This window comes from Paenibacillus sp. P4_E11, assembly GCF_056401635.1.
The window spans coordinates 1-41,999 of sequence record NZ_JBFUIX010000062.1 but is presented as its reverse complement, the minus strand read 5'-3'; the positions used below and the strand labels follow the sequence as shown (position 1 = coordinate 41,999).

The following is a 41,999-nucleotide window of genomic DNA, read 5'->3' as shown; positions in this document are numbered from 1 at the left end:
AGGGCGCGGCCTTGGGGAAAGGCGTGCTCGAAGTGACGGGCAGTGACGTAGCGGCTTTCTGCGACGATCTAATCAAAGATTCAAAAACTTACGCTGACATCTATCAAGAATCTGTTAACCAAGAAGTTAACAAGGCCATGAAAAAAGTTACAGATAAAAGAAAGTAAAGGGGGGATATCGGGATGGAAAAAGCAATTGAAGTGAAAGGTCTGCGAAAGTCTTTCAAGGACACAGAAGTCCTAAAGGGCGTCGATTTTGAAGTGAAGCGAGGTGAGATTTTCGCCCTGCTTGGCTCCAACGGTGCGGGCAAGACGACGATTGTCAGAATCCTCACCACGCTGCTCAAACAGGACGGAGGCACCGCCACCGTAAACGGATTTGACGTCGCGTCAAAACCCGACAATGTGCGGCATGCGATCAGTCTAACAGGGCAGTTTGCTGCCGTGGATGAGATATTGACCGGGCGAGAAAATTTGATCTTGATTGCAAAACTGCGGCACCTCAAAAATCCGCGTCAGGTCGCGGATGATTTACTGAATCGCTTCAGCTTGACCGACGCCGCCGACCGCAGGGTGTCCACCTATTCGGGCGGTATGCGCCGCAGGATCGACATTGCCATGAGCCTGATCGGAAATCCGCAGCTCATTTTCCTCGACGAGCCGACCACAGGGCTGGACCCCGAGGCACGCATTGAAGCTTGGAAGATTGTCAAGGAGCTTGCCGACGGTGGCACGACGGTATTCCTGACCACTCAGTATTTGGAAGAGGCTGAGCAACTTGCCGATAGAATTGCCATTTTGCATAAGGGCAGGATTATTGCCAATGGCACGCTCGAGGAACTGAAAAAGCGGTTCCCGCCCGCAAAGACGGAGTACGTGGAAAAACAACCTTCATTGGAGGAGATCTTCCTCGCAATCATCGGTAAACAGGAGGGAAAGTAACAATGAATGAACATTTTTTCAGCGACATGAGCGTGATGCTTGGACGTTCCATGCGCCATATTCTGCGAAGCATGGACACCATCTTCACAGTTTGCATCACTCCGATTGCAATGATGCTGCTGTTCGTCTATGTGTTTGGCGGCGCCATCCAAACCGGTACGGATAACTATGTGAACTACCTGTTGCCCGGAATCCTGCTGATTGCGATTGCAAGCGGCATAGCCTATACGGCCTACCGCCTGTTTCTGGATAAGCAACGGGGCATCATTGAGCGGTTCCACTCCATGCCGATTGCGCGTTCCTCCGTGCTGTGGGGGCACGTGCTGACCTCGGTGGTATCCAACGTCATTTCTCTTGTCGTAATCATTCTCGTAGCGCTCATTATGGGCTTTCGCTCGTCGGCGGGGGTACTGTCTTGGCTTGCCGTAGCCGGCATACTCGTGCTGTTTACGCTGGCTTTGACTTGGGTCGCGGCGATTGCCGGACTGTCCGCGACATCGGTGGAAGGTGCAAGCGCGTTTTCCTATCCGCTTATCTTCCTGCCGTTTATCAGTTCGGCGTTTGTGCCCACCGAATCGATGCCGTCAGTCGTCCGTGCCTTTGCTGAAAACCAGCCGGTTACCTCGATAGTGGAAGCCATCCGCGCGCTGCTGTCAGGTCAGCCTGTAGGCAATGACATTTGGGTCGCGCTCGCATGGTGCCTGGGTATTCTGATTGTTGCGTATATTTTCGCAATGAGGGCTTATAAACGCAAAGCAGCTTAATGTTTGCAGGCATTAAAATGATAGTAGTCAACAAAAACATCAAGTAAAGGGATGGTAGAGTGTGTAAATACGAGTGGATATTATGCCCGGTCTGTGGCAACAAAACACGGGTCAAGATACGTGGTGATACGGTGCTTGAAAACTTCCCGCTATTTTGTCCCAAGTGTAAACAGGAAACGATAATCAATGTAAAACAACTGAATATGTCAGTTATCAAAGAGCCAGACGCTAAGACGCAGAGCCGGTAACATGTGAGATTGTTCACAGTTACCGGCTCTTTCTTTTATGGTGCGCTGGATGAATTTATATATTGACTTTACGGCAGAAATGACTGCGGACATGGAGCAGACCATAAAAAATGAACTTAATCAAATGTTGGAACTAATAAAAAAAGGAATGGGGACTTAAATATGTTTTTATCAGTATCAAACCTTACGAAAAGCTATAACACAGGGATTATTACCCATGTACTCAAAGGTGTGGGCTTGGAGATGGAAAGAGGACAAATCGGAGTAATATTAGGCCCCTCCGGTTCGGGTAAATCTACGCTGATGAACATTATAGGCGGCGTGGACTGGGCGGACGGCGGCACGGTCGAAGTGGACGGCGAGCGTATTACGGATTTAAATGACAATCAACTGGTTGAATACCGTCGGGAGAGCGTGGGCTTCGTCTTCCAGTTCTACAACCTTGTGCCGAACCTCACGGTAGCCGAAAACATCGAGGTTGTGTCGAACATCAGTAAAACCCCGCTTAATACAGACGAGGTGCTTTCTGCTGTCGGACTTTCCGACAAAAAGAACCGTTTCCCCCGGGAACTCTCCGGCGGCGAGCAGCAGCGCGTGTCGATCGCACGAGCCATCGTCAAAAATCCAAAGCTCCTGCTTTGCGATGAGCCCACCGGAGCGCTGGACCTCGAGACCTCGCGGGGCGTGCTGTCGTTGCTCCAAAAAGTAAACGCGCAGTTTGGCACGACCATCCTGATGATTACCCACAACAGCGCCATCGCCGGTATGGCGCACGCCGTGCTCCGGCTGAGAAGCGGCGAGGTTGCGGAAGTTGCTCACAATTCCGAGCTTATCCCGGCGGAAAGGATTGAATGGTAATGGCGCTGCGAAAACGCGTATGGCGTATCATAAAGGAAAACAAAGGGCAGTATATCGGTATCTTTATCTTGATATTTTTGGGGAGCTTTTATTTTGTCGGAGCTTCGGGAGTGGGCAACAGCCTAGAAAAACTGGTCGGCGACTTTGCCGAAGAATACAGGCAGGAAGACATTACGTTTAGGTCAAACAGACCGCTGGAAGATATTGCGGCGCTGGAAAGAGAATCCGGCGCGCTGATCGACGCTTACCGGCAATACGACGTAAAACTGCCTAACGGGGAACTGCGTCTTCTCAGCCCTGGCACGAAGGTCAATATCCCGGCGGTAACATCAGGACGCGGCCTTGAAAATCCGGGGGACATTTTGCTCGATCCGAAATTTTGCCAGATGCATGGGTTGAAGATAGGCGATCAAATGAAGCTGAACGGAAAAATATTCAATATCGTTGGCACGGTAGCCATACCCAATTACATTTATATACTAAAAAACGTTTATGACACCTATCCTCCCAACGGTTTTGGTATCGGTCTTATTTCCGACGCGGATTTTAAGGCGTTCCCGGAGGCGACCACAGTATACTCGGCATACATGAAGGATAGGGAGAATGTAAAAGCAAAGGCTGCCAATCTGAATGGGCTCTTAGCCAAAAAAGGATATTCCCTTTCTGAATGGTTGAACTCCGATACCAACGCGCGCATCGCGATGGTGCGGGGGAACATTGAAGGTGCGAAGACCATGGGCGCTCCCGTGGCAGCGTCAGTTTTCCTGCTGTGCTGTCTTATTCTCGGCGTGATGATCCAGCGCATGGTCAAGTCGGATGGCGTAGTCATTGGTACGCTGTACGCGCAGGGATATCGCCGGGGTGAACTGATCCGGCACTATATGGCGATCCCGGCTCTGCTGTCCGCTGCAGGTGGTCTTGCGGGTACACTGCTTGCTCTGCCGGTTGTAGGACCCGTCATCGATTTTCTGACGTCTTCTTACAATGTGCCTGTAACAGGCTTATCCTTCCCTTCATTGAGCATGGCACTGGGAGTGCTGATGCCTATGGCTCTGCTGAGTCTCTCGAGCTATTTCATTCTATGCAGAGTGCTAAAGAAATCTGCGGCGGAGTTGATGAAAGGCGATGAACAAAAAACGAAGGTGAATTTCCTTGAACGCAGACTCCGGCTGGAGCGGTTCAAATTCGCTACTAAATTCAAACTGCGTGAGCAGATTCGCAGCATATCGCGTCTGTTGTTTTTGCTGCTGGGCGTTAGCGCAGCGTCGATGCTGCTGCTGTTTGGCTTTACTGTCCACAATTCGATGAAGGTCTTGATGGACAGCGCCGGGAGCGACAGGTATTTTCCTATAGAAACTACTTTCAAAGAAATACAGCAAGGAGCTGTTCCAAAAGGCGCTGAGCCGCTTAACGCAATTCGCAGTTATCCCAAGGGGAACGAAAAGGCGGAGTTTTACGTTGTGGGCTTGGAACCGGACTCCATTGGAATTACGATGCGTGACTCGCACGGCAACGATCTGCCAAAGAATCAGGTAAATATCACGTATCTCCTGGCGTACAGACTGGGGCTAAAGGTGGGTGATACGATTAACATCGTTAGCAAAGTGGACGGCAAATTATACAGTCTAAAGATAGATGGGATCGTTCAAACCTACTACGGGCAATACATCTATATGCCCCTTGATGAGTTCAACCGCATGACCGGTAACGCGCCGGGAAGCTATCTTGGGGTGCTAAGCAAAAATAAGCTTGATATTGACGAAAATCTGCTTACTGGAGTACATGACTTTAGTAATCTCGATGCAATGGATGATACATCTACAATGACAGCATCGGTAGCGCTTATCACCATCGTCGCAAGTCTGACTGGGGCAATCATTATCTTTCTTGTAACGTCGCTGATGATTGAGGAAAGCCGCCGCACGGTATCCCTAATGAAGGTATTCGGCTATCGCGGAAAAGAGGTTGCGAAGTTGATTCTCAACAGTTCCACGCCAGTAGTGTTTATTGGTTTCTGGCTCGGACTGCCCTTGATGCTGGCTGTCGGGAACACCCTGTACGGTTATCTTGGGGAGACGATCAACCTGGTGATGCCCATGATTGTGAGTCCGTTGTATGTCCTGATAAGTTTTGTAGTGATTTTCGCCGTGTACGAAGTGACCAAGCGGCTGTGCGGGAGGAAACTCGCGAAAATATCCATGAGCGAGGCGCTGAAAGCGGGCACGGAGTGAGTTGTTTGGTCGCAACCCAATACATGCCGGCAAATCTAAAAAAGCGTTGCCGTTTAGTTGCGGATACGTTAATGGCGAGGAATGCCCCGGTATATACCGGGGCCTATTCATCGATCTCTCCCCTTATGCAGCGGAAATAGAAGGTTTTGAGGAGGATTGGTATCCAGGCTTGCGTAGGGCTATCTATCATGGGGATGTCTTGCCCGCATTACCGCTGGAAATCATGACGCCGCTTATAGCGTATAACCGGGAAATGTTTGACAGGGCCGGATTGGCTTACCCCACCGACAATTGGACATGGGACGACTTGGTGGAAATCGCAAAAAAGCTCACCTTGCGGGATGCCGAGGGTCAGATAACCCAGTACGGATTCGGAATGGGCGTCGATGTGGAATGGTGGGAGCCATTCGTGATGCGGAATGGGGGCAGTTATGTGGCGCCCGACGTCTCGACAGCACACGGTTATGTGGACAGCCCCGCCACGGTTGAGGCTTTCCGGAAACTGATCGATGCTTTCCGCATACACAAGATCATTCGAATGCCCAATGAATCTGAGAGTATTGCAGGGTTTGAGCAAGAAGACGCAGCGATGAGCTTTTTTTTCGGGTGGCACTTCTGGCATAATCCGGATTCGCAAAATAAGTATGAGGTTGTCGGATTGCCGAAAATGCCTGGCGGGTGCGAAACGAATATGATCTATATGGCTGGCGCCAGAGTCACCCAGAAATCAAAAAAACCACGATTGGCCTGGGAATTTCTGCGACATTATATTTTGGCCAGCCGGTATTGGGTGCTTCCCAGTACTCGGTCACAAGCAGTGGAGCAGGGATTGACAAACCACCCCATTTGGTCACGCTATCTCCAGGAACTGGAACAAGTGGAGCTTAGCGCGTTTTTCCGAAGCAGGAAATGGAATGCCGGAAGGCAGTTGATCAATGACGACATCCGCCGGATGATTGTCGATGGCATTGACGTCGCGCAAACGGTGCGCTCATGGACACGATTCGGGTAATGTTCTGATCACCATTTGAAAAAGCCATTCCGTCCGACATTCCGACGGAATGGCTTTTCTATGGCCTTAACAGGAAACGATAGTTAGTTAAATCACAACTATTAATCCTGCCAACTGGGGGGACATACTTGGACAAACATTTGAGGAGTTTGTTGATTTGTGGAATCGATGTACACATGATAGAGATTTTTCACCGCCAGTTGGTGACTCTGCGAGGTGACTTTGCTAATACCACTCATTTGCTATAGTATCAGCTGTATGACTAAGCTAATGGACACGATAGCCCTACAATGATGATAGGCTGCCGGAATTAATGGCAGCCTGTTCAACTAATGGCAGATTACTTGAATAATTAATGGTAATACCAGGATATAAAGGAATGTGGGAGATGTTTATATAATGTTTTATTTATTATTGGAAATTTTACGTATCATTTTATTATTATTAATCTTTGTTGGTTTTTTTATATCTTTATTGGGCTATTCTTATTCATTTCTTGGTTTTAATTTAAACAACTTTCACTATGCTTGGTTAGCATATATTGCAATAATAAGTTTATTTTTTGTTCTTTATAGAAATAAGTTACAGTATTCAGGCTGGTATATTGGTAAAAGAAGAGAAAGATTATCCAAAACGACCACTCTTATACTAGTTGCTTCTTCCATCTTGTTGATGATTATTACCCCTTTATTAAACTCCCTCGGGGACTGCAGCGACAATCGGCAGCCCATTTTTATATCAAAGAGCGATACGCGAAAATCTAATAATTTGTCAATTTGGACCCATGGCTATTCCAAGTCAATCCACTATAGTAAAAGTGTTGAAAGCGCATACTAAATGGAGGCGAGGGAAACGGATGACACATATCGCTAGCAGCATGGCGGAACTGGAAAAGAAGGTTGAGCAGCTTCGAGGCGTTCTGCGTGCTAAGAAGGAACAATTGACGGAAATTTCGAGCCTTAGGACGTGGAGGTATACGAATCGAATTGTCCCGATGGAGTGCTGTATCTCAGACAATATGGATTGGCCTGAGGCACGGATTCGCTACGTTTGGCCCCCGCAGGCAGACGACAAAACATTTTACCGCCGGGTGTGTATTCCTGTTGAATATATGGGACTCGATCTGACGGGATCGACAGCTCAGTTGGAGATTTGCTTGCTTATCGGTTCCAAGATATATATCAACAACGAGCTCGTATACGAGGTCGATTACTGGGCGGATACGAAGGTGGTACCGCTGACGCTCACTCCTGAGATCACAGGTCAAGAGATATATGAAATTGTCGTTCACTGTCGGAAAGGTGACGGGTTAGGGTACTTTCACGACGCCGATCTGCGCATAGATGTGGTAGAGGATTGGAGGTTTACGCTGGACACGTTCGCTGAAGAGCTGGGCTTTGCGCTATTCTTGATTCGCAACGGCGATGCCTGTGATGAGGGGCAACGGGTTGCCCTTCAGGAAGCTGTTATGAGCTTCAACATGGCCCTCCTCGAAGAGAATAGATGGAGCGAGCTGAAGGCCGAGATCGATGCGACACGTGATCGGCTGATTAGCTTCGAGCCGGCTGCCAAATCTTATCAGCTTTACCTTGTCGGACATGCGCACATCGATATGAACTGGCTTTGGCCTTGGTCCGAAACCGAAAATCTAATACGCCGGGATTTTGAATCGGTTGACGGGATTATGGCGGAATTCCCGGACGTGACCTTCTCCCACAGCCAAGCAGCTACCTACAAGGCGATGCAGGATAAGGTTCCGGAGCTATGGTCCAGAGTCAAGGCAAGAATTGACGAAGGACGCTGGGACGTCACCGCTGCAACTTGGGTGGAAGGGGACTTGAATATGGCGGGCTATGAAACCATAGCTCGTCAGTTCCTGGAGGGGATACGCTACAGCCGTGAGGAGCTGGGCGTGACGCCGGAAATTTGCTGGGAGCCGGACACATTCGGTCATCCCGCAACGATGCCGAAGCTGCTTACAGCCGCAGGGCTGAAGTACTACTATTTCTGCAGAGTCGGCCCGAAGGGTGTCCCCTTGTTCTGGTGGGAGGGGGATGACGGCTCGCGGGTGCTTGCCTTCCAGGATCCCCGGCATTATAACGGATTCATTCATGCCTCGGAGACGGTGCCTGCTGTGACAGAGATGGCCACACAGTACGGTCTGCGTTCGGCTATGTTCGTGTACGGTGTCGGAGACCACGGAGGCGGGGTGACGAAGCAGGATATTCGCCGGGCGATCAGGCTGAACGACAGTCGTCTGCTACCGCGGTTCGTATTCGCACGAAGCACGGATTTCTACAAGGCTGTGGAGTCGTCCGGTGTACGTCTGCCGATCATCCGCGGCGAGCTGAATCCCGCATTCGAAGGGTGTTATACTTCCCACGGCGACATCAAGAAGGCGAATCGTCATACGGAGCATGCCCTGTCGAGGGCTGACAGCTTGTTTGTTATGGCGGACATGCACAGGCGGGGTTCGGCTGGCAGTCACGATCATCGTGCTACTGCCGACGCTGCGGCCAAGTCGCTGCAGGAGCCGTGGCGTGTACAGTGCTTTAATCAGTTTCATGATATTTTGTGTGGATGCGCGATTCAATTGACCTATGAAGAAGCGGTGCCTCAGGCTGAAACCGCCAAGTTTAAGGCGAATCGTTCGGCTCAAGCTGCGATGGAGGCGATGATGGCGGTTCACGCCGATGGGGGCTTGAGGCAGAACGGAGCCGAGCAGGCTTTCTCCGTGAACGTGTTCAATACGCTCTCCTGGTCACGGACGGACATCGTTCATTTGGACGCGAATGAATTTCCTGACGTGCTGCATTGGCGGACAGGGGACCATCTAATCGATGGTCAAGGCCGGAGTATTCCCGTACAAAAAATGGAGGATGGCTCCGCCCTGTTCCTTGCCGCAGAGGTTCCTCCTGTTGGCTATGTAAGATACATGTATGCGAGCGCTGATGTAAGTGACATAACCGACCTAACGGTTAACCCTTCAACCGCACCCGACAAGAAACCTGTGCTATTGGAAAATAAGAGGTACCGGGTATCGGTTCATCATGAATCGGGTACGATCTACAGTCTCTATGATAAGCGGCTTCAGCGCGAGCTGGCACGTCCGGGCGGTATGAATGTATTCGAGATACATGAGGAAGTTCCACACGGCATGTCGGCCTGGGTGATTGGAGCAATTGCTCGCACGCATCGACTCATTAGGGGGGCGGAGGTTCGCGCGGGAGTCAGCGGTCCGGTCGTAAAGTCTGTTCATCTGGTTCATCGCTTTCAAAGCTCGGTCATTCGCCAGGAAATTCGTATGTATGAGGGGATCGATCGAATCGATTTCATTACGGAGGTGGACTGGGGCGAACAAGGGACGGCCGCGGTTGACGCACCGATGCTCAAAGTGTCGTTCGCCGCAGCGCTCCACCAGGCAGAGGCATCGTTCGACGTGCCGTTCGGTACGGTCAGCCGTGAGGCTGACGGTGCTGAGGTTCCAACGTTGCACTGGTTCGGCCTCTCTGAGGGTAAGCGGTCTGGAGCCTGCGGCATCGCTTTGCTTAACGATGGCAAATACGGCTGCTCCGTGCAGGGAACAACGTTATCCCAAACCTTGCTGCGAAGCTCCTATGAGCCGGACAATCGCCCCGATCTCGGCCGCCACCAATTCGTATATTCGCTCTATCCCCATGAGTTGGACTGGACGGAAGGACAAGTGGACTTGAGGGCTTGGGAGCTGAATCAGCCGCTAGCCGTCTGCTTGCATGCCGAATGCGAGGCGAGCCCGAATAAGATGAGTGCCTTCGAAGCGTTCAAGATCGAAACCATGGAGCCGCTTACCGGTTGGACGGAAGCGAGGGGGGTCATCGTCACAGCCCTGAAGCATTCCCATGATCAAGTGGGGGAGGACCGAACCGCCTGGGTAATGCGGCTACTCGAAACGTATGGTCGTTCCGTGCGCGCGAGAATCGTATTCGCGATGCCGCTCGAACGCGCCGAGGTGGTCACATTGGCCGAGGACCATGTCCGCTCGCTTACCGTCACGGATGAACGGATACTTGACCTCGGAATGCTAGAGCCGGGGACGCTCTTGACACTGCGGTTACACCCCGGAGGTCAGGATTAAGACGTCCAAGGATCATCTGCGAGCGAAATTCGCCTGAAATGAGCCGAGGCTTGCATGAAAGCCTATGTACGAAGAGGAGTACCCAACGGGTACTCCTCTTCGCATTTGTGCTTAATAGCGCTAACCATCTATACCGTAACGGTAAACATATCGTCCGGCAGTACGATGCGGGGGGAGATCGAGATGCCGGCTTCAGCCAATACCTCTCCGTACGGCTCGCCGTCCGTCAGATGTACGGCGAATATCCGTCCGATCTGGTCAATTGGGTAGAAGCCGACCAATTGCTCCAGACTCGTATGGATGGTTGGATTACCGCGGGCAAGCGTCGCTTCGTGAACGAGCACATCGATCCTAGGCTGATTGCGGATCCAATCGCAGGGGCCAGTATCGGCAGAGTAAATAAGGACCCGATCCCCCTCTACCGCCTTGATACCAACGGTGGGGCCTGCATGCAGAACCGGGAACGTGGAGACGGATAGTCCATCCTCCACGAACAAATCATTCTCTTCGGTCCAGTCGAATGGGCGGAAGTTCAACTCGAACCGAATCGGCCACTGCTGTACCTGATAGCTGTCCACGATCGCCTGCAGCTGAGCGGCTCCTGTCTTGGAGCAGTAGATGCTGAGCGGTGCAGTACGCCCGGCGATCCACATCCCCCATAGTAATGAAGGCAGGCCGTAGATGTGATCGGTATGGAGATGGGTCAGGATGACGCCGCGGATCTGGTCGAGCGTCACTTGGGCCTGCTTTAATTTACCTAGCGGATCCCCGCCTACATCAATTAGCCAGCAATCGTCTTGCTGCTTCAACAGCATATAAGTATTGTCCCGGCGAACACTTCCGGCTGCGCTCGCGGTTCCCATAAAGGTAAGCTCCATTTTATCCTCCTGATAAGTGCGGCAGACAACGGCCGCATGTGATAATTGCAGCTAAGGTGGTTCTTGAGACTGCTGAGTAACACTGGCGGGCGGTCGCTTACATCGGGATATGACGGAAAACCCGTCTAATTCTGCCCGAAGACGCGCCCCGCACCCGAGTTAGACGGAAAACCCGTCTAATTCTGCCTGAAGACGCGCCCCGCACCCGAGTTAGACGGAAAACCCGTCTAATTCTGCCCGAAGACGCGCCCCGCACCCGAGTTAGACGGAAAACCCGTCTAATTCTGCCCGAAGACGCGCCCCGCCCCGAGTTAGACGGAAAACCCGTCTAATTCTGCCCGAAGACGCGCCCCGCACCGCATATTGATATTCAATAGTCTCTTCATTGTCCTAACTATATTCGCATTCGTCTTCTCGTACAAGGGGGATTATCAAGTGAACATGACATTTACATGGTTTCGTCAGGACAGCTGCAGCGCGGAAATTCCGCGCTATACGCGAAACACTTGTACAACTATGTACAAGGCAATAAAGCGTATTGTATGATTGCCGGGTTAGCTTTTATACCGCTACAGTGCCGATGAATGATTTAGAACTTAACATCAAGGAGATTCAGTTGCATGAAGTTCAGACGAAGAGAACTATCGATCAAGCAGAAGTTGATCTTATTTTTTCTCGTATTTTTTTGTACCCCTTTTCTGATTACAGGCTTGATCTGGTATTCCAAATCAACGGAAACGATCGAGAACAGCGCGATCTATTACAACAAGGAGTATATCGGACAGCTGAACGGTCGGCTCGATGAATACTTCTCCAGAATGAAGTTGGAGACGCAGACGCTTCCAGGCAATCCGCTCATTCAGGAATTCGTCAAGTTCGACCCGAGTAACGCCTATGAGCTATTCCAGCTTAAGGATCGAATCAGTCGTGAACTGTACCCGAGCATCGCCTATCGGAATAAAGAGCTCGTCGGATTTTTCATGTACTCGGTGAAAGGTGCCATGCTGGGCGATTCGAGGGTGAACGACCTGAATATCGATTTTCGCGAACTGAAGGAGCAGGAGGACGGATTCCGAATCGTCAGTATCCAGAAAGTAGGCGGAGTCCCGGTCGTGCTGCTGCATCGTAACATCTACAATATGACCACGTACCAGTATGCGGGTGCGATGGTGTTCGCGTTCTCGCTAGAGCCTATCTTACAAACGAACGACTCCACCACATTCGGGAAACAGAGGAATATTGCGATATCCGATAATACGTCGCGGCTGTTGTACCATCAGGATTCCAAGCAGTGGGGGGCGCAGGTTCCTTCCGCTTGGGTCAGGAATATGACCGAACCGAACGGATACTTTGTCGACCGAACCGGAGATGAGAAGAAGATCATCGTATATAGCTCATCGGTGTACACGCATCTAACGATGATATCCGAAGTGCCATTGAACGAACTCATCGCTAATTTCACACAATTGCGTACGGTGACGATCATGATCGGCATTGTCGTCTTGCTGCTCGCTTCCGTGACGTTTAATAAAATGCTGCTTGAAATCAAAAGGTTGCTCGAGGTGATTCATACTTCCCGAATGAAGCATAAGGAGATGGAACTGAAGCAACGGGAAGCAATGTTCCAGGCGCTGCAATCGCAAATCAATCCGCACTTTCTATACAACAGTCTGGAAATTATTAATTCCTATGCGATATTGGCCAAGGCCAAACCGATCAGTCAAATGACCGTATTGCTGGCTAACATGTTCCGGTACAGCGTAGGCGATCCGCAGCATCTGGTGCTGCTGCGCGACGAGATTGAGCATATCCGTAACTACTTGCTAATTCAGGCAGAGCGCTATGAATGCTTGCAGGTGACGATTCATCTGGATGACGAGGAGCTCGATCAGGTCAGCTTGTTCCGTCTGACACTGCAGCCGATTATTGAGAACGCGATCATTCACGCTTATGAGAAGCATGGACTGCACCCCGGGGAAATTACCATCGTGGGCCTGCCGGGCCCGGATTACTTCTCGCTTCGCATCACGGATCAAGGAATGGGTATGGACCCACAAATGATGAACAAGTACAACGAAGCATTCGGGATCGACTCTGAGCAGCAGATGCTAGGATCGGATTATCGTCCGTTCCGGACGATTGGAATATGGAATGTGCACAGCCGATTGCGGCTTGCTTTTGGCACCCCTTACGGGCTAATCATCAACCGTTCAGACGAGACAGGTACGGAATTTGAATTTCGCTTACCGTATTGGGGGAAGAAGTGAAAAGACCATAACTTCGTTGATAAACCCATGGGGTAATGGTTCGTTCGTTGCTATAATCGGTTCAGAACAAGTGAGCTTGCACGCATAGAGTCTAAGGGGAGGTACGGAAAGTAGTATGAAGAAAAAGTCAGCAGCCATCGTATCGTCATGTCTTGTACTAGCAATAACGACTTTAACAGCCTGCGGAGACAACAAGCCAGTGGATCAGGCCCAAGGCTCCAAGGACGGAGAAGGGAAACCAGCGGTCAAGAAGAACATCCGCATCTTAACAACAGATGGCGGGGAGACGTTCGCCGTTCAAGCGCCTGCTGCGGAGAAAGAGAAGTATTATAAGGAAATTAACAGAGTATCCGGGTTCGATGTCACTCATGAGTTACTTACATGGGGAGGCGGAGCGGATTACAACCAGCAGCTCGCGCTTCGGTTCGCTACTGGAGAATTGTCCGATCTGATGATGACCAGCAGTATCGATTCCAATGTCCATGCGGGAGCTGTAGACCAGAATGTGTTTCTCGCGCTTGACGATCTGCTGAACAAGTACGGACCGAATATTAAGAAGAATGTTCCTGAGACGGCCTGGAACAGCCCACGGATTAAGAAGAAAGGCGTTACCTATGGCATTCCGATTGTGTCTGCAGCACCGGCAACCCGCGTCATGTTCATCCGTCAAGACTGGTTGAAGAAGCTGAAACTGGACGTGCCTAAGACGCTTGACGATTTCCTGAAGTTCGCTGAAGGAGTCAAGAAGAACGACATGAACGGTGATGGCAAGAACAACGAATATGCACTTGCGCTTACCGATAACCTCGGTTGGAACGACGTATTCACTGGTTCATTCGGAGTTAGACCAGGCTCTTGGCAATTCAAGAATGGTCGTATGGAGCCGGACGTGATTCAGCCGGAGATGAAGGAAGCGATCGCTTTTTATAAGAAGCTGTATGACAACGGTTACATTCACAAAGATTTCGTAACGGTCAAGCAGTCCGACCGCGCGAACGATATATACAAAGGTTTGTATGGTGCGTATGGGGCGGCGGCGAACCAGTACCGAACATTTGCCGACAAAACCAAATACGTGAATCAGCCTGATGCCGAAACGGTTATGCTGGCTCCGCCGAAAGGTCCACGCGGCCAATCGTTCTTCGAGGCGCAATCCGAACAAATTGACTTCGTATGGGTCATTCCGGCCAAGACGAAAAACCCGGAAGAAGTGATCAAATATTTGGACTGGGCATGGGGAGCGGAAGAGGGTAAGAAGTTTTTTGCCTTCGGGATCAAGGATCAGAATTACAAGGAAGAGAATGGCAAGGTCGTCTACGATCCGAACGCTAAGGCTAACACCGAGAACACGGCTAGCGGCTTCTTCCAGAAGACGATCAATCCGAAGGGTCCTGGTTCCAATACCGCCTTGCTGATGAGTCTGTTGCCGGAAGCAGATATTATGACCAAAGGTTACAAGGATGCGGCAGATTCTGTGTATAAGCATGCATCGCTTGGTATGCCGGCGCTTGAGTCGTTGAAAGGACGTCCGGAGCTGGAAGCGGGGTTAGGTACGAGCAGCTTGTTCTATGATGCATTTGTGAAGCTGGTAGTAGGTAAGGAAGATCTGGACGCTGGTTTCGATAAGTTTGTGAAGGAATGGAAAAGCCGCGGTGGCGATGCTGCCATTAAAGAAGCGACCGATTGGTATAACGCGAACAAGAAGTAATGGTGGTCAAAAGGAAGGGGATCTCCCATGTGCAATTGATCCTTGGGGGTCCCCTTTCCTCATTTCTTGCACCTATGGAAGGAGATTCGTTTTGCTCCGAAAATTGAAATCAACCGATTCTATCGTTTTACTCCTGATCGCGCTCCCCGGGCTTCTTCACTTCCTCATCTTCAAGTACATACCGCTTGTGGGGAACGTCATTGCGTTTCAGGACTATAATTTGTTTCAGGGTGTGTTTCACAGCAAGTGGGTAGGGTTGAAGCACTTCGTCTTCATGTTTCAGTACCCCGAGTTCATGATGGTGTTGCGAAACACGCTGAAATTCGGACTGTATTCGATCTTATTCGGCTTTCCGGCACCACTGATCCTTGCGCTGTTATTGAATGAGATCCAGCTGACCTGGTTCAAGCGTTGGGTGCAAACACTGCTATACCTCCCGCATTTCCTATCCTGGATCATCGTTGGCGGGATCTTCATGGAGTTATTGGCCTCCGAAGGAATGATCAATCAGATACTCGGGCGTTTCGGTGTCGGTCCGATGTCCTTCTTAACAGAACCTCAATATTTCTACGGCGTCGTTATTGGCGCAGGGATCTGGAAGGAAATTGGCTGGTCGATGATTCTCTATTTGGCGGCCATGGCCGGAATTAATCCGAGCTTGTATGAGGCGGCTGTAGTGGATGGGGCCGGACGTTGGCGCAAGATGTGGAGCATTACCCTTCCCTCGCTAATGCCGACGATTATCGTCCTGTTCCTGCTGCGTATCGGCAATTTGTTGGATGCGAACGTCGAGCAGGTGTTGTTCTTCCTGAACCCATTAGTGCGAGAAGTAGGGGAAGTGTTCGATACGTATGTATACCGAGTTGGATTGACGGGCGGACAGTACAGCTACACGACGGCGATCGGTATGTTCAAGGCTGTGATTGGCGTAGTACTCGTTGTCTCCTTGAATAAGCTTAGTCAGAAAACGACCGGTGAAAGTATTTATTAGAAGTCGGAGGAACCCATCATGCTGCGGCAACGCTCGGAAACGATATTTCAGATCACCAATGGGGCGATCATTCTTATACTCAGTTTGACCATGATCGCTCCGATGATCCACTTGATCGCGGTCTCCTTGAGCGATCCCGTCTATGCCGGGGCCAAGCTCGTATACTTATGGCCGAAGGGTCTGTTCCTGGACGTGTATAAGACCTTGTTTCAGTTGAAAGACATGTGGTGGGCCATGGGTGTGAGCATCTACATTACGGTTGCCGGAACGGTGTTATGTCTGGCCCTTACTTCCTCGCTCGCCTATACGCTGTCGAGACCGAAGATGCCGGGGCGGAAGTTGATTATGCGACTCGTCTTATTCTCCTTTATCTTCCCGATCCCGCTTATCCCGACCTTCCTAGTCATTAAAGGACTCGGCATGATGAATACGTTGTGGGCGCTCATCATTCCAGGAGCGCTTGGTGCCTATTATGTCTTCATCATGAAATCGTTCTTCCAGGGCGTATCGAAGGAATTGATCGAGGCGGCCAAGATCGACGGCTGCGGTGAGCTCGGCGTATTCATCCGCATCGTGCTGCCAGTGTCCAAGGCGGTGTTGGCTACAATCGCTCTGTTCCATGCGGTGGGACAATGGAATGCGTATTTCGGTGCGCTCATGTATATTCGTTCGGATATGCTGTATCCGCTACAACTCAAGCTGAGGAAGCTCGTGCAGAGCAGTTCGATTGATTCGGGTATCGACAACAGTATGTTTGACCCGAGTATATTGCAAACGCCTGAGATGCTTAAGGCAGGCGCGATCATATTCACGACACTGCCTATTCTGGTTGTTTACCCGTTCCTGCAAAAGCATTTCGTCAAAGGTGCGATGCTTGGCTCGCTGAAAGAGTAATGGTATAATCCCGGAACAGGTCAGACCTCGCCATGGGTGTGACCAATCCAACCAGACAATCTGCAGCAGGAGTGGATGGCGATGCTTAAAGTGATGCTTGTTGACGATGAGCGTGTAGTCAAACGAAGTGTGCGCGCTCTCATCGAGACGGAAATCGAAGGCTTCTCTATTGTAGCCGAAGCGAATGACGGGAACAGCGCGTTGCTTGCAATGGAGCTGCACTTGCCGGATATTGTCATTACAGACATTCGTATGCCGGGGATGGACGGACTCGCTCTGATCCGCGAGATTGGACAGAGGAAGCTGAAGGCGGAGTTCATCATCATATCCGGCTACGGGGATTTTCAATACGCCCAGACGGCGCTTCGTTATGGGGTGACCGATTATTTGCTCAAGCCGATCGATTCCGATTACTTGTTGTCGGTATTGGGGAAAGTGAAGAACCGACTGCAGCAACCCGCAGCAAGCCATCCGGGGAAGGAACCGGAGATCGAGCGGGGGTCAGTCGGACATCCGATGATTAAGGAAGCATTGACGTATATGGGTCTCCACTATTCGAATCCAGCCTTCGCGTTGAAGGACGCCGCTGATCACTTTGGCATTTCGCCCAATTATTTCAGTATGCTATTCAAACGCTCGCTCGGCATGCCTTTCATCCAATACTTGCTGAACTTGCGTGTGAAGGAAGCGAAGCGGTATTTGCAAAAGCCTTTTATAAAAGTATATGAGGTCGGATACTTCGTCGGCTTCGAGGACTACACACACTTCTCCAAGACGTTCAAAAAGCTGACCGGCTGTTCGCCCTCCGAGTACAGAAAACAGATGGAGAGCGGAGAGTGAATGACAGAAGGGGGAGCCTAACCTTGACTTACAAGCTTGTTGCGTTGGATATGGACGGGACATTACTTAATGAGGAGAACCGTATCTCGCGTGAAAATGCAGACTGGATTGCGAAAGCGATCGACAGCGGGGTAACGGTCATGATGTCGACGGGAAGAGGCATTCAGAACATCCGAGCGTATACGGATGAGCTAGGCTTGAATACGCCGATCGTAGCCGCTAATGGAGCGGAGGTCTGGAAATCGCCGAACGAGATTCATACGCGTTCCTTGCTTCAACCCGCGACCGTCAAACGGCTGATCCATGCCGCTCGTGACCGGAAGGTCTGGTACTGGACTTATTCGACCGAAGGGTTAATGTCGAAGAATAATTGGACAGAACCGGTTTGGGAAGAGAGGGATTGGCTGAAGGTCGGCTATGCCAGTGAGGACCCGGATAAGCTGAACGCGTTACGCAGTTGGCTCGAACAGTTCGAAGACATTGAAGTTACCAGCTCGAATGAGACGAATCTGGAGTTAAGTCCGGCAGGTGTCACGAAGGCGAGTGGGCTCGAGCAAGTGTGCCAGCTGCTCGGGATCGGGATGGAGCAGACGGTCGCCGTGGGAGACAGCAGGAACGATCTATCGATGATCCGCGCGGCCGGACTCGGAGTCGCCATGGGCAACGCATCGGAAGAAGTGAAGCAAGCTGCGCGGCGGATTACAGGCTCCAACGCGGAGCACGGGGTTGCGCAATTGCTCCAATATGTGCTGGAATGTAATGACAGAGATCGAAGGTTCTTCGTGCCCCCACAAACTTGATTTGTGGCGGGCCTTTTTTGTGACGATTCAGAATGATTAACTTCGCTGATTGTTCATCGTCTCGGCAAATGCACGGCGTCAAGGGACGCCGTGATGCATTATCCTTAACGATTGAGAATTTATAAATTTTTGGGGTTCATCCTTTTTCAACTGATATGGGCTGGAAGCAGGGAATTCGGCTTGGCTGGGAAGGATAAATTACTGAATCTGATTTCAGCATATTGGATGTCCTGTAATTACGTGGGATCGTCATGGGATTGGTATCAGAAGATTCCACTCGGAAAAACCGGACGCGGAGCGTACGGACAAAGGAAACTCCTTGAAGGAAAGCAGAACAAAAAGGGAGTAGTGAGCAGGAGAGTGGAGAAGCGAAGCGTCCGCCTTTGAAACCGATTCCTAACCACGACAACATTTCAATCCAAGGAATCGATTTCAACAACGGTCGGAATCTCCTTCCATACCCTCACCACGCACCAAACGAAACTCGACCACCAAGGACCTGGCCGTAGGCCTGGTTTTTCGCATGGGATCAATTCACCATCCGCTGATCGCGGCGGTATTCACCCGGCGTGACGCCGGTCAGGCGCCGGAACATGCGTGTGAACGAATTCGCGTTCTGGTAGCCTACCTTGGCGGCGATGTCCTGGATGCGCTCCTCCGTGTGCTGAAGCAGTTCCTTCGCCTTGCCCATCCGGTACTCGTTCAAGTAGTCGCTCAAGTGCCGACCGGTCTTATCCTTGAAGTAGTTGCGCAGGTAGCCGGCGGAGATGTTCAAGCGGTCGGCGATCAGCTCCTGGTATATATCGTCGCCGTAATGCTGCTCGATGAAGCGGTTAACGAAGTCGACGATTGGGTCGCAAGCGTCACGCTTCTCGCGGATCAACCCCGCGGCGCGCTCCGTCACACTCCCCAGAAACACCTGATATTGCCCCGCATCGACGAATCCTTCCATGGCATCGAACGGAGACGGCGAGCCTTCCGGCTGCAGCAGCCCGGTATCGATCTTGTGAGCCATTAATGCCATTAACAGCTTCGATAGCAGGTCGCTGGCGAATTGCGTATAATGCCACGCTGCGGCATCCTGCTTGCCTAACCAGTGCAGCTTGTTCTGGACTAGCGACAGCAGCGGCTCGGCACTGCCTACGTCCAGGTGCGAAGTAAAGCTTCGGTCTTCTTCGGGTGTCCACAACGCTAGCACCGGACCGCTTCCCGGCTGGGTCACGAGCTGTGTCTCCGCGTTCAACCGGCGTTGGCGGATCATCTCACTGGCCGCCTCGTAAGCCAATGTGAATTGTGACGGCTCCCATAGCCGGGTCTGGCAGGCGATCGTCACTTGATAATAGGCTTGATCGGGATCGAATTGCTGCTTGAGGCCTCCCAGCATTTCCATCATGATGGAAGAAACGTCTTGTTCGGTGAAGATAATGGATAGAATCCGGTTCTTCTCAATCTGCATCGTCATGGAGTCCGGGAATACTGCCGTTACGTTCGAGTTGATACATTCCAGCAAGAAATTGGCCTTCAAGGAACGTTCCTTACCCAGATGGCCGAATTCCCCGGTATGATGGACATGGAACATGATGAAGTGAAACGGCCGTTCCGTCTCTACAGGCCCTTGAAGCTCGTTGTCGAGCGACTGAATGCTTTTGATTTTATCCAGATACCCGTACTTTTGCAGCAAGGTGTCTTTACGGTGGACGGATGCAATGATGTGCTGCAGGCTTTCGCTGATTACGTTGAATTCATGCACCTTACTGTGGTGCGGAATAACCGGATTCATTTCGCGCAGCCCTTCGATAATGCGTTGCACCGGATTTTTGAAGCGGACGCTGAGCAGCACCGAGAAGGCGATACTGATCAGGATGGACAGTCCGAATAGGGTTAACAGCAGCACGCTCATCCGGTTCAATTGTGAAGCAATAGCTGCATAAGGGACGATGCTGACATAGGTCAGGCCCGATACAGGACCTTTTTGATAAAAGTAGTAATTGTCATCATACAACACGTTCGATTGGTCCGCCTGCAGGGAAGGCAGAGCCGTGTCGGTCATCGTGCGGGAGCTATAATACAGCTTACCGCTCTTGTCCGTAATGTAGAATCCGTCTGAGGCGCTCGCGTTGGACAAGCTCCCGAACATCCGCTCGGCGTCCACCAGCGCTACCATGTAGAAGGGGCTGCCAATCTGATTGCGTACAATGACCGGCAAATAATGGCCTTTGTTGGCATTGAGGTAGGAGCCAGACCGGAATAGCTTGAACTCCGCAACAGGAAGCACCTTCAGATGAAAGTCTTCCTGGAAGGATTTTGTCCAGAAATCGCTTCCGTAATTATCGCTGACATAGTATTTGTCGAACATATCCTCGGCGCGGCTATAACCGTTTTTATCGATCACGAAGTCCTGGTCTTTGTAGTAGATGAAGGCATTCTCAACACTCGAATTGTAATTATTGGTGATCGCCTTGAATTTATCAGCCAGATCGTTCACGATGGGGAAGCTGGAATCAAAATTGCTTTTCTTAAGCGAAGTTAAGGAAGCATCGAAGAAATTCATCGTAAGCAGATCGTCAATTTGCGAGAACTGTTTCTCGTAACTATCGACCTTGTTCGCAAGCCCGAGGGTGCTGGAGTGGACCAATTGCTCGATCATCCGATTATGGAAAAATCGATAAGCCCACACATTGAATGCGAACGAAATTAGGATCAGGACGGTAAAGCCCAACAGAAGTTTGGTGAACAGCGATTTGCGGTTGAATCTCAGCGGTCTTGACATACCGTTCCCTCCCTGTGGAAAAAAGCCTTCTTGTAACTGAGTATAGGGAAAGAGAGCGCTTTCGTCCATGGAATCCGGTTATTCAATTTCGAATGTTTTATTCCGTATGGATAGATACTGGCTGCAGATGAACGTTGTGTCGGGCAGGAATAAAACTGTCGAAATGGTTTCTTGTCTGGGAATAAGGCGGTTACTATGATGGGAATACGGATAGCCGAGTGGTTATCTGAACCATCGAAATGAAGGGGGCAGAAACAAAATGAAACGTCAGATCGGGGCATTAGTAAGTGTATGTCTGGTAGCGGTTCCATTGTTAGCGGCTTGTAGCAAGGATACCCAGGAGACGAAGGGAAGTCCTGCGCCGACGGCTGCCACGACCGCAGATAAGAAAGCGGTTCCAGAAAAATATTCACCCGCAATAGAAATGACAACGGTGAACTACAGTTTTGCCACAACGAAGTTTTTCAACGGGGAAGATATCAACAACAACATCTGGACACGTACATTAGAAGAAAAATACGGCATCAAGGTAAAGACCCAGTGGTACGTGCCTCAGACGGAATATGACAAGAAGACGAATCTGATGATCGCTTCCGGGGAAATTCCTGACTTCTTCGCGGCCACACCGCAGCAGTTCAAGCAGTTGTCGGAAGCCGGGCTGCTGGAGGACATGACCAAGCTCTACAATGATTACGCGCCGGACTCCGTCAAGAAGGTGATGCAGGGAGCCGGTGAGACGGTGCTGAAGTCCGCTACGGTGGACGGGAAGCTTATGGCGATTCCATGGTCGGGGGTAGCGAAGGAAGGCCCAGCCATCCTATGGATTCGCAAAGACTGGAAGCAGAAGCTGAATCTCCCTGACCCGAAGACGATTGACGATTTGGTGGCGATCTCCGACGCATTCACGAAGAATGATCCAGACGGCAACGGCAAGAACGACACGTTCGGTCTGGCGATGGAAAAAGATATCAACATGGCTGGCGGCTTCATGCAAGGGCTCGGCGCATATCCCGGCTTCTGGCTCAAGGATGCCTCTGGAAGTCTGGCCTATAACGACATTCAGCCGGAGATGAGAAAAGCGCTGGTCAAGTTGAACGAGATGTACAAAGCCGGTCAATTCGATCCCGAATTCATCGTCAAGGACACCGCGAAGGTGAACGAAAGCATCGGAGCCGGCAAGATCGGCATGATGATCGGCGGCCGTGGCTCGGCTAACGCTCCGCTCGTGTCGCTTACACCTGATCAAGAATGGCAGGCGTATCCGATGCCAACCGTGGATGGGAAAGCGTTCCAAGCGGGACTGCCGCTCAATATTTTCTCATACTATTGGGTGGTGAAGAAAGGCACGAAAAATCCGGAAGCGATCTTCAAAATGATGGACTTCTGGCTGCAAACGTACTACTACAATAAATCCGAAGAAGTATTCTACAAATTCATCAACCCAAGCGTAACGGATCAATCCGCATTATGGACGTATTCGCCAGTCAAGATTTATTTGCCGGACAACAATATAGAGAACTACCGTCAGGCTACTGCGGTTCTGGATGGTAAGCTGAAGCCGGAAGAACTGGCTCCGGAGAAGAAGAAAGTGTACGACAAGATCATGCTGTACAAGGGCGGGCAGAAGAGTGTCTGGGGTGAGTTCGCGCAGAACGGTCCAGGCGGCTCAGCCAGCATCATCGATCAGATTATCAAGGAGAACCGATTCGTGCCGAATCAGTTCTACACAACGCCGACCCCTACCATGGTGGAGAGAGCCCAGCAGTTGGATAAGTTACGCAATGAAACGTTCATCAAGATCATTACGGGTAACCAGCCGATCGATGCTTTCGACAAGTTTGTCGCGGATTGGAAGAAGCAAGGCGGCGATCTGATCACCAAGGAAGTGAACGACTGGTACGCTAAGCAGAAATAATTAAGCACCTGGAAATTCGACAGAGGAGGGGCGGCAATGAACGCCAAACGTCTAAGGGAGCTCCCGCTCCATCTCATGATCCTGCCAGGAGCCATTATCGTGTTCATCTATCATTACATCCCGCTGGGTGGACTCGTGATGGCGTTTCAAAAGTATATGCCAGCCAAAGGCATATGGGGTTCGACTTGGGTGGGCTTGCGCAATTTCGAGTACATGTTCAGCCTGCCGAGTACGATGGAGGTGTTCTGGAACACGATCTTCATTGCCCTGATGAAAATTATAGCCGGCTTGATTGTGCCGATCTTCACCGCGCTGCTCATCAATGAGGTGAGCCGAACGGTATTCAAACGAACCGTACAGACTATGATTTATTTGCCTCACTTCTTATCTTGGACGATCCTGGCCGGTATTCTCATCGACATCCTATCCCCCGGCCAGGGGATTGTGAATCAAGTATTGGGCTGGGTCGGGATCAAGCCGATCTTCTTCCTCGGCGACAACCAGTGGTTCCCTTACACGGTGGTCATCTCGAATGAATGGAAAGAATTCGGCTTCAGCACAATCGTCTACTTGGCTGCCTTGTCGAGCGTTGATCCGGCGCTATATGAGTCGGCTGTTATCGACGGTGCGGGGCGCTGGCGGCAGACATGGCATATTACGCTGCCCGGGATTCGTCCGGTCATCGTGCTGCTGATGACGCTCAGTCTGGGACAAGTGTTGAATGCAGGTTTCGAGCAAATCTTCAATCTGTACAGCCCCTTCGTCTATGAGAGTGGGGATATTATCGACACTATGGTATACCGAATGGGCTTGGTAGATGCCCAATATAGCTTGTCAACGGCTGTAGGTTTGTTGAAATCGATCGTCTCGCTGATCTTGATTTCTATATCCTATACACTCGCCAGCCGACTGGCCAACTACCGGATATTCTGACGCTGAACAACAGGAGGGGTACGCATTATGGTGGAGAATCCGTCATGGGGTCGCAGGTTGTTCCTAGTCAGCAACTATGTCTTCTTGGCTCTGCTGGCTTTTCTATGCTTGTTCCCGATCGTCCACGTGCTAGCGGTCTCATTCAGTTCGAGCAGTGCAGCGGCGGCGGGTCGGGTAGGGTTATGGCCGATCGAATTCACGACGAAGGCTTATGCCTTTGTATTAAATAAAGAAGAGTTTACCCGTTCGTTCGGGGTCTCGCTTCAGCGGCTCTTACTCGGTACGGCGCTGAATATGATCATGTGTGTGCTGATCGCTTATCCGCTGTCCAAGGAAACGAGGGATTTCAAATTTCGTTCGGTGTATGTCTGGTATTTCTTCATTACGATCCTATTCGGCGGTGGCCTCATTCCCACATATATGACGGTGAAAAATACGGGATTGATGGATACGATCTGGGCGCTTGTCCTGCCTGGGGCTGTACCGGTATTCAATATGATCTTGCTGCTCAACTTCTTCCGCGGCTTGCCCAAAGAATTAGAAGAGGCTGCTTTTATCGACGGTGCGGGTCACATGCGGACGTTATGGAGCGTATTCATCCCGCTATCGAAGCCGGTGCTGGCGACGGTACTGCTGTTTACGATGGTCAGTCATTGGAATGCTTGGTTCGACGGATTGATCTATATGAATGACCCGACGAATTACCCGCTGCAAAGCTACTTGCAGACGGTCATCATTCAGCAGGACATGAGCGCCATGTCCGATAGTGACGTAGAGCTCATGAAGCAATTGTCGAACCAAACCGTCAAGGCGGCTCAAATCTTCCTCGGGGCGCTGCCCATCCTTGCGGTGTACCCGTTTCTGCAAAAGTTTTTCGTCAAGGGGATTGTGCTTGGAAGTGTAAAAGGGTAAGTTGAATCAAGTGAAATAGGGGTGGATGAGAGAGATGAAGGCGGCAAGAAGTTGGAATGGACAGTTGGAAATTGCGGACGTTGCCATGCCGACAGCGAATGATTGTTCCGTCGTAGTCAAGACCGACTACTCGGCAGTTAGCACAGGCACGGAACTGATGGTGGTGCGCAAAGGAATCAATGCATTTCTCGGGTACAGCGCAACCGGAATTGTCACGGAAGCAGGCAAGGACATCGAGCATTTGAAGGTAGGGCAGCGGGCGGCCTGCTATGGGGCAACTACGCATGCTGAGTATTTCCTGGCTAATCGCAACCATGTTGCAGCGGTGCCGGATCATGTAGATCCGCAGGAAGCGGCCTTCGCGGGAATCGCGACGATTGCCCTGCAAGGCTTGCGGCAAGCGGACCTGCGGTTCGGCGAGTCCGTTGTCGTATTGGGGCTTGGCATCGTCGGCCAATTGGCCGCGCAGATCGCGCAAGCGGCGGGATACCGCGTGTTCGCGATGGACGTGATGGAAACGCGCTGCCAGCTTACGAAGGAGGCAGGCATCGTGGACGTGTATACATCCGCCGACGCGTTGCTGGAGCGGGTTCGCGAAGCGACGCGCGGCCACGGTGCGGATTGCGTGCTTATCTGCGCGAATACGAAGGCGCACCGACTGATCGATCAGGCGCTTGACTGGATTTGCGACAAAGGCAAGATCGTCATCGTTGGCGATACGAATACAGAGTTCGAACGCAACAAGCTATTCGCCAAGGAAGCGCAGATTACGATCTCTCGTGCTGGCGGACCGGGACGTTACGACCGAGCGTATGAGCAGGAAGGCCGGGATTATCCGTACGGCTATGTCCGTTGGACGCTGCAGCGCAATCTGGAGGAGTTTATCCGCATCCTCGCCTCCGGTCGATTGAATCTTCGCCCGCTTATTACCGGCATTTACCGGCTGGAGCAGCTGGAAGATGTGTATAATAAAGCGGAAGCTGCACCTGCGGAGACAATGGGGACGCTGATTGGGTTCGGGCCAACCGATCATGGATCGGTTAGCATCGCCTCAGCCAGCAGCTCATAAGACCGCAGCCGCTTGGCATAGTCCGCTATGTGGCACACGACGAGGAACTCGTCCGCTTCATATAGCTGTTGGAGTTCGTGCAGGCGGGCTTTGACTTGCTGTGGTTTGCCTACCAGCAGCTTCGGATTGCTGGTGGGCTTTGCTGTGTCTGCAGCACCCGTTGCTAGCGGCTCGCTCGCAGCGCCTGACGTCACGGCCTTCGGCCGGAACAGGCTGGCACTCTCGGCGGCCAGTTGCAGCGCCGCCTCCTCGGTCTCGGCGCAGATGACGCCGACGGCTACGATAGTCCTCGCGTGCGGGCACAGTCGCGAGGGCTGGAACGCTTGCCGATACGCGGCCAGCACTTCGGTCCCGTCGGCATCGCTCATGAACTGGCCGAACACATAGCCGGTGCCGAATTCGGCCGCGTAGGCTGCGCTCTTCTGATTCGTCCCGAGCATCCATACGTCGGGTGGGATCTCGGGTACAGGGCGTGCCGTAACGGACTGCCCCTCCAACTGATAACGACCTTCCAGCAGCAGCATCAAATCCCTGAGCGTATCCGGCAGCTGTCGGACATTTTCCAGGAAATTGCCGCTTAACGCGATGCTGAGATGGGCCGATCCACCTGGAGCTCGTCCCAAACCAAGATCAATTCGCCCAGGGTACAGTGTCGCGAGCAGGTTGAACGTCTCTGCTACCTTGATCGCCTTGTAGTGCGGCAGCAGCACAGCGCCAGAGCCGAGCCGGATGCGCTCCGTCTGTGCGCCGATGTGGGCGAGTACCACCTCCGGGCTTGAGCAGGCGAGCATCTCCATATCGTGATGCTCGGCCACCCAATACCGAGCATAGCCATTATTCTCGGCGGTCTGTGCCAGCTTAACCGCTTGTCCCAGCGCCGCAGAAGCGGTCGTCCCCGGGTACACGGGAATTAGATCCAATACGCCAAGAGTAATGATCTTCGTCTTCGCTTCCTTCACCGCTCGCATCTCCTTCACTCTCCTTGAACTTCACGTACCACGCGCATCTTCTGCAATCCCAGTATCCCCTGCATTTTCACACACCCCCTGCACTTCATGCACCCTCTGCATTCCATGCTCCCCACACAATTCTTGCTACTTCTGCATTCCACGCACATCCTGCATTCCACGTACATCCTGCACTTTATGCCCCCGTGCCCCCCCACGCATCTTCTGCATCCCCCTGTATACTTTTGCGACTGTCGATTCGGACTAATGAAGTGCCTTTCAATAATAAGAGAACTCAGTTCCACTATTTATCGATTTTATGACTTACAAGCTACTCAAGCGCTAACCCTTAAGCCCGGTTTCACCCCACAGAGTGGCAGGCTCGAAATTATTTTACCACAAAAAGGGTTGCATCCTTATCGTGCCATGTGTATACTGTTCATATAGATATACACACTATACAGACATGAACAGTTGATGAGGGTGATGAGATGGTTTGGAAGCGGGCTTGGTGGATAGCGAAGCACAACATAAAGAGTTGCAAGGTCGGATTTATGATATCGGTTGTGTTTAATCTATACTTCAGTTTTTTTATAGCTATGGGGTTGAGGGACCTGCTTCCGCTTGCGCCTGATACGGTGGGGTGGAGAGACACTTTAGCTGTGGACATACTCATGCTCACTTGTATGAGCGCGATGGGCTTCATGATGACGAAGGAATACCGCACCTACTGGTCGCATGACACGTTCTCGAAGAGGGTTTTGTTCCTTAGGACGATGCCCATCCGGGTGGAGGAACTGGTGCTGGGACGGTTCCAGACGCTGCTGGTCAGCTTGCTCTCCATCTCCATCATCTTCTTCGGCGCCCTGTACTTCATAGCTGGGTTCAGGGATCGGCTGGACTTGCTCCAATATGTGGAGTGGATAATCTTATGGCTCTGCTTCGGTATCATTATGGGCGGATTCTACGTATATGCCGAACTTGGCGGCTCCGGAAAACGATACATGCTCGTGTGTAGTGTGGGCGGCATCGGAACGATTCTTCTGGCGGTTGTAGCTGGGATGACAGGGTTAGGTATCGTTATAAAGTCAGTCGAGCTGGTGGAACGATTCGGTATTCTGGTACCCTTACTCAGCCTATTGCTCACGGTGCCTATTACGATGGGATGGATCAGAATGACCGAACGGCGTGTTCGCTCACGGGAATACAGCCGATGAAGAGGATGCTTACGAAGTGCGTTTCGGAAGAAACGCTTGAGATGATGCTTACGAAGTGCGTTTCTAAAGAAACGCTTGAGATGATGCTTACGAAGTGCGTTTCTAAAGAAACGCTTGAGGAGGTGACGGCATGCCTATTCCGATTCGTGTATCTCCCGACTCCCCTGAACCGATGTACCACCAGATCGAAGTTCAACTCCGCGGCTTGATCGTGAGCGGTCAGTTGACGGAAGGTACACTTCTGCCCTCTATCCGTGAGATGGCGATTGATTTGAACTGCAGCGTAATAACGATTCGCCGGGTGTATCAGGATCTGGAGAACGAGGGGCTGCTGCGAACGAGGCAAGGCACCGGCACCTTCGTCGCCGCGGTAAGCGTGCAGGACCGGCAAGGGTACCGCAAGGAAGCGGTGCTGGAAGCGGTGCGGACCGCTTTCGATACGGCCAAGCGAGTGCAGTTCACCCGTCAGGAGATGGAGCTATTGCTTCAGGAGGCTGTGGATGAATGGTACCCGCCGCCACGTTCTGATCAACCAAAGGAGGAATCCTAAATGAACAACAACCAACCTGCGATTTCTATACAGGGGCTGAGCAAATCGTTCGCTGATTTCCAACTGGGCCCCGTTAATCTTCAGCTTGAACAAGGGTGTGTACTGGCCGTTGTAGGTCCGAATGGCTCCGGCAAGACATCGTTGTTCCAGCTTCTAATGAATATCGGCCTGCCGGATTCTGGTGAGATCGCCTTGTTCGGAGAGCGGTATGCCGATCGAGAAGTGGAGATCAAGCAACGAATCGCCTATGTTCCGGATAGCTCCTACGGGGAAGAAAAGGCGTGGCGAGTGGAAGAGTATGCGTCCTTCTATGCGTACTGGTATCCGACCTGGAGCCAACGGAAATGGGAGGCGTTTCTCCAGCGCTATGAGATCGACCCGCGCCGCAAAGTGAAAGCATTGTCCAAGGGGATGAAGCGTCGGATCGCGTTCAGTCTGGCGATGGCCCAGGAGTCTGAGCTGCTGCTGCTCGATGAACCGTCGTCCGGTCTTGATCCGTTGGCCTGGCGCTTGATGTTGGAGGACATCCAGCAGTATATGGCGGATGGGACGCGAACGGTCGTCATGGCCACACATACGATTGAGGAGGTACGGCGGCTCGCGGATTTCGTAGCGTTCATGTACGAAGGCAAGCTGATCGGCTTTTATGAGAAAGACATGCTTCTCGACAGCTGGAAGTCGTTCTGGGTGGAGGCTCAGCCGGCTGAGTTGACCTCGATCCCGGGCATCGCTGTAGTCGACACGTTCCGCGGCTGCCGCATCGTGAGTCATTCCGCGCAAGCAACGGAGGCCGCTCTGCGGGCAGCAGGTATCGGAATTCAACAAATTCAATCTATTGAACTTGATGAAATATTAGCTAACTTAATTATGCAAGGTAAAAAGGAGATGAAGGTGCAATGAGTCAAACAGCGCTTAAATTAGAGCGAGTCACCAAACAATATGGCAGCAAGACAGCAGTTAATGGAGTCGAATTCGAAGTCCGCAAGGGTGAGATCTTCGGGCTGCTGGGCGCGAATGGCGCGGGGAAGACGACTACGATGCGGATGGTGCTCGGACTTATACTGCCGGATGCAGGTCAAATTCAATGGCAAGGTCAAGGATATCGGGAAGAACTGAAGCAGTTGATGGGCTATTTGCCTGAGGAGCGGGGCCTGTATCCGAAGATCAAGGTACATGAGCAGATTCTGTACTTGGCGGAGTTGCGGGGCATGTCGCGCAAAGAGGCAGATCGCAACCTGAAGAACTGGCTGGAAAAGTTCGAGGTGAGCGATTATTACGACAAGAAAGTCGAAGAATTGTCCAAGGGGAATCAGCAGAAAATCCAGTTCATCGCGGCCGTCATCCATAATCCGGACATTCTTATTCTCGATGAAGCGTTCAGCGGACTGGATCCGGTTAATGTCGAGCTACTCAAGAAGAATGTTAAGGAGCTGCGCGACCAAGGCACGGCAATCTTGTTCTCCAGCCACCGGATGGATCATGTTGAAGAGTTGTGTGAGAACATCTGTATTCTGCATAAGTCGAACACGGTGTTGAAGGGCGGATTGAAGGCGATCAAGCGCTCGTTCCCAAGAGAACGCATCTTATTGGATACCGAGCAGGATGTAGAAGGATTATCCGAAATCCCGGGTGTTTTGAATGTAACACGTCTGCAGGCTTGGACCGAAATTCGCGTATCTGATCCTAGTGTTGGTCAAGATATTTTGCAGACGGCGATGCGGCAAACCGAAGTGAACCGGTTCCAGATCATGGAGCCTACATTGAATGAAATTTTCATAAAGACGGTAGGTGGCGACAATGAATAAATGGATGACTGTAATGAAATTTACGTTTCGCAATAAAGTGAATTCCAAATCTTTTCTAGTAACGACCGTTATTATCGCCGTTATTCTCTCACTGTTAATTAATTTGCCGAGTATAATCTCGCGGTTCTCGGATGCTAAGGCCACCAAGATCGGCGTCATTGAGAGTGGTACGGAAATAACCACCATGCTGCAAGCTTATTATGCGAAGCAAGAGAAGCCTGATTATGAGATTGTGCCGCTGAAGAACACAGGGAGTAAGGAAGGCAATGAGAAGCTGGCGCTGGATCGTATCGATGCCGGGGAAATCAAGGGTGTGCTGGAGTTGACCGATGATCCGGCAGCAGGATTCCCGAAGGCCGCGTATAAGTCCAAGAAATCCATGAGCTTCTCGTCTACGAACAAGCTGCAGACCGTGCTTCAGATGATCAAGTCTGAAGTCACCATGAAGGACATTGGGCTGAAGCCGGACCAACTGGCTAAGCTGACGTCAGCCGTGAAGCTGGATACGGTTCAACTGCAGCAGGGGGATACGGGCAAGACAGAATCGGAAATGGCGATGGCCTATATTTTGGTGTACGCGCTATTGTTCCTGTTGTACATGGGTGTTATCGGGTTCGGCAATATGGTGGCCATGGAAATTACAGCGGAGAAAAGCTCGCGGGTCATGGAGATCCTGATCACCAGCGTCTCGCCGCTCAAGCAAATGTTCGGTAAGATTGTCGGTATCTGCCTACTGGGGCTTCTGCAGATTGTGATCTTCGTAGGGGTGGCTGCAGCCAATCTCGTTATTCCGAGCAACCTGGAGAAGCTGAAGGAGATGGACATTCACATCAGCGATCTGGATCCGATGCTGCTCGTCTACTTCGTAATCTTCTTCCTGCTCGGCTACTTCATCTATGCCACCATGTTCGCTGCGGTGGGATCGTTGGTTAGCCGTACCGAAGAGGTCGGCCAAGCTATTATGCCGCTTACGATGCTGATCGTAGCTGGGTTCATGATCGCCATGTACGGATTACAGAATCCGGCCGCTCCACTCGTCGTCGCAATGTCCTTCGTCCCATTCTTCTCACCGCTTATTATGTTCCTGCGCGTGGGGATGAGCGATCCAGCCGTATGGGAAGTGTGGCTGTCGATCGGCATCACAGCCTTGTCCGTCTATGCGCTTAGCTGGCTGTCGGCGAAGATATATCGCGTCGGGGTTCTGATGTATGGCAAGCGTCCTAGCATCCGCGAATTGAGCAAAGCGATGAAGGCGTTCAAGGTATAGGTTATTTAGCAGCATTAATGTGTGAGTAATGGTTATAGTCGAGACCACGATCGGAAATAAATATCAGCCAGTTAGATCAAACCCTTGATCTAGCTGGTTTTTGTTATTGTTGGGATTAACGGCAGGATTTATTTCATGAATTAACAGGACAGAATGTGAAGGAAATAACAAAGAAAAATATTATTATCACGGTTGCACCCTGGATGCACAAACGGTTATGCCAAGCGTGACCTTGTCGTGTCATATGTCGCTGGTTCACAGTGTATCGCCAGAGCGTCACGGTATATTAATTCAACCTGCAAACGACCCGACGCCCCTTGCTGTCCACGGTACGCGTCCGAATACGCTTCCTTAAGCTTCTTCAACACCGTATACAGCTCTTCAAACGTTCCCGGAATATCCAGATTGTGCTTTCGCAAAATATCCGTGCGGATCATCGGCGCTCTGCCGCCCTGAATAAAATGCTGTGCCGTTAAAGCCCTGATCATTTCGTCAAAAGAATCAAAATCCTTCTTCAGGAGCATAGCACGCAGAACACAGATCAGAATACAGTGATAGATCCAAAGCTGATCCCTTTGTTCCACCGTAAGGTTGCGCCCCAAAAACAGTAGATGGTTGATTAATAGTTGAAAGTTGTCGTTTTCGAGCCTGCTCGCCGATCTGACGGTTATCCGCATGGGAAGCGTAATAGAGGGCCGACAATCGCGTAATATCTGGTGGTACCCGTATCTTTGGACACGTCATTGAACAACGTACTAAGGAGATTGAGAACCACTCCACTTTCGGATAACCGGGTCTCAAATGCGGCGGATAGGCTGTGAACCAGCTTTTCGATCTGCATGCCGAACTCGAGGCGTATGTGCTTTTTTCGGCGCATTTGCCTTCGGTATGGGCTCCGTTCGATCATCAGGACGATCTTGCCTCAATACGCATAGGGCTGGACCGTTTCATGGAAACATTTCGTTACGATCCGACTCAGCCTATTACATTTTTTTAAAGCGGTTACATTTACCTACCATTTCAGACATTCACCTTCTTTCTCCTTATTTTGGAACATGCTATCATGAGTTTAGATTATTGATGGAAGTGTTATAAGAGCAGGGCTTACGAATACTCCTTAGGTTAAAGTTCTAGGTATGGAACAAGAAGACGATCGAAACCCCGCAAGCTCTTAAAATATGGATTGAACATATAGTAAATCCAGCGGCCTGAAACATATTCGGGCCGTCTCTCATAATGGGCGTAGAAAGGACGTGGAATCACAAAATGAAAAATAAAATAACAGCATTTCCTTATGGCAAAGTTCGTGCCGGCGAACGTATTATGTTACAATCGAGACCATATGCGACGATCTACTATACAACGGACGACAGCGATCCGTTAACGTCAGGGACTGCGATGAAATATAGTACTCCTTTCTTAGCCGGCTCATATCGATTGAGGGCGATCGCACAGGATGACGATGGACATAATGGGGGAATTTTCGAATTCGCGTATGAACTGGATACAGCCAGCTATATCTCCGTGAAAGAATTTGGAGCTGTAGGTGACGGGGTGGCAGACGATACCTCACCCCTCATATCAGCGATATCTTATGCACAAAAACATAACTTAGCAGTGTACATACCGGAAGGTGAGTACAGACAATTGGAAGTGGTGGAATGGAGCGGCATACACGTGTTCGGTGATGGAGAGCGTTCCATCATTAGAGCCGATCACCCTGAAAAACAGGCTTTTCGCCTTATCGGATCGGGCAGCTCGTTGTGTGATGTAAAATTGACCAGCAGCTCCGAAAAGCGACTTACAGGCAGGGATCATCAGAGACTGGGAACCCGCTCGGCTAACCATTTCATAATCGAGCGTACGATTGTTGAAAACTCTAGCGCCTCGGGTATATTCATTTACGAAAGCACGAACGGTATCATTCGTAATAATACGGTTATTGGGACTAAGGCGGACGGTATTCATAACACTAACCGCAGTTGCAATTTGTTAATTGAGTATAACCGGGTGCTTGAAACAGGAGATGATTTAATCGCTGTCGTTTCCTACGATAAAGATGGAGGACCATGCAGTAATATCCGTATACAAAATAATAATGTCCAAGCAAACAAAAATGGCAGGGGAATCACGGTTGTTGGGGGGGAATACGTCACAATAGAAAACAATATCGTAACAGAACCATTCTCAGCAGCGATATATATAGCATCTGAGGACAGCTTCAAGACATTCGGTGTGAATCACATATCGGTAATCGGTAACACCCTTTATAAGGGAGGTCATGCTGTGATGGGGCATGGGGCGGTTCATGTTTTTGCGAATCGATTGTCATGCCACGGCATTGAGTTCCGAAACAATCAGATAGTCGATGCCCGCTCATTCGGCGCGCATTTGAACGGAGGACAGGAGATGTCAGTGATTTTTGAACGGAACAGCTTCCACGGAACGGTTGATCATGGTATCCATTTAAGCACTTCTTTTACAGGAACAGCGTTACTGCGACAGAACGATTTTAGTCAAATCGCCGGGTACGGAGTCATTTATTGTAAACCGAATAACACGTCTCACGTAGAAATCATTCATAACGTGTTTCGATTCCGTGATTCCAACGACGACATTGTGAAAAAAACCATATATGTAGAGGCATTTGTTGGAACCTCCGTGCATGTAGAGAGGAATGAAATCGCAAGTTATATGACTTGATTTGTTCCGGACTGTATATTATCTTCAAAAAAAAGTTGAGGTTACATGAAAAATTCCTTCCGACTTAAAATCATATGGGTTACCGTCGTGTTGACCTCATTCCTTTTTATCATGATAGCTGTGCTCTCTTACACGTTCTCCATGAAACAAGTGAATGCAGAGCGGATAACTTTAATGGAGCCCTTACAGGAGCAAGCAGTCAATCATTTGAATGTTTACTTGGAATATGCTGAAAAAATCGCCGGCCTTGTAGGCGAGAATAAAGAGCTCCTGCAGAAAGTGGATGCCCCGACAACTGATGATTACGAAGAATTCAAAAAATATGAAATGCTTGAAAATCATTTGCTGCAATTGACACGGCTATACACTAATATTGATTCCATCATGATCTCCAGCAAGTCCGGAGAGGTAGTTCTTTCACCTAATTGGTACGGCTATCAGCGATCTGATGTGAAAGATATCAATTTGTATCGAGTTCATGAATTTACGGAAGCGCTGCTAACGAAACAGGGAAAATGGGTATATGTTCCCCTTTTTAATGACAGAAAGGAAACGCTCTTCTTCGGAAATCGTTACATTTTTGTGAGACCGCTTACAGAAGACATTGCGATTGCAGTCAGCATTGCTTATGAAACGTTGAAGGAGCTCACCCGAAGTCAATCTATTTATCAGTTTCACATCGAGAACACAACTTCCGGCTTCGAGCTGCGTCTCTCAATCGATGATGACCCGGAATATCAGGCAATGGTTAGAGGTAATCGTGAGGCTCTATTATACGTACTCCTAGCACTATTCATAACGGTGACGGGTCTCACAACACTTTTCGCTCGAAAAATGATGTCTCCTATTGAGCATCTAAAGAAACAGCTGATGGAAATCAAACAGGTGGACAACATTCAGGACTTTATTGCTTACAGAACAAGTAAGACGTTCTCAGTAAGCTTTCGATTCAAGCTGTTCTCGTACATGTTCGGATTGAGCGTACTGGGAGCCGCCCTCTTATATGCGGTTAATTATCATTACACTTCTATTCAAATCAAACACAACCTCCAAAAATACTATCAAGAGTATGTTCACCAGATCGGTAACATTTTAGAGGCTAATCTGAGCTACTCCGCGCAAGCATCGAACATGATCTTCGTTGATGATTCCGTACAGAGCTTGATGCACGAAGCGGATAGTCGTATAAAGCTGGACCAGGAGCTTCTTAAAGCATTCTCCTATCAGCAGATCGATATGAGAAATATTAAATACGTGAACCTGTACAACAAGCACGGCGAGTTATTGTTTTCCACCATCAACAGTCTCATCAATAATGAGCCTATCACGAAGAAGTCCTATTTTCAGCAGGTTGAGCATTCAATGGGGGAAACCTTGTTCTTGAACGAACCGAAAGATATATTCGGCAATGACGTGCTTATCACCTCAAGGAAGCTGTTCAGTCTGCTGGAGCGAAATACACATTTGGGATACTACGTAATCGCCTTCGATAAAAATGCTCTTCGTTTAACGGATAGCGGAATAGCCGCAATGTCGAGCGAGTTTCTTCTGACCGATCGGCAAGGCAACGAGATCTATAGGAAAAGCAGCAGCAATGAACGAATCATTCCGGTAAAAGGAATAGCGCAACAGTCAGCGGGGAGTTTGGAGCTTTCATCGAACGGCCAGCGTTACATGGTGCTCTACGATACGATTCAGACACCAAATTGGAAGATGGCCACTGCACTGGACGAGTCTCAGTTCAATGAGGCTCAGCAGGAAATCATGCTGTTTAATGGATATATGCTATTGTTTATGCTTGCTATCATTCTAGTTGTCATTACGCTCGTTTCGAACAGGATGGCGAAGCCCGTTCGCGAACTGATTATTCAGCTTCGGAATGCGATACAGGAGYGTTGGCCCGACATGCGCCTGCCGGCTGTTTACGGCTCTTACGAAATCGATGAATTAGCTGGTCATTTGAACGATATGATTGAAAAAATACAGCGTCTGACGCGCAACCTTCATTCAATCGAATTGAAAAATCGGGAGGCGGAGCTCTCTCACCTCCTTCAACAGATCAATCCTCACTTTTTATATAATACATTGGATACAATCAAATGGATGGCGATTGATATGGGAGGGGGACCGAACCGGGTTTCCAGTATTATCGGACACCTGTCTATTTTTCTTCGATCCGGCATTCACACAGGGATGAAGATGGTTACGGTACGGGAAGAGCTGATGCACATTCAGGCGTATTTGTCCATTCAGGAATTGCGGTATGGGGATCGTATTCGGATCAAATGGGATGTGGACGAGCAGGTGCTAACTTTGCCCGTTTTAAAGTTTATCTTACAGCCGCTAGTGGAGAATGCCCTGTTGCACGGGATCGATAAAAAACAACGTACGGACGGCTGGAAAGGTTGCTTATTCATTCAAATTGCAGCTCACGAAGATCAAATTCGAATTGTTGTGGCCGATAATGGCAACGGCATTGAGTATGGGAAGCGGTTGATGTTAGAGAGTGAGCGCACGACGGATGCTAACCTTCAAAAGGGAATAGGTCTAAGCAATATACGGCAGCGTATCCAACTCGTATATGGGGACAAGGGAACTATGTCGGTCACAAGCCGACCTTTATTTTGGACTAAAATACAATTATCCTTACCCCGTATAGAATCCATATACGAAAACAAGGAGGTCATGAGATGATCCCTGTGATGATTGTGGAGGATGAGCCGGTAATTAGAGAAAGCATGAGAAAGCACATCCCATGGGCAGATTGCGGCTTTCAGGTTGAGGCGGAAGCGGGAAACGGCTTGGAAGCATTGGAATATTTAAACAAAAATCATATAGAAATCGTTTTTCTTGATATCCAAATGCCGGAAATGGGGGGGCTTGAACTGTTGGCGATCATAGCTGATAAGTTCCCTCACGTTTCGGTCGTTATTGTCAGCGGCTTCAGTGATTTCAATTTTGTTCAAGCAGCCCTTCGTCTGAAGGCGGTTGATTATTTATTGAAGCCAGTAGATCTACAGGATGTCATACGGCTGCTTGAGAAGATCAAGAAAAAAAGAGAGACCGATACAGAGAATCACAAAGGAACCATTCAGGCGATGGCCGTTCAATTTGTCGAGATGGGGTTGTTTAAATGGATAAATGCCGAATACGTCCATGAAGACCTATCGTCATTCCCGCAAACAATTGCACAATCTTTTCCACGGATGTCCTTTCAGTTTCTTCTGCTTGCTCCACGAAAAGGGGATCGTTGGATGGCGGATGAGGTTAAGCAGCGGCTGTTTGAACCATTAGTTCAGATATTGGGCAATGAGACGACCATTTATTTGGCTGAAAAACAGCGGATCGGTCTTGTCGTGCTGATTGTTTCCAATTCGATAACAACTCACCGAGATGAGAGCAGTGCGGAAGCGATTATGGATGTAATGAATGATGCAAAAGCGATTTTGTACAGTGATATCCTTAGAAATCAAAATCTCCACCTATATAATGCAGTACTACGAGAAGCAGCTCATTTGCAGGGGTGCTTATTTTATAACGGACAACAAATGTTTCATCTAAAATCGTTTCCCGTTAACAACTATCAAGAACTTCAACTATCGGAGTCCTGGGAGTCGGAGTTTATCGAGGCCGTACGTTCGCATCACCCGGGGACGGTCCGGGCGAAGCTGTCAGAGCTTTTTTTTAAGTTAAGCAGCGAATCCTGCTATACCCCGGAAAGTGTGTACAAGTACTATGTGAACTTGCTCCTGAAAGCCGCCGCAGTGTTAAGGGAGTCGGCTCATGACGACATCGTATCGCAGGAAAGTGTTGCTAGGGCGGTACAATCCATCCTCGAGGCTTCTCATCTTCGTGCACTCCATCGGATGATGGGTGTCATCCTGGGAGGGATGATCGAAACCTATCATTTTCTATTTCAAGGAAGCACCAGGAAAATCGTCAAGGAAATAATAAAATATGTGGATGAGCATATTCATGAGGATATCGTATTTACAGATCTTGCAGATCAATTCAGCGTAAGCCGGCAGCATCTGTCGCGGCTATTCCGGAATGAAAAAAGGATGACCTTCAATCAGTATCTGAAGGAAATGCGCATCAGTAGCGCTATCCGGATCCTCAAGCAAAATTACTCGGTCAAAAACTACGAATTGGCTCAAATGGTCGGATATACCGACCCTAAGCATTTTAGTAAGGTGTTTAAAGAGGTTACGGGAGTGAGCCCCAAGGAGTACATGAATCACCTATTATAAATGTGGTTACTTTCACCTACCATTTCAGACAGTTACCTTCTGTGCCACTATTTAGAATCGGCTTATAATGAGTATAGATTGTCAAAGGGGTGTATAAAAACCGATGAAATCAGTGGCCAAATGGCTGCGTACTATCGTAATAAGCTACGCAGTAGTTGCTCTAGCAGCCGGTTGCTTCCAACAAACGGGCCAATCCAGTGCCGGAAAACAGGAGCCCGTGAAGCCTGTGGCAGATGCAAAAAACGCAAAATTAACGTGGGTGGGATACGGTTACCTCGCAGGCGGAAAGTCGGAACGTATTATTGCAAAGTGGAAGGAAAACCATCCGAACATTGAGATTGAGTATAAGGAGTTTCCGAACACGCCGAAGGAGTATTTTAGAGCTTTGGATGTTGCGGTTGCCGGCAACGAGACGATGGATGTCATTCTAATGGACAATTTAGCCATTGCGCAACGGGCCACTCAGGGGATGCTGCTAGATATAACCCAGCTGGCAGCTAAAATTGGACTCAAAATGGATGAAGATTTCGGTCCAGCCATCAATGATGTTATTGTAGACGACAAGCATTATTTTCTACCTTACACGGTGTCCATGAACATGCTTTGGTATAACAAAGATATGTTTGATGCCAAGGGCATCAAGTATCCGGACGAAAATACAACGATGCAGGAACTTGCGGACATGGCGAAAAAATTGTCGTCGGGTAACGGAAACACCAAGGTATTTGGAATCATGAATGATTTCTTGGATTCCGCAAGCAATGCCGGCTGGAACTGGCTAAAGGATGGCAACGTACCGAACTTTACAGACCCTCGATTTAAAAATGCCGTCGCATTAAATAAAGAGCTGGCCGACAGCGGCGTTTCACCTACCAATTTGAAGAAAGAGCTTGAAAAAATGGATCAACGAGTTCTCTTCGCTCAACAAAAGACGGCCATGATGACAGGCAATTGGTGGACGCCGGTGCTTTGGTCGATGAGAAAGCTGAACGACGGGGTATTGGGTCAAGACTCGTTGAAGTTCAAATACGGCGTAACCTTCATGCCTAGATATGATGCAAGCTCTAAAGCCAAGGTATCTCGTCTAGGGCTGGGCTGGGGCTATTCGGTAAATTCAAAGACGAAATATCCGGAAGAATCGTTTTTATTCGCTAAATTCCTATCCACGGAAATCCCTGATTTGATAGGTGCATATCCGGCTTACAAGCAAGTCAATAAAGATGTGTTCTACAACATCTTCAATGAGTTTATCGATAAAGACAAGAAGGTACACAAGGATCTATACGATAAAGCGTTCCTCGATACGATTAAGCGGATCCATGACGAAACGATCCCATCCGTTAGCGTTTATGGCCCGTCCAAAGAGGATGCTGCTATTAAAGCGGCGATTTCAGATCTATTCCTTCGCGAGAGGCCGCAGTTGGAGCTGGGGAAAATCAGCCTAGACGATTTTATCAAAAAAATGCAAGACGAAGCGAGAGGGAGGTGAAGAAGCTGAAGTAAAAGATCAACAGAAGCAATGTTCTGTTTCCATAAGGAGTTGCAGGCTTTGAGAAAAATCAACAGGATGCGTCTCCATGAAACATTGATGGGCTATATGTTCGTGCTGCCAATCAAAGAGATAATGGTAAAGAAAGGGTGAACGGTTCAATGCTGCAGAAAATAAAGGACATCATTATTTGTCGGGATGAGCATTATAATACATTCCCGAACGCAGTCGTACGCGACGACGGCAGTATTTATGTGGCCTTCCGGCAAGCCCCGGATCGCCAAAAGCAATATGGCGACGCCACTCATGTGGACCCGGCGGCTAGAGCGGTGTTTGTCACTTCCAGCGATAATGGCAATACGTGGGACGCACCTTCTCTCCTGTACGACGATTTTGCTGCCGGAGTGCAGGATCCGTGCATCATCAAGCTAAAGGATGGAACCCTGTTCTGCACTTACTTCCTATGGAAAGTATTTCGTAAAGAAGATGCCGGATTATCCCGTCTGATGGATCATCCTGTATTCGAACATTGGGTTGGCCGGCTAGGAGGCATCTATTCGATTCGTTCCTCCGATGGTGGATATTCTTGGGATAAACCGATACGCGTCGAGGGCGGCGGTTGGGCCGTGCGCGGTAATGCGGTAGAACTCGAAGACGGCTCAATTGTATTGCCGACTTATGGTGAAGAGAACTTGCAGCACGGCGGTTCGGTCTACATCATGAAATCGACGGATCGCGGCGCTTCATGGACCCGATTGGCTGCACTGGAACAAGACGAATATGCCTTTAACGAACCGATGCTTCACTTAACACCTACTGGAAAAATCGTTGCCTTCCTCCGTTCGGGGAGCCGGAGGGGGCCGGAGCCTAACGGTAAAATCAGTCCCTTGTTTACATCGGAATCGTATGACGGAGGGTTGACCTGGACCGAACCGGTCAAGAGGAATATTTATTCCCCAAGTCCGTATCATGCTCTTCAACTGCGAAGCGGTAAGGTTTTGATATCCTACGGCTACCGGTTTGAACCGTTCGGAATCCGTGGTTTCCTTCTCGACAGTGAATGCGAAAACTGGGAGGAGGTCCATGAGACGGTATTGCGTGACGACGCCCCGGGAGTAGATCTTGGTTATACTAGTGCAGTCCAAATGGAGGATGACCTTATATTGGTGACCTATTATTACTTTGATGATCCTCGTGGACCACGTTATATTGCAGGAACKCTTTGTCAAGAAATTGACTGATCGCCAACGATTCTTTCTATCACACGTTATAAGGAGGAATGAACATGTCAGAGAGTAAAAATAGAGTAAGTAGAAGGAAGATTTTATCTTCGATAGGGATGGCAGGTATCGTCGTAGCTTCAGGAAGTTTGCTTCGAGCCCAGCCTGCTTTTGCAAAAAACACTGAGCTGCATGCGGCAACCCATAGCAGGGGGGGCGAAGACGAATTAAACATCGCCAACTTAGCAGGTTATCCAGAACTGACTGATAAAATAGGGGATCTGTTGAAATTAGGAATTAAACCTAAAAGCTTAGCGGCAAGCATCGCCGACCATGGGGTGGATATCGAACAATATGGGGCTGTCGGAGATTTCAACGAAACTACAGGAACCGGTACGGATAATTA

The 41,999-nt window shown here is 49.9% G+C and carries 33 protein-coding genes; 29 read left to right on the top strand and 4 right to left on the bottom strand.

Going from position 1 to position 41,999, the window contains the following annotated elements:
• The 8 genes from AC1DWB_RS21650 to AC1DWB_RS21615 form a co-directional block, all read left to right on the top strand.
• Nucleotides 1-167 (top strand): DUF1048 domain-containing protein (locus tag AC1DWB_RS21650; protein WP_477543169.1); only part of this gene is annotated, 167 nt, incomplete at its 5' end.
• Between the two features lie 15 nt (nt 168-182).
• Entirely contained in the window at nt 183-941 is a 759-nt protein-coding gene (locus tag AC1DWB_RS21645) for an ABC transporter ATP-binding protein (protein WP_477543168.1), read from the top strand.
• 2 nt (nt 942-943) lie between these two features.
• Entirely contained in the window at nt 944-1,705 is a 762-nt protein-coding gene (locus AC1DWB_RS21640; RefSeq protein ID WP_477543167.1) for an ABC transporter permease, read from the top strand.
• Between the two features lie 59 nt (nt 1,706-1,764).
• Nucleotides 1,765-1,953 (top strand): cysteine-rich KTR domain-containing protein, encoded by a 189-nt coding sequence (locus AC1DWB_RS21635; RefSeq protein ID WP_477543166.1) that lies wholly within the window; start codon nt 1,765-1,767, stop codon nt 1,951-1,953.
• A gap of 162 nt (nt 1,954-2,115) precedes the next feature.
• On the top strand, nt 2,116-2,811 hold the full coding sequence (locus AC1DWB_RS21630) for an ABC transporter ATP-binding protein (RefSeq protein WP_477543165.1): 696 nt from the start codon (nt 2,116-2,118) through the stop codon (nt 2,809-2,811).
• A complete protein-coding gene (locus AC1DWB_RS21625) occupies nt 2,811-5,042 on the top strand; it encodes an ABC transporter permease (RefSeq protein ID WP_477543164.1) in 2,232 nt (743 codons plus the stop codon). Before AC1DWB_RS21630 ends, AC1DWB_RS21625 begins: the two co-directional genes overlap by 1 nt.
• Before the next feature lies 1 nt (nt 5,043).
• Complete coding sequence (locus AC1DWB_RS21620) at nt 5,044-6,054, top strand: extracellular solute-binding protein (RefSeq protein ID WP_477543163.1); 1,011 nt, start codon at nt 5,044-5,046, stop codon at nt 6,052-6,054.
• An 856-nt stretch (nt 6,055-6,910) separates the two neighbouring features.
• Nucleotides 6,911-10,168 carry an alpha-mannosidase gene (locus AC1DWB_RS21615; protein ID WP_477543162.1) on the top strand — a complete coding sequence of 1,086 codons (3,258 nt, stop codon included), beginning with the start codon at nt 6,911-6,913 and terminating at the stop codon, nt 10,166-10,168.
• Between the two features lie 128 nt (nt 10,169-10,296).
• Here the strand turns inward: AC1DWB_RS21615 and AC1DWB_RS21610 are convergent, their stop codons facing one another.
• On the bottom strand, nt 10,297-11,046 hold the full coding sequence (locus AC1DWB_RS21610; protein WP_477543161.1) for an MBL fold metallo-hydrolase: 750 nt from the start codon (nt 11,044-11,046) through the stop codon (nt 10,297-10,299).
• Between the two features lie 620 nt (nt 11,047-11,666).
• On the opposite strand from AC1DWB_RS21610, the gene AC1DWB_RS21605 reads away from it, so the two are divergent.
• The 6 genes from AC1DWB_RS21605 (at nt 11,667) to AC1DWB_RS21580 (ending at nt 18,546) form a co-directional block, all read left to right on the top strand.
• Entirely contained in the window at nt 11,667-13,313 is a 1,647-nt protein-coding gene (locus tag AC1DWB_RS21605; RefSeq protein WP_477543160.1) for a cache domain-containing sensor histidine kinase, read from the top strand.
• 115 nt (nt 13,314-13,428) lie between these two features.
• Nucleotides 13,429-15,021, top strand: a complete 1,593-nt coding sequence (locus tag AC1DWB_RS21600) for an extracellular solute-binding protein (RefSeq protein WP_477543159.1) — start codon at nt 13,429-13,431, stop codon at nt 15,019-15,021.
• Between the two features lie 91 nt (nt 15,022-15,112).
• Nucleotides 15,113-16,012 carry an ABC transporter permease gene (locus tag AC1DWB_RS21595; protein ID WP_477543158.1) on the top strand — a complete coding sequence of 300 codons (900 nt, stop codon included), beginning with the start codon at nt 15,113-15,115 and terminating at the stop codon, nt 16,010-16,012.
• A gap of 18 nt (nt 16,013-16,030) precedes the next feature.
• Complete coding sequence (locus tag AC1DWB_RS21590; RefSeq protein ID WP_477543157.1) at nt 16,031-16,906, top strand: carbohydrate ABC transporter permease; 876 nt, start codon at nt 16,031-16,033, stop codon at nt 16,904-16,906.
• Between the two features lie 81 nt (nt 16,907-16,987).
• Entirely contained in the window at nt 16,988-17,746 is a 759-nt protein-coding gene (locus tag AC1DWB_RS21585) for a response regulator transcription factor (protein WP_477543156.1), read from the top strand.
• A 23-nt stretch (nt 17,747-17,769) separates the two neighbouring features.
• Entirely contained in the window at nt 17,770-18,546 is a 777-nt protein-coding gene (locus AC1DWB_RS21580; protein WP_477543155.1) for a Cof-type HAD-IIB family hydrolase, read from the top strand.
• Between the two features lie 529 nt (nt 18,547-19,075).
• On the opposite strand, the gene AC1DWB_RS21575 is transcribed toward AC1DWB_RS21580, so the two are convergent.
• The gene (locus AC1DWB_RS21575; RefSeq protein WP_477543154.1) at nt 19,076-21,316 is read right to left on the bottom strand and encodes a helix-turn-helix domain-containing protein; all 2,241 of its coding nucleotides are present in this window, start codon (nt 21,314-21,316) and stop codon (nt 19,076-19,078) included.
• Between the two features lie 259 nt (nt 21,317-21,575).
• On the opposite strand from AC1DWB_RS21575, the gene AC1DWB_RS21570 reads away from it, so the two are divergent.
• From AC1DWB_RS21570 to AC1DWB_RS21555, 4 genes are read left to right on the top strand one after another with little or no spacing between them, the layout of a single operon-like run.
• Nucleotides 21,576-23,231: an extracellular solute-binding protein gene (locus AC1DWB_RS21570; protein ID WP_477543153.1), complete on the top strand. Its 1,656-nt coding sequence runs from the start codon at nt 21,576-21,578 to the stop codon at nt 23,229-23,231.
• Nucleotides 23,232-23,267: 36 nt separating this feature from the next.
• Nucleotides 23,268-24,164 carry an ABC transporter permease gene (locus AC1DWB_RS21565; protein WP_477543152.1) on the top strand — a complete coding sequence of 299 codons (897 nt, stop codon included), beginning with the start codon at nt 23,268-23,270 and terminating at the stop codon, nt 24,162-24,164.
• Nucleotides 24,165-24,191: 27 nt separating this feature from the next.
• Nucleotides 24,192-25,076 carry a carbohydrate ABC transporter permease gene (locus AC1DWB_RS21560; protein WP_477543151.1) on the top strand — a complete coding sequence of 295 codons (885 nt, stop codon included), beginning with the start codon at nt 24,192-24,194 and terminating at the stop codon, nt 25,074-25,076.
• Nucleotides 25,077-25,110: 34 nt separating this feature from the next.
• Nucleotides 25,111-26,145: a zinc-dependent alcohol dehydrogenase gene (locus AC1DWB_RS21555; RefSeq protein ID WP_477543150.1), complete on the top strand. Its 1,035-nt coding sequence runs from the start codon at nt 25,111-25,113 to the stop codon at nt 26,143-26,145.
• Here the strand turns inward: AC1DWB_RS21555 and AC1DWB_RS21550 are convergent.
• The gene (locus AC1DWB_RS21550) at nt 26,106-27,113 is read right to left on the bottom strand and encodes an MsnO8 family LLM class oxidoreductase (protein WP_477543149.1); all 1,008 of its coding nucleotides are present in this window, start codon (nt 27,111-27,113) and stop codon (nt 26,106-26,108) included. The genes AC1DWB_RS21555 and AC1DWB_RS21550 overlap by 40 nt on opposite strands.
• Before the next feature lie 470 nt (nt 27,114-27,583).
• Here AC1DWB_RS21550 and AC1DWB_RS21545 point away from each other — a divergent pair, with 470 nt between their 5' ends.
• The 5 genes from AC1DWB_RS21545 to AC1DWB_RS21525 all read left to right on the top strand — a co-directional run bounded on the left by AC1DWB_RS21545 (nt 27,584) and on the right by AC1DWB_RS21525 (nt 31,931).
• Nucleotides 27,584-28,309, top strand: coding sequence for a hypothetical protein (locus tag AC1DWB_RS21545; RefSeq protein WP_477543148.1), 726 nt, complete (start codon nt 27,584-27,586; stop codon nt 28,307-28,309).
• A gap of 130 nt (nt 28,310-28,439) precedes the next feature.
• Nucleotides 28,440-28,859, top strand: coding sequence for a GntR family transcriptional regulator (locus AC1DWB_RS21540; protein ID WP_477543147.1), 420 nt, complete (start codon nt 28,440-28,442; stop codon nt 28,857-28,859).
• Nucleotides 28,860-29,759 (top strand): ABC transporter ATP-binding protein, encoded by a 900-nt coding sequence (locus AC1DWB_RS21535; RefSeq protein WP_477543146.1) that lies wholly within the window; start codon nt 28,860-28,862, stop codon nt 29,757-29,759.
• Nucleotides 29,756-30,664, top strand: a complete 909-nt coding sequence (locus AC1DWB_RS21530) for an ABC transporter ATP-binding protein (protein WP_477543145.1) — start codon at nt 29,756-29,758, stop codon at nt 30,662-30,664. Before AC1DWB_RS21535 ends, AC1DWB_RS21530 begins: the two co-directional genes overlap by 4 nt.
• Complete coding sequence (locus tag AC1DWB_RS21525) at nt 30,657-31,931, top strand: ABC transporter permease (protein ID WP_477543144.1); 1,275 nt, start codon at nt 30,657-30,659, stop codon at nt 31,929-31,931. The genes AC1DWB_RS21530 and AC1DWB_RS21525 overlap by 8 nt, the downstream gene beginning before the upstream one ends.
• A gap of 215 nt (nt 31,932-32,146) precedes the next feature.
• On the opposite strand, the gene AC1DWB_RS21520 is transcribed toward AC1DWB_RS21525, so the two are convergent.
• Entirely contained in the window at nt 32,147-32,515 is a 369-nt protein-coding gene (locus AC1DWB_RS21520) for a hypothetical protein (protein ID WP_477543143.1), read from the bottom strand.
• A 682-nt stretch (nt 32,516-33,197) separates the two neighbouring features.
• On the opposite strand from AC1DWB_RS21520, the gene AC1DWB_RS21515 reads away from it, so the two are divergent.
• The 6 genes from AC1DWB_RS21515 to AC1DWB_RS21490 all read left to right on the top strand — a co-directional run.
• Complete coding sequence (locus tag AC1DWB_RS21515) at nt 33,198-34,634, top strand: right-handed parallel beta-helix repeat-containing protein (protein ID WP_477543142.1); 1,437 nt, start codon at nt 33,198-33,200, stop codon at nt 34,632-34,634.
• Between the two features lie 45 nt (nt 34,635-34,679).
• Nucleotides 34,680-37,328 carry a sensor histidine kinase gene (locus AC1DWB_RS21510; RefSeq protein ID WP_477543141.1) on the top strand — a complete coding sequence of 883 codons (2,649 nt, stop codon included), beginning with the start codon at nt 34,680-34,682 and terminating at the stop codon, nt 37,326-37,328.
• Nucleotides 37,325-38,884: a response regulator transcription factor gene (locus AC1DWB_RS21505; protein ID WP_477543140.1), complete on the top strand. Its 1,560-nt coding sequence runs from the start codon at nt 37,325-37,327 to the stop codon at nt 38,882-38,884. Before AC1DWB_RS21510 ends, AC1DWB_RS21505 begins: the two co-directional genes overlap by 4 nt.
• A 103-nt stretch (nt 38,885-38,987) precedes the next feature.
• Nucleotides 38,988-40,373 (top strand): ABC transporter substrate-binding protein, encoded by a 1,386-nt coding sequence (locus AC1DWB_RS21500; protein ID WP_477543139.1) that lies wholly within the window; start codon nt 38,988-38,990, stop codon nt 40,371-40,373.
• 161 nt (nt 40,374-40,534) lie between these two features.
• Nucleotides 40,535-41,614 carry a sialidase family protein gene (locus AC1DWB_RS21495; RefSeq protein WP_477543138.1) on the top strand — a complete coding sequence of 360 codons (1,080 nt, stop codon included), beginning with the start codon at nt 40,535-40,537 and terminating at the stop codon, nt 41,612-41,614.
• Nucleotides 41,615-41,658: 44 nt separating this feature from the next.
• The coding region (locus AC1DWB_RS21490) for a hypothetical protein (RefSeq protein WP_477543137.1) at nt 41,659-41,999 on the top strand (341 nt) is incomplete at its 3' end.

Excerpts from the sequence above, each read along its gene's own strand:
- AC1DWB_RS21585 (WP_477543156.1), top strand. The coding sequence starts at position 16,988 with ATGCTTAAAGTGATGCTTGTTGACGATGAGCGTGTAGTCAAACGAAGT.
- AC1DWB_RS21600 (WP_477543159.1), top strand. The coding sequence starts at position 13,429 with ATGAAGAAAAAGTCAGCAGCCATCGTATCGTCATGTCTTGTACTAGCA.
- AC1DWB_RS21555 (WP_477543150.1), top strand. The coding sequence starts at position 25,111 with ATGAAGGCGGCAAGAAGTTGGAATGGACAGTTGGAAATTGCGGACGTT.
- AC1DWB_RS21570 (WP_477543153.1), top strand. The coding sequence starts at position 21,576 with ATGAAACGTCAGATCGGGGCATTAGTAAGTGTATGTCTGGTAGCGGTT.
- AC1DWB_RS21610 (WP_477543161.1), bottom strand. The coding sequence starts at position 11,046 with ATGGAGCTTACCTTTATGGGAACCGCGAGCGCAGCCGGAAGTGTTCGC.
- AC1DWB_RS21505 (WP_477543140.1), top strand. The coding sequence starts at position 37,325 with ATGATCCCTGTGATGATTGTGGAGGATGAGCCGGTAATTAGAGAAAGC.
- AC1DWB_RS21630 (WP_477543165.1), top strand. The coding sequence starts at position 2,116 with ATGTTTTTATCAGTATCAAACCTTACGAAAAGCTATAACACAGGGATT.
- AC1DWB_RS21645 (WP_477543168.1), top strand. The coding sequence starts at position 183 with ATGGAAAAAGCAATTGAAGTGAAAGGTCTGCGAAAGTCTTTCAAGGAC.
- AC1DWB_RS21545 (WP_477543148.1), top strand. The coding sequence starts at position 27,584 with ATGGTTTGGAAGCGGGCTTGGTGGATAGCGAAGCACAACATAAAGAGT.
- AC1DWB_RS21640 (WP_477543167.1), top strand. The coding sequence starts at position 944 with ATGAATGAACATTTTTTCAGCGACATGAGCGTGATGCTTGGACGTTCC.
- AC1DWB_RS21615 (WP_477543162.1), top strand. The coding sequence starts at position 6,911 with ATGACACATATCGCTAGCAGCATGGCGGAACTGGAAAAGAAGGTTGAG.
- AC1DWB_RS21575 (WP_477543154.1), bottom strand. The coding sequence starts at position 21,316 with ATGTCAAGACCGCTGAGATTCAACCGCAAATCGCTGTTCACCAAACTT.
- AC1DWB_RS21550 (WP_477543149.1), bottom strand. The coding sequence starts at position 27,113 with ATGCGAGCGGTGAAGGAAGCGAAGACGAAGATCATTACTCTTGGCGTA.
- AC1DWB_RS21540 (WP_477543147.1), top strand. The coding sequence starts at position 28,440 with ATGCCTATTCCGATTCGTGTATCTCCCGACTCCCCTGAACCGATGTAC.
- AC1DWB_RS21565 (WP_477543152.1), top strand. The coding sequence starts at position 23,268 with ATGAACGCCAAACGTCTAAGGGAGCTCCCGCTCCATCTCATGATCCTG.
- AC1DWB_RS21535 (WP_477543146.1), top strand. The coding sequence starts at position 28,860 with ATGAACAACAACCAACCTGCGATTTCTATACAGGGGCTGAGCAAATCG.
- AC1DWB_RS21605 (WP_477543160.1), top strand. The coding sequence starts at position 11,667 with ATGAAGTTCAGACGAAGAGAACTATCGATCAAGCAGAAGTTGATCTTA.
- AC1DWB_RS21560 (WP_477543151.1), top strand. The coding sequence starts at position 24,192 with ATGGTGGAGAATCCGTCATGGGGTCGCAGGTTGTTCCTAGTCAGCAAC.
- AC1DWB_RS21525 (WP_477543144.1), top strand. The coding sequence starts at position 30,657 with ATGAATAAATGGATGACTGTAATGAAATTTACGTTTCGCAATAAAGTG.
- AC1DWB_RS21515 (WP_477543142.1), top strand. The coding sequence starts at position 33,198 with ATGAAAAATAAAATAACAGCATTTCCTTATGGCAAAGTTCGTGCCGGC.
- AC1DWB_RS21500 (WP_477543139.1), top strand. The coding sequence starts at position 38,988 with ATGAAATCAGTGGCCAAATGGCTGCGTACTATCGTAATAAGCTACGCA.
- AC1DWB_RS21530 (WP_477543145.1), top strand. The coding sequence starts at position 29,756 with ATGAGTCAAACAGCGCTTAAATTAGAGCGAGTCACCAAACAATATGGC.
- AC1DWB_RS21625 (WP_477543164.1), top strand. The coding sequence starts at position 2,811 with ATGGCGCTGCGAAAACGCGTATGGCGTATCATAAAGGAAAACAAAGGG.
- AC1DWB_RS21590 (WP_477543157.1), top strand. The coding sequence starts at position 16,031 with ATGCTGCGGCAACGCTCGGAAACGATATTTCAGATCACCAATGGGGCG.